The sequence below is a fragment of the Streptomyces sp. NPDC046557 genome (assembly GCF_040645975.1).
In the GTDB taxonomy this organism is placed as follows: domain Bacteria; phylum Actinomycetota; class Actinomycetes; order Streptomycetales; family Streptomycetaceae; genus Streptomyces.
This window is the reverse complement of the sequence record NZ_JBEYZH010000007.1, coordinates 1-54,959: the sequence shown is the minus strand read 5'-3', so window position 1 is coordinate 54,959 and position 54,959 is coordinate 1. Positions and strand designations below refer to the sequence as shown.

The following is a 54,959-nucleotide window of genomic DNA, read 5'->3' as shown; positions in this document are numbered from 1 at the left end:
ACGGCCACCGGGGTACGGGCCGGGTCTTCCGGCGCCACGTCTTCCAGCGGGGAGGACGAGGCGGCCGCGTACGCCTTCTTGTCGAGGATGCCCTCGCGGGCCGAGACGATGACCGGGACCACGGCCTGGCCGGCCACGTTGGTGGCGGTGCGCATCATGTCCAGGATCGGGTCGATCGCCATCAGCAGGCCCACGCCCTCCAGCGGCAGACCCAGCGTGGAGAGGGTCAGCGTCAGCATGACCGTGGCGCCCGTCAGACCCGCCGTGGCGGCGGAGCCGACCACCGACACGAAGGCGATGAGCACGTACTCCTTGATGCCGAGCTGGACGTCGAAGATCTGCGCGATGAAGATCGCCGCCAGCGCCGGGTAGATCGCGGCGCAGCCGTCCATCTTGGTCGTGGCGCCGAACGGGACGGCGAAGGAGGCGTACTCCTTCGGGACGCCGAGGCGCTCGGTGACCTTCTGGGTGACCGGCATGGTGCCGACCGAGGAGCGGGAGACGAAGGCCAGCTGGATGGCCGGCCAGGCGCCCTTGAAGAACTGGAGCGGGTTGACCTTGGCGACGGTCGCCAGGAGCAGCGGGTACACGCCGAACATCACGAGGGCGGAGCCGATGTAGACGTCCGCGGTGAAGGTGGCGTACTTGCCGATCAAATCCCAGCCGTAGGTGGCGATGGCGGTGCCGATGAGGCCGACGGTGCCGATGGGCGCGAGGCGGATGACCCACCACAGGGCCTTCTGGAGCAGCTCCAGGACGGACTCGGCGAGGGTGAGGACCGGCTGCGCCTTGCTGCCGAGCTGGAGGGCGGCGATACCGGCGACGGCGGCCAGGAAGACGATCTGGAGGACGTTCAGCTCGGTGAACGGCGTGACGATGTCCTTCGGCACGATGCCGGTCAGGAAGTCGAGCCACGAGCCGTGGTGCTTGGGCAGCTTGCCGTCCTGCGGGGTGAGGCCGGTACCGGCGCCCGGGTTGGTCAGCAGGCCGATGGCGAGGCCGATGCCGACCGCGATCAGCGACGTGATCATGAACCACAGCAGGGTGCGGGAGGCGAGGCGCGCGGCGTTGTTCACCTTCCGCAGGTTGGTGATCGACACCAGGATCGCGAAGAAGACGAGCGGCGCGACGGCCAGCTTGAGCAGCTGGATGAAGATGTCGCCGATCTGCTCCAGCGTGGTGCCCAGCCAGCTGATGTCCTGGCTCTTGGCGAGCCAGCCGAGCAGCACGCCGAGGGCGAGACCGGTGACGATCTGGGCCCAGAACGGGAACTTGAACGAGGCCTTGGCGGCGGGGGCCGAGGCCTGGGGGGTGGCGGACACGGACACTCTCCGGGGGTGACGCGTACGGGACGACGCGTGAAAACGTGACGAACGGGGACGCACGGGAACGGACGGAAGGTTCCTGCGGCGGTGATCGGGGCGGTGTTGACGACGCGGTGGTGACACGGTGCGGCAGCACCCGGAAAGCGCCGGGCCGGCCGGGACCGCTGCTGTGTCGTCAGCGACAACAGCAACAGGCCGCGGACACGCGGCGGCAGAGGTCGACGTGCAGGCGCGCCACGAGCGGAACGCTCGCGGTCATCTGGTGCGCAACTGTGGTCAACATGTTGAACACGCTAACACTTATCCTTTGAGAATCTCAAAGGCGCCCTTTGAGCCATGGTCACGCCGGAACGCACGAACGCCCCAGCGAGACGGGTGGTGTTCCCGTGGCTGGGGCGGTTCGGTGTGTGAGGAAGGTAACCGGGCAGCTGCCCGGAGCGGCGCGCTACGCGGCGCGGGCGGCGTCGTCGGCCGCGTCCTCCTGGCCTCGGTTCTCGGCGAGCTTCTGCTTCGCGCCCGCGACGCGTCCGGAGATCTGCAGGGACATCTCGTCGCGCTGCTTGCGCAGGAGAACGAAGGACAGGGGCGCGGAGAGCACGAGGGCGAGGAGCACGATCCAGGCGAAGTTCGCGTCGCCCAGTCCGGCGGGCACCCAGCCCAGGTGGACGAATACGGCGACGAGCACCAGGCACCCGACGAAGATGCCCAGGCGCATCGCGGTGTAGCGGATCGTCGCGCTCGGCTTGAGGGACACGGTGACCCCTTCTCTCTCGTCTTCGTACGGTGGCACGTGCCCGTCCAGTGAAGCACGCCGAGGCCGGCCTCCGGCTCCCCGGGGTCGCCGACCCCCGCGACCGCAGGTCAGTGGAGCGGGAGCAGCATCGTGATGTCGTCGCGGTCGTCGCCGGGGCCGACGCGGATGGCGTCCGGGACGCGGCCGACCTCCTTGTAGCCGCAGGCGGCGTAGAAGTGCTCCAGGCCGAGACCGCCGCGGCAGGTCAGGCGGATCGCCTCGATGCCGTCCAGGGTGCGGGCGGCGTCGGCGACGGCCGCCATCAGGCCGCGGCCGGCGCCACGCCCCTGGAGGTGCGGGGCGACCATCACGGTGTAGGCCATGACCCAGTGCCGCATGAGGCGGTGCGGGTTGAGGGCGAGGACTGCGGCGGCGACGACCTTGCCGTCCTCGTCGTGGCCCACGATCAGGCGTTGGGTCCCCTCGACCATCGCCACGAGGTGCTTGACGAGGGACGGCCGCACGTCCTCGGTGGTGACGGGCGGGACGAAGCCGACCGCGCCCCCCGCGTTGCTGACCTCGGTCCAGAGTTCGAGGAGTCCGTCGCGCAGGGCCGGGTCGACGACGGGGTCCACCGTGAAAGTAAGGGTCATAAGGTGAGAGTATCTATTACCTCCGCGACTCGGCAACCGTTTTCCGCCGCCTCTCGCACGGCCGGGAACGGAGCGAGCCCCGGTCCACCAGGACCGGGGCTCGCCTCCGTACAACCGCCGCGCCGCGCGCGTCAGAGGCGCATCGCCTGCGGCGACTCGCGCAGGTCCGCTTCCGGGCCGGGGTACTCGCGGATGATCTCGTAGCGCGTATTGCGCTCGACCGGCCGGAAGCCGGCTTCCCGGATGAGCTCCAAGAGGTCGTCACGGCCCAGCTTGTTCGGGGTGCCGTAGTTGTCGGCGTCGTGCGTGATCTTGTACTCGACGACCGAGCCGTCCATGTCGTCCGCGCCGTGCTGGAGCGCGAGCTGGGCGGTCTGCACGCCGTGCATCACCCAGAAGACCTTCACGTGCGGCACGTTGTCGAACAGGAGCCGGGAGACCGCGAAGGTCTTGAGCGCCTCGGCGCCCGTCGCCATCGTCGTGCGCGCCTGGAGCTTGTTGCGGACCTTGCCGTCCTGCATGTCCACGAAGTCGTGCTGGTAGCGCAGCGGGATGAAGACCTGGAAGCCGCCGGTCTCGTCCTGGAGCTCGCGCAGCCGCAGCACGTGGTCCACGCGGTGGCGCGGCTCCTCGATGTGCCCGTAGAGCATGGTCGAGGGGGTCTTGAGACCCTTCGAGTGCGCCAGGCGGTGGATGCGCGACCAGTCTTCCCAGTGGGTGCGGTGGTCCACGATGTGCTGACGGACCTCCCAGTCGAAGATCTCGGCGCCGCCGCCGGTCAGCGACTCCAGACCGGCCTCGATCAGCTCGTCCAGGATGTCGGAGGCCGACATGCCGGAGATCGTCTCGAAGTGGTGGATCTCGGTGGCCGTGAACGCCTTCAGCGAGACGTTCGGCAGCGCCTCCTTCAGCGCGGAGAGCGAACGCGGGTAGTAGCGCCACGGCAGGGTCGGGTGCAGACCGTTGACGATGTGCAGCTCGGTGAGGTTCTCGTTCTCCATGGCCTTGGCCAGGCGGACGGCCTCCTCGATGCGCATCGTGTACGCGTCCTTCTCGCCCGGCTTGCGCTGGAACGAGCAGTACGCGCAGGACGCGGTGCACACGTTGGTCATGTTGAGGTGGCGGTTGACGTTGAAGTGGACGACGTCGCCGTTCTTGCGCGTGCGCACCTCGTGGGCGAGGCCGCCGAGCCAGGCCAGGTCGTCGGACTCGTAGAGGGCGATGCCGTCCTCACGGGTCAGCCGCTCGCCGGAACGGACCTTCTCCTCCAGCTCACGCTTGAGCCCAGCGTCCATGCCGGTCTTCTCCTCTGTCTGTCCTGCTCTGCCCTGCACTGCCCGTGCCCTGCCTACGCGCTGCCGCCGCCCGCGACCCGTGGTCCGGGTGGCCGCAACCGCCACCCACCGTACTCTCAGCCCTCCTCGGGCAGTTCCCCGACCCGGTTCTCCCACTTCGTGGAGAGCACGATGGTGGTGCGGGTGCGCGAGACGCCCTTGGTTCCGGAGAGCCTACGGATGATCTTCTCCAGGCCGTCCACGTCGCTGGCGCGCACCTTCAGCATGAAGGAGTCGTCTCCGGCGATGAACCAGCAGTCCTCGATCTCGGCGAGGTCGCGCAGCCGGCGGGCCACGTCCTCGTGGTCCGCGGCGTCGGAGAGGGAGATGCCGATCAGCGCGGTGACGCCGAGGCCGAGTGAGGCCGCGTCCACGGTCGCGCGGTAGCCCGTGATCACGCCCGCCGTCTCCAGACGGTTGATGCGGTCGGTGACGCTGGGGCCGGAGAGGCCCACGAGACGGCCCAGCTCCGCGTACGAGGCACGACCGTTTTCCCGGAGTGCCTGGATGAGCTGCCTGTCCACCGTGTCCATTACGTGGAGCCTTCCATTATTCGGCGATTCTGCGAGTTTAGGTATAGAATCTAAGGCACACAGGGGTCAACGCCCTGTGAAATCTTTCAACAGATCAAAGACGATCTTCAGGAGTGGTTCACCGTGTACACGATCGAGATGGCCTACGCGCACATGCGACAGCTCCAGGAGCTGGCCAACCGATCCCGCACCGACCAGCCGTCCGCCGCCCACCGCGTCGACAAGATGCGCAAGCCGCGCACCGACAAGAAGCGCTAAGCACCGCTCGCCTCCCTGGGAGCGCGGGAACCTCCGAGCTCCCCCTCCCACCTGCGGTACAGCCGGTGCGGCACACCCGCCGCATCGAGCACCCGCCCCGCGACGAAGTCCACCAGATCCTGGATGTGCGTCGCACCCGCGTAGAACGCCGGAGAGGCGGGCAGCACGACCGCGCCCGCCTCGTCCAGCGCCACCAAGTGCTTCAAGGTCTGCCCGTTCAGCGGAGTCTCCCGCACCGCGACCACCAGCTGGCGCCGCTCCTTGAGCGTCACGCTCGCGACGCGCTGGAGCAGGTCCTTCGACAGTCCCAGCGCCACCCCCGCCACGCACGCCGTGGACGCGGGCACGATCAGCATCCCCTTCACCGGGTACGAACCCGAGCTCGGGCCGGCGGCCAGGTCCCCGGCACCCCAGTGGCGCACGTCGTCCAGCGCGGGCGCCGCGAAAGCCCCCGGCTTGCCGTCCGCGCCGCGTTCCAGCCACTGGGCGAGGTCCTCGCGCCAGTGGGCGTCACGGAAAGCGATGCCGGTTTCGTCCAGCAGGGTGAGGCGCGACGCCCGGCTCACCACCAGGTCGACGCTTTCCCCCGCCGCGAGGAGCCCGCGGAGCACCGCCGCCGCGTACGGCGTCCCGGACGCCCCGGAAACCCCGACCACCCACGGGGTGCGCTTGCCGTCAGTCATGACTCCGAGACTATCCGGCCACCGCGAGCGGACACGGAGTAAGGTGCCCGGACGTTCAAGGGGTGGACACGAAAGACGGGCGGCGTTCGCCGTGAACCAGGTGCGCGTGGAGTACGAGGGGCGGGCGGGGCAGACCCTACGCCCGGGCGGGGACGGCTGGAGCCGGGCCGATCGGGCCAAGGCCGCCGCGAAGCTCATGCTGGGCTGGGTCGCGCTGCTGTGGCTGATCGAAGCCGTGGAGTATGCGACGGGGCAGGTCGTCAGGCGCGCCAACCGCGTCAAACCCGCTACCGCAAGGTAAGCAGGAACCTCCCGACTTCAGCCGGGAAAGCACTTCACAGGGTGAGTCCCCGCACCGCCAAGTCCAGGACGGCGCAGACGAAGAGCGCGATCCCGATGAAACCGTTCACCGTGAAGAAGGCGCGGTTCAGCCGGGACAGGTCGTGCGGCGTGACGATCGTGTGCTCGTAGAGGAACGCGGCCACGACGATCACCAGGCCCACCCAGAAGAACACCCCGGCGTGCGTGGCCACCGCGTACCAGGCCAGCAGACCGGTGGTGACGACGTGCGCGCCGCGCGCGCCCCACAGCGCGGCCGGGATGCCGAAGCGGGCCGGGACCGACTTGACGCCCTCCGCGCGGTCGGCGGCCACGTCCTGGCAGCCGAAGATGAGGTCGAAGCCGCCGATCCACACGCCCACGGCGAGGCCGAGGATCACCGCGTCCCAGGACCAGGTGCCGGTGATCGCCAGCCAGGCCCCGACCGGACCCATCGCCTGCGCCAGGCCGAGGATCGCGTGCGGGAAGTTCGTGAACCGCTTGCCGTACGGGTACACCACCATCGGGATCACGGCGAGCGGCGCGAGCGCCAGGCACAGCGGGTTCAACAGGGCCGCCGAGCCGAGGAAGACGGCCAGCGCGATGCCGGCTCCCGTCCAGGCGGAGCGCACGGACACGGCGCCGGTGACGAGTTCGCGCCCGGCGGTGCGCGGATTGCGGGCGTCGATCTCGCGGTCGATGATCCGGTTGGCGGCCATCGCGAAGGTCCGCAGGCCCACCATGCAGACGGTGACGAGCAGCAGCTTCAGCCAGTGCATCGTCCCGTCGAGCCGGAACATGGCGGTCAGGGCCGCGATGTAGGCGAAGGGCAGCGCGAAGACCGAGTGCTCGATCATCACGAGCCGCAGGAACGCCTTGACCCGGCCGGGGGCCTGCGGTGCGGGACCTGGGCCGACGACCCCGTCGGCTGTGGTCATCATGCGAGGCTCCTGCGGAAGTCTTCGAGATCGGCGCGCAGCGCGTCGGCGTCCACGGCCGGGATCTCCAGCGTGAGCGGGGACAGCTCCTCGCCCTCCGGCGGGGTGATGGTGGACAGGAAACGGCAGTCCGCGCCGCCCGCGCCGGGGTAGGCCTGGAGGCGCAGCACTTCGCCCGCCCCGACGATGAACGGACCGGTCTCGAAGGACAGCTCGGCCAGCAGGCGGGCGGCGAAGTCCTCGGCCTCCGCGTCCCTGAGGCCCGGCAGCTCGAAACCGCCGCCCTCACCGGTCTCGTCCTCCCACATCAGCGCCCAGACGTTGCCGGGACCCGCGAACTCCTCCGCCGAGACGCCCGCTTGTTCGGCGGCCTCGCGCACCTCCGGGTCGGCCGGGTCCAACCTCGGCCGCACCAAGGCCACGTAGGCGGTGTCGGTGCCGATGAAGAGCTCGGGTCCGCTCACACCGATCGGGCTCACAGGCCGTACTCCTTCCAGCGGCTGTCGACCAGGGCGGCCGTCGCGGGGTCGGACTCCACCATGTCGGGCCAGCCGCCGTCGCGCGTGTAGCCCTCCTCGGGCAGCTTCTTCGTCGCGTCGATGCCCGCCTTGCCGCCCCAGAACTGCTGATAGGAGGCGTGGTCGAGATGGTCGACGGGCCCTTCGACGACGGTGAGGTCGCGGCTGTAGTCGGTGTTGCCCAGCGCCCGCCAGGACACCTCGTGCAGGTCGTGGACGTCGCAGTCCTTGTCCACCACGATGATCAGCTTGGTGAGCGACATCATGTGCGCGCCCCAGATGGCGTGCATGACCTTCTGGGCGTGCTTGGGGTACTTCTTGTCGATCGAGACGATCGCGCAGTTGTGGAAGCCGCCCGACTCCGGGAGGTGGTAGTCCACGATGTCCGGGACGATGATCTTGAGCAGGGGCAGGAAGAAGCGTTCCGTCGCCCGCCCCAGCGGCCCGTCCTCCGTCGGCGGGCGGCCGACCACGATCGACTGGAGCAGCGGGCGCTTGCGCATCGTCACGCAGTCGATCGTCAGCGCCGGGAAGGGCTCCTGCGGGGTGTAGAAGCCGGTGTGGTCGCCGAACGGCCCCTCCGGCAGCATCTCCCCCGGCTCCAGCCAGCCCTCGATGACCACTTCGGCGTTGGCGGGCACCTGGAGCGGGACCGTCTTGCAGTCCACCATCTCGATGCGCTTGCCCGCGACGAACCCGGCGAACAGGTACTCGTCGATGTCCCCGGGCAGCGGCGCCGTGGACGCGTACGTCACCGCCGGCGGGCAGCCGAAGGCGATCGCGACGGGCAGCCGCTCGCCGCGCGCGGCGGCGACCGCGTAGTGGTTGCGGCTGTCCTTGTGGATCTGCCAGTGCATCCCGATGGTGCGCTTGTCGTGGCGCTGGAGGCGGTACAGGCCGAGGTTGCGCACGCCCGTCTCCGGGTGCTTCGTGTGCGTCAGACCGAGGTTGAAGAAGGAGCCGCCGTCCTTGGGCCAGGTGAAAAGGGCCGGGAGGCGGTCGAGGTCCACGTCGTCGCCGGTGAGGACGACCTCCTGGACGGGGGCGGAGTCGCCCTTCACCTTCTTCGGCGGCACGTGCACCATCGAGCCGAGCTTGCCGAACGCCTCGCGCACGCCGATGAAGCCCTGGGGCAGCTCCGGCTTGAGCAGACCGCCGATCTTGTCGCTGATCTCCGCGTACGACTTGAGGCCGAGGGCCTTGAGCAGTCGGCGGTCGGTCCCGAAGACGTTCATGGCGAGCGGCATGGCCGAGCCCTTGACGTTCTCGAAGAGCAGCGCGGGCCCACCGGCCTTGTTGACTCTGTCGACGATCTCCCCGACCTCCAAGTAGGGGTCTACTTCGGCCTTGATGCGCTTGAGGTCGCCCTCCCGCTCCAGAGCCCGGAGCAGCGAGCGGAGATCGTCGTAAGCCATGGGGTCCAGTATCCGTCACCTACTACCCTGGGGGCGTCACCGGGGCTCCGCGTGGGCCCGCCGCCACTGCCTGGGAGTCGGTCCCGCACCGTGCTGCGCTACCTGCCGTTCCTGCTGATCATCGCGCTGACCATCTACGCCTTCATCGACTGCCTGAACACGCCGGAGGAGGAGGTCAAGCACCTGCCGAAGGTGGTGTGGGTGCTGATCATCCTGCTGTTCTCGATCGTCGGACCGGTGGTGTGGCTGTTCGCGGGCAGGACCCGGACGACGGCCGGCGGCGGCCGGGCCCGCCGCACCGAATGGGTGGCCCCCGACGACAATCCGGAATTCCTGCGGTCCCTGGGCGAGGAGCGCGAGAAGGACAAGGACGGGGACAAGGGCACCGACAAGGGCACCGACAAGGACTGAGCAGGGGCCGGCCGGCGGCTCAGGCCCGTCGTCGGGTGAGGGGCCGCGCGTAGGAGTCGCGCAGCTCGGCGCGGCGGGCGCGCGACCAGCCGGTGGAGGCGGTCGGCGCCGCTTCCAGGAGTTCGAAGTGCTGGTGCCAGTCCGCCAGCGCGTCGAGCCGGTCGCCGGGGTCGGGCCCGGGGCCCTCGCGCTCGTTCAGGAACCGGATCACCGTCGAGTCGGTGCCGACCGGCTCCAAGTGGAAGCGGATCCGGCCGAGCCCGCCGAGCGTGTACTCCACGACCCGCTCCACGTCCCAGGCCGTGATCCGGCCCGAGGCCGGCGGGCCGCCGTCGAGCGGGCGCAGGGTGACGGCCCCGTCGAGGTGCCGCTCCAGGACCTCCGCCTCGCCCAGCCAGCCGCGCAGCCCGTCCGCCGTGGTCAGCACGGGCCAGAGGTCCGCGTAGGCGTACGGGAGGTGCGGCTCGAAGTGGACCAGCAAGTGGCCCCCATCGCGGCTTTCGCTGGTGCCCTGGCTCACGGGAGTCATGACACCAGCGTCCCACTCCCGCCGGTCAGACGCCCGCGTACGAGTGCTTGCCGTTGAGCAGGATGTTCACGCCGTAGTAGTTCCAGATCCAGCAGGCGAAGGCGAACAGCGCCAGGTAGGCGGCCTTGCGGCCCTTCCAGCCGGCCGTGGCCCGCGCGTGCAGGTAGCAGGCGTACGCCACCCACGTCACGAAGGACCAGACCTCCTTGGGGTCCCAGCCCCAGTACCGGCCCCACGCGTCGCCCGCCCAGATGGCGCCGGCGATGATCGTGAAGGTCCACAGCGGGAAGAACGCCGCGTTGATCCGGTACGAGAACTTGTCGAGCGTGGCTGCCGAGGGCAGCCGCTCCATCACCGAGGTCACGAAGCGGCCGGGCTGCTCGCCGCGCTCCAGCCGGGCCTCGTACCCGTCGCGGAACAGGTACAGCAGCGTGCCCGTCGCACCGATGTAGAAGACCGCGCCGCAGATGATCGCGGTGGAGACATGGATCCACAGCCAGTACGAGTGCAGGGCCGGGACGAGCTGGTCGCTGGCGGTGTAGAGCCAGGTGGTGGCGATGCCCAGGTCCAGCAGGACGGTCGTGACCAGGATCAGACCCATCCAGCGGACGTTCTTCCCCAGGACCAGCAGGATCAGGTACGCGGCGACGGCCACCGTGGAGAAGGTGAGCGAGAACTCGTACATGTTGCCCCAGGGGGCCCGCTTCACGGACGTCGCGCGCGCGACGACGCCGGCCGCCTCGATGAGGAACGCGAGCGCGGTCAGCGAGACCGCGATCCGCCCGTACAGGTCGCCCTGCTCGGTGCCGCCCGCGGCGCCGGGGCCGTCCGGGACGTCACGGGTTCCGGCGGCGGACCGGGTGACGACCTTCGGCCGGTCGAGGACGGCGGTGCCCCCCTTCGCGCGCACCTGCACCGCGGGCGCGTCTGCGGCCGTGGCGGCCTTGGCGCCGGTCAGCGCGGCGGCCGTACGGCCGACCTTGCTGCGGCTGCCGAAGATCCACTCGGCGATGTGGGCGAGGAAGGCGAGCGTGTAGACCGCCATCGACGAATAGACCAGGTAGTTGCTGATCTGGGCCAGGTTCTCATTGGCCTCGGCTGCGAGCGGCGTCATCCGCGCTCCCCTTCAACGGTTTCCTTGACAGGTTGGTCGGGCGCCGTGGGCGCCTGCTGGTGGAGCGCGGCGGCGAGCGCGGCCAGCTCCTCCGGGAGCTTGGTGGACTCGCTGCGGCCGAGACCCGCCATCTCGACGACGGTCACCCCGTCCTCGCCCGTGACCGCCCGGACCCAGATCCGGCGGCGCCGGATGAACAGGGAGCCGGCCAGGCCGCCGATGGCGGCGATGGCGCCCGCGAGCGCGAGGCCGCTGCCCGGCTGGTGGGTGATCGAGAAGGTGGCCCAGCGCTCGATGCCCTCGAACTTCACGGTTCCCGCGCCGCCCGGCAGGGTCATCGTCTCCCCGGGGAGCATCTTCTGCTTGAACAGCTGACCGGAGTCGTCCTTGAACATCTGCATCTTCGACGTGTCGAGCTGGTAGACGTTCTGCGGCAGTCCGGAGTCCACGCCGAGGCTGCCGTGCCAGGCGCTGAGCATGAGCGCCGGGAAGTCCAGGTCGGGGAACTGGGAGAACATCGTCCCCTTGCCCTCGCCCGCGTAGGTCGGCACGAACATGGCGCCGAAGCCGAGCTGTTCCTTCTTGCCGTCCTTGTCCTTGTAGCCGTCGGTGACCTTGATGGCACCCGAGGAGGTGAGGTTGGAGTCCTGCGGGAGCATCGGCACGGCGTCCTTGAAGATCACCTTGCCGGTGGGGTCGGTCACCGAGACGATCGGCGCGTACCCGTGGCCGAGGAGGTAGACCTTCGAGCCGTCGACCTCCAGCGGCTTGTTGACCTCGATCTCGCGCTTGTGCGGTGCGCCGTTCGCCCCGTCGCGGAAGGTGACGTACGCCTTGAAGTCGCGGGCGGTGCCCTTTTGCGGGCCGGTCTTCGCGTACGAGGCGTCGAACCGGTCCAGGGTGAAGGAGAACGGCGGCAGGTCGTCGGGGGTGAAGAAGGACCCGGACTTGAAGTCGTCGTACTGGGTGAGGGTGTTGGAGAAGCCCTTGCCGCGCAGGACGAGCTTGCCGCCTTCGGACTTGTAGAGCTGACCCCAGGCGAAGGCCACCAGCATGACGATGAGCGCGACGTGGAAGGCCAGGTTGCCGGCCTCGCGCAGGTAGCCCTTCTCGGCGGCCACGGAGCCGGAGCGCGCCTCGGTGGCGCGCGTCTCGGTGCGGAAGCGGCTGCCGCCGAGCACCTTCCCGGCCGCCGCGATGACCTCGTCGGCGGCCTTGTCGGTACGCCACGTCGTGTACGCGGGCAGTCGGTCGAGCCGCTTGGGCGCGCCGGGCGGTCGGCCGCGGAGCTGGCCCACGAACTGCCAGGAGCGCGGCAGGATGCAGCCGATCAGCGAGACGAACAGCAGCAGGTAGATCGCGGAGAACCACACCGAGCTGTAGACGTCGAAGAGCTGGAGCTTCTCGGCGACGGTCACCCAGGAGGCGTGCTCACGCTTCCAGGTGGCGACCTTCATCGCGTCGACCTGGGTCTGCGGGATGAGCGAGCCGGGGATGGAGGCCAGGGAGAGCAGGAACAGCAGGATCAGCGCCACCCGCATCGAGGTGAGCTGACGCCAGAACCAGCGCAGCCAGCCGATCACGCCGATCCCGACGGGAGCGCCGGGGGCGTCCTCCAGGGGGGCGGTGGACAGCTGCGCCCCGGCGGCGGCGTCGTCGGTCTGCCGGGACGTGTCGGTCTGCGGCGTCTCGGTCCGCGGCGTCTCGGTCTGCTGGGACGCCTCGGGGGACGCCTTGTCGGTCGTACTCATGTCCGTGTAGTCCTCAGATCCCCACCGTGAAGCCGTTGGTCCAGCTCTGCATGTCGCTGATGAGCGTGCCCCACCAACCTGTGACGAGGAGCAGTCCGGTGACGATCAGCATGCCGCCGCCGATCCGCATCACCCACGCGTAGTGCCGCTTCACCCAGCCGAACGCGCCGAGCGCCTTGCGGAACGCGAGGGCCGTGAGGATGAACGGCACCCCGAGCCCCAGGCAGAACACCGTGGTCAGCAGGGCGCCGCGGCCGGCGGTCGCCTGGTCGATGGAAAGCGTGTTGACGGCCGCGAGGGTGGGCCCCATGCAGGGGGTCCAGCCGACGCCGAAGAGTACGCCGAGCAGGGGCGCGCCGATCAGTCCGGCGGCCGGCTTCTTGTGGAAGCGGAACTCGCGCATCGTCAGACCGGGGATCGCCCCCATGAAGAACAGGCCGAGCACGATCACCAGGCCGCCGAGGACGCGCGCTATGACGTTTTTGTTCTCCGCGAGCGTGTCCCCGAAGTACCCGAAGAGCGCGCCCGTCGAGACGAACACGGCGGTGAAACCGAGGACGAACAGGGTCGCCCCGGCCAACATCCGGCCGCGCCGTGCCTCTGCGAGGTCGGCGCCGCCCACCCCGGTCACGTAGGAGAGGTAGCCGGGGACCAGGGGCAGCACGCAGGGCGAGAAGAAGGAGACCAGGCCGGCCAGCAGCGACAGGGGCAGTGCGAGCAGCAGCGCCCCGTTGAGGACGGTGGTGTTCACGCCGGTCGCCTCGGCGGCGAGGAGGTGGAGCTCGGTGACCTCGGTGACCACGGGGTCACTTCTCCGCGAGCAGCGGGTCGATCATCGAGCGCAGCTGGGTCTCGTTGAGCGCCACCAGCGTGCGGGCGGCGATCTTGCCTTCCTTGTCGAGGACGACCGTGGAGGGGATCGACTGCGGGTTCAGCGTGCCCTTGGGGAAGCGGAGGATCAGCCGGCCGTCGGGGTCGTAGAGGCTCGGGTAGGTGATCCCGAAGTTCTCTTCGAAGGCGGCGGCGTTCTGCTTGCTGTTGTCGCGGATGTTCAGGCCGACGAAGGCGACGTCCTTGCCGCCCTCGGTCAGCTCCTTCGACACCTTGGCGAAGTACGGGGCCTCGGCGCGGCACGGCGGGCACCACGAGCCCCAGACGTTGAGGACGACGACCTTGCCCTTGAGGTCGGTCGTGTCGAGCGTCTTGCCGTCGACCGTCTCGCCGTCGAGCTTGGGCGCCTGGGTGCGCTCGCCCTTGGCGACGGTGGAGATGCCGCCGGCGCCGACGACGTAGTTCCCGCCGGCGGAACCGGAGGGTTTGCTGCTGCCCGAATCGCCGCACGCCGTAAGGGTCAGGGCGCTCGCGAGGGTCACCGCGGTCAGCAGACTGACGCGGCCGCTGGTCGAGCGGCGGCGGGGGGCTTGGCCAAGGCTCATGTGAAAAGTTTCGCATGACCGATTTGCGGATCTTCCGCGCCCCCCGGGGGTGTGTTGAGCCGCTGGTCAGCCGAGGGTGAGGTACGTGCGCCAGCCACCGGCCGGCTCCTGACCGGGGGCGAGGGCCCCCAGCTTGGCCAGGAGACGCTGGTCCTGGACGTCGAGCCAGTCGACGAACTGCCGGAAGGACACGAGCCGTACATCCCTTTTGTCCGAAATGCTCTTGAGGGCCTCCTCGACGGCGTCCATGTAGATCCCGCCGTTCCACTCCTCGAAATGGTTTCCGATGAACAGGGGTGCCCGGTTGGTCTCGTACGCGCGCCTGAAGCCCCCGAGGTAGGCGGCGGTGGCCTGGGTGCGCCAGGCGGGGTAGTTGCCGGGAACGCCCCGGGTGGTGTTGACGGACTGGTTCGCGAGGATGTTGTAGTCCATCGACAGCACCTCGAAGGAGTGCCCGGGGAAGGGCATCGACTGCAGGGGCAGGTCCCAGAGCCCCTCCCGCTTTCCCGGCCACCGCTGTTCGCCGCCGGGCGAGGAGGCGTCGTAGCGCCAGCCGAGCTTGCGGGCGGTGGGCAGCAGGTTGTCCTGGCCGAGCAGGCAGGGGGTGCGGGCGCCGACCAGCTCCTTGCCGTAGTCGAAGGGCAGCGGCTCCAGGTCGGTGAAGCCGGTGTTGGTCCGCCAGTTGGTGACGAACGACACGGCCTGGTCGATCTCGCTCTGCCAGTCCTCCGGGCTCCAGTGGGCGACCGAGCCGGAGCCGGCGCAGAAGTGGCCGTTGAAGTGGGTGCCGACCTCGTGCCCGTCCAGCCACGCCTGGCGCACGTGGGTGAGGGTGGCGCGGATGTGTTCGTCGCTGAGGTAGCCGATGTCGGAGGCGCCGACGGGGTTGCCGGGCGGCCGGTAGAGGTCCCTCTTGGACTCGGGCAGCAGGTAGAGCCCGGAGAGGAAGAAGGTCATGGCCGCGCCGTGGTCCTTGGCGACCTTGAGGAAGCGCGGGAAGAGGCCGTTGCCGACCTCGCCGGCGCCGTCCCAGCTGAACACCACGAACTGGGGTGGGGTCTCGCCCGGCTGGAGCGGCACGGGGGCGGGCGGCTGGTGGGGCTGCGGGCCGGTGTCGGCGGTGGAACCGTCGCCGATCGGCTTGACCACGGGCGCGTCGGCCTGGGCACCGCCCCTGGGCTTCGCGGGGCCCCGGCCGCCCGGACCGGACTTGGCGCCGCCGCATCCGGCGACGCCGGCCGCCGCGGCGCCAAGTCCGAGGCCGAGCAACACCCTTCGGCTGTAGTCGCGCACATCGCTCATGAAATGTCATACAAACTGACATTCAGGCGGAGCGGGAGGGGCGACACGGCCACCCCGGAGCGACTTGTACGAAAATAGGCCAATCCTTGGCACATCCCAGGCCAAGCCCGGGTCGGCGGCGGGCGGGGCCCGTAGCCCCGTACCGCCCGACCCAGGACTACGCGCCGAACGTCAGGACTACGCGCCGAACGCCTTGGACTTCCCCTTCACCGGCTTCGCCCCCGCCAGCAGGTGCGCCGGCACCAGGTCGCGGGCCGGCTCGCTGTACCCCACCGACACCAGCGCGTCGCCCTGGAACGTGAACGAGGTCAACGACGCCAACGTGCACTGACGGCGGCGCGGGTCGTGCCACAGCCGCCGCTTCTCCGCGAAGCTGCGCACGATCCAGATCGGCAGCTGGTGGCTCACCGCCACCGCCTCGTGCCCGCGCGCCGCGTCCCGCGCCGCCTCCAGCGCGCTCATCATCCGCACGACCTGCTGGACGTACGGCTCGCCCCAGGACGGCTTGAACGGGTTCGTCAGGTGCTTCCAGTTCGCCGGCTTGCGCAGCGCCCCGTCCCCGACGCCGAACGTCTTGCCCTCGAAGACGTTCTCCGCCTCCAGCAGCCGCGCGTCGCTCGCCACGTCCAGCCCGTGCGCCTTCGCGACCGGCGCGGCCGTCTCCTGCGCCCGCTCCAACGGCGAGGACACCACGTAGGTGATGTCCCGCGACCGGAGGTGCTCCGCGACCCGCTCGGCCATCTGCCGACCCAGCTCGGAGAGGTGGTAACCGGAACGGCGGCCGTAGAGCACGCCGTCCGGGTTGTGCACCTCGCCGTGCCGCATCAGGTGGACGACGGTGATCTCACCCGGTGTGTCGCCGCTCATGCGGTGGCCTCCGCGGCGGCGCGGGCGGCGGCGGGCAGGGCGGCGGCGATGCGCTCGACGGCCTGCTCGTCGTGGGCGGTGGACACGAACCACGACTCGAACGCCGACGGCGGCAGGTAGACGCCCTGCGCCAGCATCGAGTGGAAGAAACCGTTGAAGCGGAAGGCGTCCTGCTTCTTCGCGTCGTCGTAGTTGCGCACCTCGTCCTCGGTGAAGAACACCGAGAACATGTTGGAGGCCGTCTGCAGCCGGTGCGCGACACCCTCCTTGGTCAGCGCCTCGGTGACCAGACCCTGGATCTGCCGCGACACCGCGTCGACCTTCTCGTACGCCGCCTCGTCCAGCAGGCGCAACTGCGCGAGACCGGCCGCGGTGGCGACCGGGTTACCGGAGAGCGTGCCCGCCTGGTAGACCGGGCCGGCCGGGGCCAGGTGCCCCATCACGTCGGCGCGACCGCCGAACGCCGCGGCCGGGAAGCCGCCGCCCATGACCTTTCCGAAGGTCATCAGGTCCGGCTTGACCCCGTCGACGCCGTACCAGCCGGCGCGGGAGGTACGGAAGCCCGTCATCACCTCGTCGGAGATGTAGAGCGCGCCGTTCTCCCGGCACAGGTCGGCCAGGCCCTGGTTGAAGCCCTCGCCGGGGGTGACCACGCCCATGTTGCCGGGCGCGGCCTCCGTGATCACACAGGCGATCTCGCCCGGGTGCGCGCCGAACGCCGCCCGGACCGCCTCCAGGTCGTTGTAGGGGAGCACGATCGTGTCGCCGGCCTGCGCGCCCGTGACACCCGGGGTGTCGGGGAGCGCGAACGTCGCCAGCCCCGAACCGGCCGAGGCCAACAGCGCGTCCACGTGACCGTGGTAGCAGCCGGCGAACTTCACGACCTTGGCACGGCCGGTGAAACCGCGGGCCAGCCGGATCGCCGACATGGTCGCCTCGGTGCCGGACGACACCAGACGCACCTGCTCGACGGGCTCGATGCGCGCGACGATCTCCTCGGCGAGCGCGACCTCGCCCTCGCCCGGCGTACCGAAGGACGTGCCGCGGGCGACGGCCGCCTGGACCGCCTCGATCACGGCGGGGTGGGAATGGCCGAGGATCATCGGCCCCCACGAGCAGACCAGGTCGACGTACTCGCGGCCGTCGGCATCGGTCAGATACGGACCGGTACCAGACACCATGAACCTGGGCGTACCCCCCACGGCGCGGAAGGCGCGCACGGGAGAGTTCACGCCGCCGGGCGTCACTACGGACGCGCGCGTAAACAGGTTCTGCGAGACTGGGGCTTCATACGGATACGGGTAGCTCACACCAGCCATGGTCTCAGAGGCCGCGACAGACTTGCGGACGGGCGTTTCACCACGCCGCCCCGGGGGAGGTCACTGCCATGATGATCAGGCTTCGTGGCGGGGGCCGCGGGGCCGGGGCAGGCAATACCAGTCGGGTGGAGATATGCAACGCGGTGGTGGACCGGGCGAGGGTACGGACGGCCTGGATCCGCAGCGCGCCCGCGATGCCCGCCGTCGCGGCAAGCACCGGCGGCGCGGCACCGAGGCCGCCGATGCGGTACCCGAACCCGCCCGGCCGGCGGACGACCTGCCCAAGGGACGTGGCATGGGGGTGACCTACAAGTACTTCGGCGCCCCGGACGGCGCCACGGCGGCGCGGGTGCCCGTCACCATGCGGCCCGAGGAGCTCGGCGGGGACGAGCTGGGCATGGGCGGCCTGTTCACCAAGATCAAGCCGGAGACGATGGCGGCGATGGTCCTGACCGGCATCGAAGGCATACCCCTGCACAAGGTGCCCCCGCTGGAACTGGTCGTCCTCCACCCCGACTACGCGGTGGTCAAGCTACCGATGACGGTGGTCGACCCGCTGCGCGGCGTCGGCGAGGAGTCGGTCGGCGCGGCGGCCTTCATCTGGTCCACGGTCCCCGACCGCGGGGGACCGAGCGACGCGTTCAACGTGTACCAGCTCCTGCACGAATGGCAGGACTTCTCCCACCGCCTCCACGAGGCGGGCCACCAGGCGTACTGCCTCGTCTGGCCGTGACGCCGTGACGCCGTGACGCCCGACCCCACCACGCACCGACTCACCCGGTGAGGGTCTTGAGGGCGCGCTCGCGCAGCGGGGCCAGGGGGATGCGGGGGGCGCCGTTGTGGACGGCGTTTGTGGCGATGACCACATAGCGGCCGGTGGCGGGGGCGAGGTAGAGGCTCGTTCCGGTGAAGCCGTGGTGGTAGGCCACGGTTCCGCCGGCGGCGAGGATCCAGCCCAGGCCCCGGTAGAGACCCGGCTCGATCTCGACCTGCGGGGCCAGGCTCTCGCGCAGCCACTGGACGAGCGGGCTCGCGTGGTCGGGGCCCCCATGGTCGACGCCGGCGTGGTCGGGGTTCGCGGGGTCGGTGCGGGCGTGACCGGTGCCCGTGTGGCCGCCCAGCAGGTGCTCGGCGTACGTGGCGAGGTCAGAGGCCGGCGCGAAGACCCCGGCGTGGCCGGCGACCCCGCCCATCGTCGCGGCGTTCTCGTCGTGCACCACGCCCCAGAGGCGGTCGTGGCCGTCGGGGTGCTCGGTCGGCGCGACATCGGGCGCCTGGGGGATCGGCCCGTAGCCGGTGCGGCCCATGCCCAGCCCGGTCCAGAAGTCGGCGGCCTGACGGTCCAGGGGCCGGCCGCCGACGTGGGCCAGGGCCAGGCCGAGCAGGATGTAGCCGCGGTTGATGTAGCGGTGGGTGCCGGGGAGGTCCTCCATCAACTCGTGGCAGATCAACTCGTGCAGCGGCCGGGAGGTGAGGTCGTAGAGGTCGAGGCGGGTGGCGGCCTGGAGGCCCGCGGTGTGCGACAGCAGTTGGCGCATCGTGGCTTCGCCGCTGGGCATGTGGCCGTCCATCGGCGGCAGGTACGCCCGCACCGGGGTGTCGAGGTCGAGCAGCCCATCGGCCACGGCGCGACCGACGAGCGGCCAGGTCGCCGTGACCTTCGTGAGGGAGGCCAGGTCGTAGACGGTGTTCTCGTCGGGGGCCTTGGGGTTGGTGTAGGGGGAAACGACCCCGGCGGAGATCACGGTCCGCTCCCCCGCGGCCGTACCGCAGACGATGACGCCGCCGGGGGTGGCACCGGCGGCGACGATCTCGTCCAGCGCGTCGCGCAGCCCGTGGGTCTCGGCGGTCGTGAACGGTACGGCCTGGGTCATCTCTGCCTCCGGGGTGGTGCCGTCGGGGGTTGGTGCGGTGGTGATCTCCGCGCTTAGCGTGGCCAGAGCGGGCGCGGGCCGCCCGTCGCCGCGCCGGACCGTCCGCCGGGTCCCCCGGGCGGGTGGTTCCCGTACGCCCCCGGGGCGTTCCCTTCCTGCCCGGGTCAGCGGCGCAGGGCGGTCTCCCTCCCCGTGTGCGACGGCTTCTGCGGGTTGCGCACGGCGTACAGCCCGGTGATCAGGCCGTCGTCGATGCGCAGCGCCAGGACGGTGTCCAGCTCGCCTTCGAGGTGGAGTACCAGCGCCGGGTGGGCGTTGACCTGCGTCGCCGCGGCGATCCGGCCCAGGCCGGCGGCCAACAGGCGGGCCACTTCGTCGGCCCCCGTGACGGGCCGTAGGACGGCCTCGGCCGCGGCGCCGCCGCGCGGCGAGGCCGAATTTCCACGCTGCCGTTCAGCCTCGCGGGGGTACCTCCCGGCGGTAGCTCGGGGAGATCGAGGCGCAGGTCCGGGCCGAGCCCGAGCCCCTCACCTCCACCGGCGTGGGGGCGGGGTCCGCCGCCGCCTGCAGGGGAGCGGGGTCCGCCCACCGCATCAGCGGGTGGCGCCGTGGTGGTCCGGGCGTCGAAATTCGCCCCGGGCCGCCGGAGGCAAATGGCATGCTGGCAGGGTGAACGGACCCGGCATTCAGCTCACCCTCGCGCCCAAACTGCACGTCTTCGCCGCCCCCAGTCGGCGCGCCGCGCGCGTTCCCACCGCGACCGACGGCGCCTCCAGCCTCGGGCACGTCGTCGAGTCCGCCGGCGTCCCGCTCACCGAGGTCGGTCGGCTGCTCGTGGACGGCCACGAGGTGCCGGTCTCGTACGTGCCCCAAGCGGGCGAGCTCGTCGAGGTGTTCGGCGTCGACCGACCCCAGCGCGTCCCGCAGCGCAACGGCGACGACGGCGCCACCCCCCTCCGTTTCCTCCTCGACGTCCACCTCGGCACGCTCGCCCGCCGCCTGCGCCTGCTCGGAGTCGACGCCGCCTACGAGAACGAGGACATCGGGGACCCCGCCCTCGCCACCCGCTCCGCCGCCGAGCACCGCATCCTGCTCTCCCGCGACCGCGGCCTCCTGCGCCGCCGCGAGATCTTCGCCGGCGCCTACGTCTACAGCGACAACCCCGACGAGCAACTGCGCGACGTACTCAGCCGCTTCGCTCCGCCCCTCGCGCCCTGGACCCGCTGCACTGCCTGCAACGGACCACTGCGCGAAGCCGACAAGGACAGCGTCGGCGACCGTCTCCAGCACGGCACGCAGCGCTCCTACGACGTGTTCGCCCAGTGCGCCGACTGCGGGCGCGTGTACTGGCGCGGCGCCCACCACGCCCGCCTGGAGCGGATCGTCTCCGAAGCCCTCGCCGAGTTCGGCGGCGGTGACGCCGCCGCCTGATCTGCGGCAGACTGCCGAGGCATGACTGCCGCTGAGGACCACACCCCCAACGCCGTTGTCGACGTCGCCGTGGTCGGCGCCGGACCCACCGGGCTCCTGCTCGCCGGCGACCTCGCCGCCGCCGGCCTCTCCGTCACCCTCATCGAGCGACGCCCCCAGACCGCCGCCAATCTGACCCGGGCCTTCGCCGTCCACGCCCGCACCCTCGAACTCCTCGACGCGCGCGGCGTCGCCGACCAACTCGTCTCCACCGGCCGACGGATCGACCGCTTACGCCCCTTCGGTGGCATGGCCCTCTCCCTCCAACAGCTACGCACCCGCTACCCGTTCGTACTGATCACCCCCCAATATGAGACAGAGAAACTCCTGGAGCGCCGAGCGCTGTCCACAGGGGCGGTCATCCGATATGACTGGCAAGTCACCGGTCTCCACCAGGACGACGACACCGTCACCCTCGACATCACCACCCCCTCCGGCCCCGTGCGGCAGACCGCCCGCCACGTCGTCGGCACCGACGGCGTCCGCTCCACCGTCCGCCAGGCCCTCGACCTCCCCTTCCCCGGCCGGGCCGTCGTCCGCTCCATGGTCCTGGCCGACGTACGGCTGACCGAACCCCCCGAGGACTTCCTCGCCGTCAACGGCAGCGCCGACGCCTTCGCTCTCGTCGTCCCCTTCGGCGACGGCTGGTACCGCGCCATCGCCTGGCCCCGCCACGGCCGCGCCGCCGACACCGACCCCGTCGGCCTGGAAGAGCTGCGCACCATCACCCGCGCCGCCCTCGGCACCGACCACGGCATGCACGACCCCCGCTGGATGTCCCGCTTCCACAGCGACGAACGCCAGGTCCCCCACTACCGCGTCGGCCGCGTCTTCCTCGCCGGCGACGCCGCCCACGTCCACTCCCCCGCCGGCGGCCTCGGCATGAACACCGGCCTCCAGGACGCCGCCAACCTCTCCTGGAAGCTCGCCGCCGTCCTCCACGGCCACAGCCCCGACCCCGAGGCCCTCCTCGACAGCTACCACCGCGAGCGCCACCCCATCGGCCGCCTCGTCCTGCGCGCGAGCGGCGCCCTCGTCCGCACCGCCATGGTCAGCGACCCCGCCCGCCGCGCCGCCCGCGCCCTCGGCGCCGCGTTCCTCGCCCGCTCCCGGCCCGCCCGGGAACGCGCCCTCGGCCTGGTCTCCGGCATCGGGATCGGCTACCCGCCCCCGCCCGGCACCCACCGCCCCACCACCGCGGGCCGCCGCGCCCCCGACCTGCCCCTCGCCGGGGGCCTGCGCCTCTACGAGGCACTGCGCACCGGCGGCTTCGTCCTCGTCACCCCTCCCGGCCGGCCCACCCCGCCCGGCAGCCCGCTCGCCCACCACCACTGGCCCACCGGGCGGCGTACGGCAGCATCCGTCCTCGTACGCCCCGACGGCTACGTCGCCTGGAGTTGCGAGCACGCCGACGACACCGCCACCGCGTCCGCCGTCGCGTCCTGGCTCCTGTCGCGACCCGCGCCGCACAAGGAGGAACCCCGCGACCCCTTCGAGGAGTAGCCCTCAGAAGGCGTACGCGTCCCCGGTGTCCAGCGCCAGCACCGCTTGCTCGTTGTTGACGCTGTTGCGGTCGGCGGCGCCGCCGTTCCACCACGTGTCGACCCGCACCACCACCTCCGGAACCCGCTCCCGCAGCCCGAGCAGCAGCGCGATGTGCCGGCCCTGCCCGTGCGCGGGCAGCGGCCCGGTCTCACACACCACCTCGCGCCGTCCCGCCCGCGCGCAGCCCTCCGCCAGCTCCTGCCGGTCCCCGAGGTCCGCCGACAGCCGCACCCGCAGCGTGGCGTCGGCCACCGCGTTCGGCCCCTCGTTGCGCGGGACCAGCCACACCCGCAGCCGTCCGTCGTCCAGCGAGACCCGCCCGTGGTACGAGACGTCCGCCTCGGGCTCGGGCGTCCGCGCCCCGGCACTGCCCGCGCCCCGCGCACCGCCCAACACGAGCAAGCCCGCCACCACCACACTCCGTACGGCACCACGGCGCACCGTCACCACCTCCACGCGCGGACGCTAGACCGCCCGGACGCACGCCGGTCGGACCATCACACGAACGAGGGCGCGGCGCGGCACCTGACGGCACCCAACCGGCGGGAACCCGCACCCCACCGTGGCCGACCACGGCCGACCACGGCCGACCACGCCGACGCCGGCCGACCGGCAGCCGACCAGCCGCCGACCGATGTCCAACCGGCGCCACCGTGTCATCCACCTATGCTGGCCGGGAATCGCCCGTACGAACGAACGACGCACGACGAACGAACGAGGAGCACGCCCATGAGCCCCGCCACCCGGACCGCCGTAGTCACCGGCGCGAGCAGCGGCATCGGCGCGGCCACCGCCCGACAGCTCGCGGCGGCCGGCTACCACGTCGTCCTCACCGCCCGCCGCAAGGACCGCATCGAGGCCCTCGCCGCCGAGCTCACCGACGCCGGACACGAGGCCACCGCCCACGCCCTCGACGTCACCGACCGTGCCGCCGTGGACGCCTTCGCGGCCTCCCTCCCGCGCTGCGACGTGCTCGTCAACAACGCCGGCGGCGCACTCGGGGCCGAGCCCGTGGCGACCGGCGACCCCGCCGACTGGCGCACGATGTACGAGGTCAACGTCATCGGCACGCTCCACGTCACCCAGGCCCTCCTCCCCGCCCTGGTCGCCTCCGGCGACGGCACGGTGGTCGTCCTGTCCTCCACCGCCGGGCACTCCACGTACGAGGGCGGCGCCGGCTACGTCGCCGCCAAGAACGGCGCCCGCGTCCTCGCCGAGACGCTCCGCCTGGAGATCGTCGGACAGCCGGTCCGTGTCATCGAGATCGCGCCGGGCATGGTCAAGACGGAGGAGTTCGCGAAGACCCGCTTCCGGGGCGACGCCGAGAAGGCCGAGAAGGTCTACGCGGGCGTCGCACATCCCCTGTCCGCCGACGACGTGGCCGACACCATCACCTGGGCGGTGACCCGCCCCAGTCACGTCAACATCGACCTGCTGGTGGTCCGCCCCCGCGCCCAGGCGTCGAACACCAAGGTCCACCGCGAGCTGTAACCGGTCCAGGTGCTCGCCCGGCGCCGCAGCTTCCCCTGGTCGCCGCACCGGCACACCGCACCGGCACACCGAACGGGTGAAGCCTCACGAAATGTCGGCGCACCCGGCTACGCGCCGAAAGCGTGAGTCAATTCCTCACGGCCGGGGCCCGGCAGGCAGGTCGCAGATACGGGGTCACCGTGGAACCGCCTGTGGACCGCCTCCTCGACGGCGACGAGGGCCGATGACACGCGGAAGGTCCCGGACCGTTGACGGTCCGGGACGCTCCGCTCCCGTCGGTGCTCGTCAGCCCTTGACGCAGATGACCTGCTTGAGCTTGGCGACCACCGCCACCAGGTCCGTCTGTTGGTCGATGACCTGCTCGATCGACTTGTAGGCGCCCGGGATCTCGTCCACCACGCCCGAGTCCTTGCGGCACTCCACGCCTTTCGTCTGCTCGGCGAGGTCCCGGGCGGAGAATCGCTTCTTCGCCGCCGTCCGGCTCATCTTCCGGCCGGCGCCGTGCGAGGCGGAGTTGAAGGACTTCTCGTTGCCGAGACCCTTCACGATGTACGAACCCGTCCCCATCGAGCCCGGGATGATCCCGTAGTCACCGCTGCCCGCGCGGATCGCGCCCTTGCGCGTGACCAGCAGGTCCATCCCGTCGTACCGCTCCTCCGCCACGTAGTTGTGGTGGCAGCTGATCTCCTGCTCGAAGGAGACCTTGGCCTTGCGGAACTCGTTGCGGATGACCTCCTTGAAGAGGCTCATCATCACGGCGCGGTTGAACTTCGCGTACTCCTGCGCCCAGAAGAGGTCATTGCGGTACGCCTCCATCTCCGGGGTCGCCGCCAGGAAGACGGCCAGGTCCCGGTCGACCAGGCCCTGGTTGTGCGAGAGCCCGCGCGCCACCTCGATGTGGAAGTTCGCCAGTTCGTTGCCGATGTTGCGTGAACCCGAGTGCAGCATGAGCCAGACCGAACCTGACTCATCAAGACAGAACTCGATAAAGTGGTTGCCGCCGCCGAGCGTTCCAACCTGCTTTGAAGCCCGTTCACGACGGAATTTGACCGAATCCGCGAGGTAGTCAAACCGCTGCCAGAGGCCGTCGTACGCCTTCTCCTCCACCCCGAAGCCGTACAGCCGGGCCGGGTCGACCGGCTCCTTGTGCAGGCCCACGCCCACCGGGATGGCCCGCTCGATCTTCGACCGGAGCCCCGACAGGTCCCCCGGCAGGTCGTTCGCCGTGAGGGAGGTCTTCACCGCCGACATGCCGCAGCCGATGTCGACGCCCACCGCCGCCGGGCAGACCGCGTCCTTCATCGCGATCACCGAACCGACCGTGGCGCCCTTGCCGTAATGAACGTCCGGCATGACGGCCAGGCCCTTGATCCACGGGAGCGTGGCGACGTTGCGCAGTTGCCGCATCGCGTGGTCCTCGACCGACGCGGGATCGGCCCACATCCGGATCGGGACCTTCGCCCCGGGCACCTCTACATACGACATAACAGCCTCAAAACCCCGTTACCCACAGGAAAGTCGGAATACGCAAAAAGCCTCGCTCATGGCTCCAAAGCGGACAAGGAACCGGCGCCGGCACCAGCGTGTGCGATAGACATTGTGTCCAGCCGTGCCCCAGCCACGGCAAAGCAATTTCCTGACCGCCGGGCAGCCGGCCGGCCGAAGGGAGCCATGGGACGTGCAGCGCAAGGCGGTACGACGGCGGGCCCTGCCAGGAGTCGCGATGCTCACCGCGCTCGTGGCCGGGGTCACCGGCCTCACCGGGTGCACCGAGACGAGCGGCCCCGGGACCACCACCGACGCGAAGGCCGGCGGAAGCACCGCCGTCCCGGCCCAGCCGGGGAAGTACCGCTACCTCCCCGCTCCCTGCAAGGCCGCCGACGCCAAGCGGCTGCGGGCCATGCTCCCGGCCGACGAGAGCCTCACCACGGGACAGCGCGAGCAGCTATACACCGGCACCGCGGACGCCTCGTACGACGCCGACCGGCGCGTCGGCTGCCGTTGGACCGCGCAGACGCCCTCCGAGACCCGGCTGCTGTCCATCGGCTTCGAGCGCGTGGTCTCGTACGACCGGGCCACCGCGAGCGACGACGACAAGGCGCGCCAGGTGTACGTGCGCCGCCTCACCGACGCGCACCTGCCGTTCCCCGGCGCTTCGGCGACGCCCTCCTCGGCTTCGACGACCGCCCCGACCGCCCCGACCGCCTCCGCCGCCGCCCCGAGCGCGCCCCCGAGCCAGGGCGGCAGCCCCGGTGCCAGTACCAGTGGCGGCGCCAGTCCCACCCCCACCGCTCCGCCCGAGCTCGGCTCCCGCGTGCTGGAGGGGCTCGGTAACGAGGGGTACATCGAGGACAAGCTGAGCCCGGCCGGCACCACCGCCCCCCAGTCGCGCACCGTGCGCACTGTGTTCCGCACCTCGAACGTCATCGTCACCATCGAGTACAGCGTCCAGCCCGCCCAGCCGGGTGTCGTGCCCTCCAGCGTGGAAACCCAGGGTCAGGTACGGCAGTTGGCGCAGGCGCTCGTCGAGCGTTTCAACGAATGACCGTACGCGCCGGAAGGGGGCGCGCGCGGCCCGCGTGACGGCGCGCACAGCAGCCGGGCGCCGGGTCGGGCTACCGTTGTTCGAGTCCCGCGCCCGCAACGCGCCGACACCAAGGGCCGCACCAGGGCCGCAGCAAGGCCCGCACGAAGGCCCGTAAGAAGGCCCGTAAGAAGGCCCGTAAGAAGGCCCGTGAGACGGCCCCAACGACTGAAGGAACCATGCACCGATCAGCCTCGCGCCTCACCCGCGTTCTCGCCTGCGCAGCCGTCCCGGTGATCCTCACCGTCGCCGGATGCTCCTCCGATTCGGGCGGCAAGGGTACGGGCTCGGACGGCAAGAAGTCCGACTCCTCCGCATCCTCCAAGCCGGGCGGGAAGAAGACGCCCACCCTGGAGAAGGTGGCGTTCACCACGCTGCCGGAGCCCTGCAAGGCCGTGCAGTCGAAGACCATCGACACGCTCGTGCCCGAGGCGAAGGACAAGAACGGCACGGCGACGAAGTCGAACGACCTCTCCAGCCGCGCGAGCTGCTCCTGGAACGGCCTCGACGCGGACGGCCTCAAGGGCTCGCAGTACCACTGGCTGTCGATCTCGCTGGTCCGCTACGACTCCCACGCCACCCTCGGCAGCGGTGACAAGCGCGCCGAGGACCAGTACAACAAGCAGGTCGAGACGGCGAAGAAGGTCGACGGCGCCCACGACGTCAAGGTGGAGCAGGCTGGCGGGATCGGCGACCAGGGCACCTCGGTCGTCTACGGCGTGAAGAAGGACGTCGACTTCTTCAACACCACCATCGTCGTCCGCGACAAGAACGTCGTGATCACCCTGGACTACAACGGTGCCGCCTACGAAGGCGCCGGCGCCCCCGACCAGGGCAAGCTGCTCCAGGACGCCATCGCCGCGGCCAAGGAGACGGCCGCCTCGGTGGAGGCCGCGGGCACCGGACAGCCGGCCCCCAACCAGCCGGCCCCCGGACAGGGTGCCTCGCAGGGCGCGTCGCAGTCCCCGCAGCCGTCGCAGTCGGCGCAGGAGTCCAAGTCCCCGGAGCCCTCGAAGTCCCCGGGCCAGTAGTCGATGCAGTAGCCGGCGCGGGACAGCGGTGGGCGCCGGTGGGCTGTGGGCAGCCGGCGGCCCACAACGCCGGGGAACGGCAGGAGCGGGGGCAGAGGTAGGGCTGACATCCAGTCACCCGTACTCTGTGCCTGCCCGGGCTCGTCACAGCTCCCGGCAGCAGCTCGTAGCACGTCGAAGGGGAGGGGATCTCGGGTGGCCGCGATGCAGCTGACTCGTACGCACCGGATACTCATCGGTGTCGTGGTCGCCGGAGCCGTGGTCATCGCGGGCATCGGTTTCGCGGGGTCGTACTCCGCGGTGCGCGCGCTGGCCTTGAAGAAAGGCTTCGGCAACTTCTCTCTGGTGTTCCCCATCGGCATCGACGCCGGCATCTGCGTGCTGCTGGCGCTCGACCTGCTGCTGACCTGGATCCGGATACCGTTCCCGCTGCTGCGCCAGACGGCGTGGCTGCTGACGATCGCGACGATCGCGTTCAACGGCGCGGCGGCGTGGCCGGATCCGCTCGGTGTCGGCATGCACGCCGTGATCCCGATCCTGTTCGTGGTCACCGTCGAGGCGGCCAGGCACGCGGTCGGCCGGATCGCGGACATCACCGCCGACCGGCACATGGAGGGCGTCCGGATCACCCGCTGGCTGCTCTCCCCCGTCCCCACCTTCAAACTGTGGCGCCGGATGAAGTTGTGGGAACTGCGCTCCTACGAGCAGGCGGTCGGCATGGAGCAGGACCGGCTGATCTACCAGGCCCGCCTCCAGGCCCGCTACGGGCGCGCCTGGCGCCGCAAGGCCCCCGTGGAGGCGCTGATGCCGCTGCGCCTGGCCCGTATCGGCGTGCCGCTCGCCCAGACCGCCCCTACGGGTCTGGCCGCGGCCGGCATCGAACCGCTGCTGCTGCCCCCGGCCGAGGTGGGAGCGGAGCCCGCGGCCGGCGCCCCCGCCCTCGAAGCGTCGCCGGGCACCCCGGCCACCGCCCAGGCCCAGGCCGCTCAAGCGCAGCACGCCGCCCCCGCCGCCGCCCAGCCCGCGGGTACCGAGCCGCAGGCCGCCCCCCAGCCGGTGGTCCCGGGGCCCCTCCCCGCGCAGCTCCCCTTCGCGGTGGAGCCGACCGCCATGCCCGCGGCCCACAACAGTGCCTGGTTCGCCGCGCCCCTGGCCCCGCAGGCGGCGTACGAGGGCGGCTACAACCCCCAGTACGTCGAGGGCCTGGAGCCGACCCCGGTGATGGCCCCGGCCGGTCCGGACCAGCAGGAGCAGGCCGCCGCGCCGGCGCCGGAGCACACGGCCGGACCGGAGTACGGACCGGACCCGGACATCGACGAGGTGAAGTTCGCGGAGGCCGCCTACGAGGTCTTCCGCGCCTTCCTCGACGAGCACTCGCAGTTCCCGACCCCGGAGCAGGTGGACATACACCTCTCGGACCGCCATGGGATCGTGCACCCGCGCAGCGCCTCGATGATCCGCCGCCTGATGCCGGAGCTCAAGCTCCGCTACCAGCGTGATCTGGAGAACGAGCACATCGCGTAACCGCGCCGAACACGGCGGAAGGGCCCGCCCCCCGGCGATTTCCGGGGGTGCGGGCCCTTCTCGTGTCCTTCGCGAGAGCCCGAGGGACCGGTCCTACGAGGGCTCAGGCGGCCAGCAGCTTGCGCACCCGGTCCGCCCCCACCGCCAGCAGCAGCGTGGGCAGGCGCGGCCCGGTCTCCCGGGTCACCAGCAGCCGGTACAGCAGCGCGAAGAACGTGCGCTGCGCGACCTTGAGCTCCGGCGTCGGCTTGGCGTCGGGCTCCAGCCCGGCCATCACCTTCGGCACGCCGTAGACCAGCGTGGTCAGCCCGTCGAGCGACCAGTGCGAGTCCAGCCCCTCCAGGAGCAGCCGCAGCGACTCCCGCCCCTCGTCGTCCAGCGAGGCGAGCAGCTCGGTGTCGGGCTCCTCGCGCACCAGGGTGCGCTGGTCGGCCGGGACCTGGGTGGTGATCCAGTTCTCGGCGCGGTCCAGCCGCGGCCGTACCTCGTCCAGCGAGGCCAGCGGCCGCTCCGGCTCCAGGTCGGACAGGATGCGCAGCGTCTGCTCGTCGTGCCCGGCGGTGATGTCGACCACCGAGGCGAGCGTGCGGTACGGCAGGGGGCGCGGGGTGCGCGGCAGCTCGCCCGCGGCGGTCCGCACGGCGCGCGTGTGCGCGGCGGCGTCGGCCGGCAGGACGGAGCCGTCGGCGACCTTGGCCTCCAGCTTGTCCCACTCGTCGTACAGCCGCTGGATCTCCTGGTCGAAGGCGATCTTGAAGGACTGGTTGGGGCGGCGGCGCGCGTACAGCCAGCGCAGCAGCTGCGGCTCCATGATCTTGAGCGCGTCGGCCGGGGTCGGGACCCCGCCCTTGCTGGACGACATCTTGGCCATGCCGCTGATGCCTACGAACGCGTACATCGGTCCGATCGGCTGCTCACCGCCGAAGATGTGCACGATCTGTCCGCCGACCTGGAACGACGAGCCGGGCGAGGAGTGGTCGACGCCGGAGGGCTCGAAGATGACGCCCTCATAGGCCCAGCGCATGGGCCAGTCGACCTTCCAGACCAGCTTGCCGCGGTTGAACTCGCTGAGCGCGACCGTCTCGGTGAACCCGTCCTCGGTGCAGATGTAGGTCAGCTCCGTGGTCGCGTCGTCGTACGAGGTGACCTTGGTGAAGTCCTTGCCGCACTGTCCGCAGTACGGCTTGTACGGGAAGTACTCCGCGCCCTCGGCGCTGCCGTCGTCCTCGGCGGCGGCGCCCGAACCCTCGGCGGCCTCCAGCTCGGCCTCGTCCACCTGCTTCTGCTGCGGCTTCTTGCCGCCCGGCTTCTGCTTCGTGCGGTACTGGTCGAGTACGGCGTCGATGTCCGCGCGGTGCTTCATCGCGAACAGCACCTGCTCGCGGTAGACGCCGGTCGTGTACTGCTCGGTCTGGCTGATCGGGTCGTACTCGACGCCCAGCTCGGCCAGCGACTCGACCATGGCTGCCTTGAAGTGCTCGGCCCAGCTGCCGTACGCGGACCCGGCCGGGGCCGGGACGGCGGTCAGCGGCTTGCCGATGTGCTGCGCCCAGCTCTCGTCCACGCCCTCGACGCCCGCAGGCACCTTGCGGTAGCGGTCGTAGTCGTCCCAGGACAGGACGTGCCGGACCTCGATGCCCCGGCGGCGGATCTCGTCGGCGACCAGGTGCGGGGTCATGACCTCGCGCAGGTTGCCCAGGTGGATCGGTCCGGAGGGGGAGAGTCCGGACGCGACGACGACAGGTTTGCCGGGTGCTCGGCGCTCCGCCTCGGCGATGACCTCGTCCGCGAAACGGGAGACCCAGTCGGTCTCGGTGCTGCTCTGAGCCACGACACGTCCTTCTATCTCGAATGCTGGCTTACGCCATTCTCCCAGACGGAAGAGGCCGCTCCGGGGTTGCTTTTCTCCCGGGAAACCGCAGGGCCTCCCGTGGGATACTCGGGCTTTGTCGGAACAACCAAGTTCACCTCCCAGCGTGCCCCCGGGTGCGACCTCACAGGAACGGCAGCTCATGGCCTCGGTCCCTTCCCTCGCTTCGTCCGTCAACCAGCGCGTCGCGGACGCCCTCGCCTCCGCGCTGCCGGAGGCCGGTGCCGCGGACCCGCTGCTGCGACGTAGCGACCGGGCCGACTTCCAGGCCAACGGCATCCTGGCGCTCGCGAAGAAGGCCAAGGCCAACCCGCGCGAGCTGGCGGCGGACGTGGTCGGCGCGATCCCCACCGGTGACCTGATCCAGGAGATCGAGGTCTCCGGACCCGGCTTCCTCAACATCACCATCACCGACCGGGCGATCGTCGAGACCCTGGCCGCCCGCGCCGCCGACGACCGCCTCGGCGTGCCGTACGCCGCGAACGCCGGCACCACGGTGATCGACTACGCGCAGCCGAACGTCGCCAAGGAGATGCACGTCGGCCACCTGCGCTCCGCCGTGATCGGCGCCGCGATGGTCCAGATCCTGGAGTTCACGGGCGAGAAGGTGGTCCGTCGCCACCACATCGGCGACTGGGGCACCCAGTTCGGCATGCTCATCCAGTACCTCCTGGAGCACCCGCACGAGCTGGACCACAAGGCCGAAGGCGCCGCCGAGGACGTCGAGGTCTCCGGCGAGGAGGCCATGTCCAACCTGAACCGCCTCTACAAGGCGTCGCGCGCCCTCTTCGACTCCGACGAGGAGTTCAAGACGCGGGCCCGTGCCCGGGTCGTGGACCTCCAGGCCGGGGACCCGCAGACCCTCTCGCTGTGGCAGCGGTTCGTGGACGAGTCGAAGATCTACTTCTACTCCGTCTTCCACAAGCTGGACATGGACATCCAGGACCCGGACGTCGTCGGCGAGTCCGGCTACAACGACATGCTCGCCGAGACCTGCAAGCTGCTGGAGGACTCGGGCGTCGCCGTCCGCTCCAACGGCGCGCTGTGCGTCTTCTTCGACGAGTACAAGGGCCCTGACGGCAACCCGACGCCCCTCATCGTCCAGAAGTCGGACGGCGGCTTCGGCTACGCCGCGACCGACCTCTCCGCGATCCGCAACCGCGTGGGCGAGCTCAAGGCCGACACCCTCATCTACGTGGTGGACGCCCGCCAGTCCCTCCACTTCAAGATGGTCTTCGAGACGGCCCGCCGCGCCGGCTGGCTGAACGACGGCGTCAAGGCCGTCCAGCTGGCCTTCGGCACCGTCCTGGGCAAGGACGGCAAGCCGTTCAAGACCCGTGAGGGCGAGACCGTCCGCCTGGTGGACCTGCTGGACGAGGCCGTCGAGCGGGCGACGGCCGTCGTGCGCGAGAAGAGCGAGAAGATCGGCCTGACCGAGGAGGAGATCGTCTCCAACGGCCGGTACGTCGGCATCGGCGCGGTCAAGTACGCGGACCTGTCCACCTCCGCCGGCCGCGACTACAAGTTCGACCTCGACCAGATGGTCTCGCTGACCGGTGACACCTCCGTGTACCTCCAGTACGCGTACGCCCGTAACCGCTCGATCCTGCGCAAGGCGGGCGAGACCAAGCCTGTCGCGCACCCGGAGCTGGCGCTGGCCCCGGCCGAGCGCGCGCTGGGCCTGCACATCGACCAGTTCGGCGAGGTCATCGCGGACGCGGCCGCCGAGTACGCCCCGCACAAGGTCGCGGCGTTCCTCTTCCAGTTGGCGACGCTCTACTCGACCTTCTTCGACCAGTGCCCGGTCCTGAAGGCCGACACCGCCGAGCAGATGGAGAACCGCCTCTTCCTCTGCGACCTGACCGCCCGCACCCTCTCCAAGGGCATGGCGCTCCTCGGCATCCGCACCCCCGAGCGCCTCTGACGGGCCGATACGCGGCCCCGCCCCCCGGTGTACGTACCCAGGGGGCGGGGCCGCGCCCTTCCTACGCCGAGCCGAAGACCTCGATCTTGCACCGGGCGCTTCCGGACCGCGCGATCCGCGCGTCGCACGTGACGAGCGGGACCTGGAGCCCTTCCGCGAGGGCGACGTACGTGGCGTCGTAGGCAGAGAGATTGGCGTACAACTCGCGGACCCGGGCGAGCACCGGAAGGTGCTCCATCCGTCGCAGAGGAAGAGACCCGAAGTCGTCGAACGCGGCGTCCAACTGCCGGTCGGAAAGCTTTCCGCCCCGGTGACGGCCGAGCAGCGCATGAGCGACTTCCACGTCGAGCAAGTGGGGCGCGGCAAGCCGTTCGCCGAGCACCCGCTCACGAACCGCCTCGCCCGTCGGCCCCGCGTCGGCGACCAGCAGGACGACCGCGCTCGCGTCGATCACGATCATTCGCGCCGCCGTCCGGCGTCGAGGTCCCCCAGGACCTCGTCCACGCTCAGCTCGGCCGACACCCGGGAACGGATCCGCGCGACGACGTCCTCGATCGACGGTGTCGCAACCTCTTCCTCCAGCAGCGCCCGGGCGTATGCCTGGAGGGACTGACGGCTGCGTGCGGCTCGTATCTTCAGCTCGGCGAGGGCCTCGTCGGACAGGTCGCGTACGTACAAGGTAGCCATGCGACAAGAGTAGTGGCACCGCAAGCATTCTGCTAGCACTGCTTCCCGGCCGACGCCGGCCCGCCGGTTGCGGCCGTGTGACGAGGCCCACAGGGAACGTTCCGCACGGGCGGCTCCTCTTCGGGGTGTTGGTACCCGATACCGAGGGGGAGCACATGAACGACACCACCCGCCGCAGCCTGGGCACGGCGCTCGCGGCCCTGCTGGCCGTGGACGGCCTCGTCCACCTGTACTGGGCCACGGGGCGCACCTGGCCCGCCCCCGACGCGCACGAGCTGTCCCTCGCCGTCCTCGGCACCGAGGTCTCCTTCGCCCCGCCCGTCGTCCTGCCGCTCGCCGCGCTCACCCTCTCCGGCGCCGCCGCCGTCCTGGTGCGCCGGTCGGCGAACGGGTGCTGCTTCCCGGGAGTCCTGCGCCCCGCTGACGCAGGCTCCAGAGCCGCTTCCTGATCATCGGCATGGCGGCGGCCCCGGAACCGGGCGGCGGCACCCGCGTGGCCCTGACCGGCGGCATACGGGTCCCGGCCCCCCAGCCGTGCCCCGGGCCACCCCCGGGGCACGGCCGGCGAACCGGCCGGGGCGCGGCTAGCTACCGACCTTGGCCTGTGCCTGTTCGGCGAGCTTCAGGTGGGCCTGGAGGACCGGCAGGTCCTTGCGTGCCTCGTCGATGACCTGCTGGTTGCTGCCAGTCGCTATCTGCTTCTTGGCGTCGGAGATGTCCATCTTGTGGTCGTCGATCTCGGTCTTCACATACTGCTTGTCGAAGGCGGCGCCGTGCAGCTTGGCCAGTTGGGCCAGCTCTGCCCGCTGCTTGCTGTCGGGAGTGGTGGGGAGTGTGACCTTCAGCTGTGCGGCGAGCTTCTTGACGTCCTGCGAGGACTTGGTGTGGTCGGATGCGAGCCGTGCGCCCAATTGCTTGACGACGGCGCTTTGCGCGTGGGTTTGGGCCATCTCGCCGCCCTGAATCTCGAACAGGTCCCCGGCAGCGGATGTCTTCGTCCAGGTCAGGTCTTGCTGCGAGGGGCTGGTAGCCGCGAGAGCGGTGACCGGCGACATCGCCACCACGGCGATGACACCTGCGGTGAGGGCGGCTGCTTTGGGACTGGGCATGGTGACTCTCCTCGCGCAGAGGGGAAAGGCACGGGCCGCACGCGTTGCAGAAGGGTCCGATCTGCCGACGCCGCGCAAGGCCGGCCGCTGATCTATCACCCAGTTTCCATGGTTTCGTCCACCACGCAACAAGAGCAAAAAGGGGACAAATTTGCCGGCATTGTCCCATCTCAGGTCGCCGAGGTGTCCAGCTCGCACCACACCGTCTTGCCGGGGCTGCGCAGCCCGACGCCCCACCGGTCGGCGACGGCCGCGACGAGCAGCAGCCCCCGGCCCCGTTCGGCGGCGGCGTCCCGGTCCGCGATGCGCGGCCGGCCGCCGCCGCTGTCGTGCACCTCGACCCGGACGACCCCGTCGAAGCGGAACAGCCGCAGGCGGTAGCCCCGGCCGGGGGGCACGCCGTGCAGCAGGGCGTTGGTGGCCAGCTCGCTCACGCAGAGCAACACGTCGTCCAGGCGGGCCCCGGCGCCCCACGCGTCGAGCGTCTGCGCCGCGAACTCCCTGGCAGCGCTCACGGTCTGACGGCTGCGCGGATAGAACCGGTCCCGCACGAGGGCGGGTTCATTCGTCACGTTCACCTGACGAGCGTCGCGGCGTGTGACTAGCGTCATAGAGGCGACCGACCCGTACTCCTCACTGAGTACGGGTTGGCACGGCTATCACTCGTGCTCAGGTGGGGAGTTCACTTTCATGCCACCAAGGAAAAGGGTCCGCCCGAACGCGACGGCCATCAAGATGGTCGGCGAGCTGGTCGCTGTCGCCCGCGTAGCAAAAGGACTGACCCAGCGCGCCCTGGCCGAACTGGTCGTCATCGACGTCGAAACGCTGGCCTCCATCGAGCAGGGCAGACGCGTCCTGATGCCGGACGTCGCCGAGCGGATGGACCGGATCCTCGGCCTCCCCGGGCTGCTGACGGTCGCCGCGAACCGGCTGCCGGAGGTCGACACCATCCCGGCCTGGGCCGAGGAGTACATGGAGCGCGAGCGGGAGGCCCTGGCGCTGTCCTGGTACGACACCATGACCGTGCCGGGGCTGCTCCAGACCGAGGCGTACGCCCGCGCGGTGCTCGGCTGCCGCGTCCCCTACGCGGGCGAGGACTGGATCGAGCTCCAGACCGCCCTACGGACCAAGCGCCAGGAAATACTGCGCCGCCCCACCCCTCCGACCCTCAGCTTCGTCATCTGGGAGGCGGCCCTGCGCGACCGGATCGGCGGCGACGAGGTCTACCGGGAGCAGCTCCGCCACCTGCGCGCCTGCGCCGACCGCCCGGCGATCGCCCTCCAGATGCTGCCGCTCGGCATCACCGCCCACGCGGGTCTCGACGGCCCGTTCACCCTGCTGGAGACCCCCGAGCACCAGCACCTCGCCTACTCGGAAACCCAGCGCGGCAGCATGCTCGTCAGGGACCCGAACGAGGTCAGCATCCTCACTCAGAAGTATGCGATGCTGCGGTCACAGGCCCTCAACTTCGATGAGACGAAGGACCTGTTGGACCGGCTGCTAGGAGAGCGATGAGCACCGAACTCGTGTGGTTCAAGTCCAGCTACAGCGGCAGCGAAGGCGGCCAGTGCCTCGAAGTGGCCGTCGCCTGGCGCAAGTCGAGCTACAGCGGCAGCGAGGGCGGTGCGTGCGTCGAGATGGCCACCTGCCCCACCGACCAGGTACACGTGCGGGACTCGAAGGTCCCGCACGGTCCCGTCCTCACCCTTTCACCCGCTACCTGGACCCGCCTCGCTCACTGGGTCAGCGGGTAGGAGTGCCGGCCCGACTCCGCGTCGATCTCGGTGTGGGCCTTGTCCAGTAGCTGCGACGCGAGATCCATGAGCGCCCGCGCGCCCGCGATCTCCTCACCGACCCGGAGCTGGTCCGTGTCGGACGGATGGCGCATGGCGTATCCGTGCGCCCGCAGTTCTGTGCCGTCCATGAGCCTGAGCAGGGCTGCCGCGCTGGTGCGGTGGCCCTCCTCGGTGAATTCGAGCTCCACATGCCACCCGGCGAGCGTGGCCATAGGGGATCACCTCCGGAGGTCGACCTCTTCCCTCCCAGGGTGCGCCCGGCCACCGGCCTACGGCCAGTCGACCATCCCGTAGAAGAGGACCCAGGCCAGAACGACGGCCGAGGGCGCGAGCGCGGCGAGGACCACGCGCTTCGCGGCGTGGCGCCGCTGCCACGGCAGCGCCCAGGCGGTGACCAGCAGGACGAGCGCCACGGCCAGGCCGGCCTGGAACACGGTGAAGGCGGCGGCGAAGCTGTCGTCGAAGGCGCGGGCCTCGTCGCCGTTGCAGGAGTCACAGGCCATCGGGCTGATCCCGGCGAAGAACAACGCCACCAGCCCGAGCGGCAGCGTGATCAGGGTCGTCACCAGCGGCGCGACGAAGGCGCGGCGGTCACGGGCGGTGCCGGTGGTGATGGCGGCGGCGTTCTGCGTCATGCCCCCATCAAGCCACCACACGGCCCCCGGCGCATGAGTGCCCGTACTCACCGACGCGGGCCGGGCTACCCAGGCCGCCGCCCCTCACCGCCGGAACCCCCTCAGCGCTCCCGGCCCAGCCACTGCGCGACCTCGGTCGCCCAGTACGTGAGGATCGTGTCCGCGCCCGCCCGCTTGATGCCGAGCAGCGTCTCCATGACGGCGCGGTCGCGGTCGATCCAGCCCTTCTCGGCGGCCGCCTCGACCATCGCGTACTCGCCGCTGATCTGGTACGCGGCCACCGGCACGTCCACCGCCTGCGCGACCCGGTACAGGATGTCCAGGTAGGGGCCCGCGGGCTTGACCATGACCATGTCGGCGCCCTCCTCCAGGTCCAGCGCCAGCTCCCGCAGGGACTCGCGGGCGTTTGCCGGGTCCTGCTGGTAGGTCTTGCGGTCACCCTGGAGGGAGGAGGCGACGGCCTCGCGGAAGGGACCGTAGAAGGCGGAGGAGTACTTGGCGGTGTAGGCGAGGATCGACACATCCTCGTGCCCCGTCTCGTCCAGCGCGTCGCGGATGACCCCGACCTGGCCGTCCATCATGCCGCTGGGGCCCACGACGTGGACGCCTGCGTCGGCCTGGACCTGCGCCATCTCGGCGTAGCGCTCCAGCGTCGCGTCGTTGTCGACCCGGCCGTGCTCGTCGAGCACCCCGCAGTGGCCGTGGTCGGTGTACTCGTCCAGGCAGAGGTCGGACATGATCACCAGATCGTCCCCCACCTCCGCCTTCACGTCGCGGATCGCGACCTGGAGGATGCCGTCCGGCTCCGTGCCCGCCGTGCCCAGCGCGTCCTTGTTCTCGTCCGCCGGGACACCGAAGAGCATGATCCCCGCGACGCCCGCCGAGACGGCCTCCACGGCGGCCTTCCGCAGGGTGTCGCGGGTGTGCTGGACCACGCCCGGCATCGCCGAGATCGGCAGGGGTTCGCTGATGCCCTCGCGCACGAAGGCGGGGAGGATCAGGTCCGAGGGGTGCAGGCGGGTCTCCGCGACCATCCGTCGCATCGCCGGGGTGGTGCGCAGCCGGCGGGGGCGCGAGCCGGGGAAGGATCCGTACGTGCTCATCTTCTAGTCGCCTCTTCGAGCGTCGAGAACAGTCGGGAACCAGCGTAGGCCGTGGCCGCCCGCGCCCCCGCGCCGCACCACGCCCCGGACGCCCCCGGTACGGCGCGGGGCCCGGACGCCTTCGCGTCCGGGCCCCGCCCCACGGCCGTACGGCCGGCCTTGCCGCCCTCAGGTGGTGCGGCGGCGGCGCGCGCCCGGGCGGCGCTCACTCGGCCGGTACACCGACTCGCCCGCCTCCTTGGCCGCCTCGCGGCGCGCGGCCCCGTACTCGGCCAGCGCCTCGGCCAGCTTCGACACCGACGGCTCGGGCGACAGCACGTCGACCCGCAGGCCGTGCTCCTCCGCCGTCTTGGCCGTCGCCGGGCCGATGCAGGCGATCACGGTCACGTTGTGCGGCTTGCCGGCGATCCCGACGAGGTTGCGCACCGTCGAGGACGAGGTGAAGAGCACGGCGTCGAAGCCGCCGCCCTTGATCGCCTCACGGGTGTCCGCCGGCGGCGGCGACGCGCGCACCGTCCGGTAGGCGGTGACGTCGTCGACCTCCCACCCGAGCTCTATCAGGCCCGCGACCAGCGTCTCGGTCGCTATGTCCGCGCGCGGCAGGAAGACGCGGTCGATCGGGTCGAAGACCGGGTCGTACGGCGGCCAGTCCTCCAGCAGCCCGGCGGCCGACTGCTCGCCGCTCGGCACCAGGTCCGGCTTCACACCGAACTCGACCAGCGCGGCGGCGGTCTGCTCACCCACCGCGGCGACCTTGATGCCCGCGAAGGCGCGTGCGTCGAGCCCGTACTCCTCGAACTTCTCCCGCACCGCCTTCACCGCGTTGACGGAGGTGAACGCGATCCACTCGTAGCGGCCGGTGACCAGGCCCTTGACGGCCCGCTCCATCTGCTGCGGGGTGCGCGGCGGCTCCACGGCGATGGTCGGCACCTCGTGCGGCACCGCACCGTACGAACGCAGTTGGTCGGAGAGCGAGGCGGCCTGCTCCTTGGTGCGCGGCACGAGCACCCGCCAGCCGAACAGCGGCTTCGACTCGAACCAGGCCAGGTCCTCGCGGCGCGCGGTGGCGCCGTGCTCGCCGACCACGGCTATGACGGGCCGCGAGCCCTCGGGCGAGGGGAGCACCTTGCCCTGCTTGAAGACCTGCGCGACGGAACCCAGCGTCGCGCTCCAGGTCCGCTGTCGGGTCGTCGTACCGGCCACGGTCACCGTGAGCGGGGTGTCGGGCTTGCGCCCGGCGCCCACCAGCTCGGCGGCGGCGGCCGACACCGTCTCCAGCGTCGCGGAGACGACGAGGACGCCGTCGCTGGCGCCGACCTCGCTCCAGCAGCGCGCGGAGGCGGTACGGGCGTCCAGGAAGCGCACGTCGGCGCCCCCCCGGCCGCGCAGCGGCACACCGGCGTACGCGGGCACGCCGACGGCGGTCGCGACGCCGGGCACCACCTCGAAGGGAATCCCCTCGGTGGCGCAGACGAGCATCTCCTCGGCCGCGTTGCCGTCGAGTCCGGGGTCGCCGGTGACGGCTCGCACGACCCGCCTGCCGGCCCGCGCGGCCTCCATGACAAGATTGGTGGCGTCGCGGATCACCGGCACCCCGGCGGCTGCTGACATTTCGTCAGCTACCGTCAGCTGCGGCGTGTCGACACCCGCGCGCGCGTGGGTACGGACGACCTCCAGCACCTCGGGCTCGGCGATCAGCACGTCCGCCGAGGCGAGCGCCTCGACGGCGCGCAGCGTCAGCAGGCCGGGGTCACCGGGGCCCGCGCCCAGGAAGGTGACGTGCCCGTGGGCGGCGACCGCCGCGAAAGCGGAGGGGGTGGGACGTGAGGGGTTCAAAGCGATCGCTCCCCCATCAGACCGGCCGCGCCCTTGGCCAGCATCTCGTCCGCGAGTTCGCGGCCGAGCGCCATGGCCTCGTCGTAAGACTGGGGCACGGGACCGGTGGTGGACAGCTGCACCAGCGTCGAGCCGTCGAGGGTTCCGACGACTCCGCGCAGGCGCATCTCATTGACAATCCGCCCGTCGGCCAGAAGGTCGGCGAGCGCGCCCACGGGGGCGCTGCATCCGGCCTCCAGGGCGGCGAGGAGGGACCGCTCGGCGGTCACGGCGGCCCGGGTGAACGGGTCGTCGAGTTCGGCGAGGGCGGCGATCAGGGCCGTGTCCGACGCGAGGCACTCCACGGCCAGGGCTCCCTGGCCGGGTGCGGGCAGCACGTTGTCCACGGACAGCAGGTCGGTGGCCTCGTCGCCGCGCCCGATCCGGTTCAGGCCGGCGGCGGCCAGGACGACGGCGTCGAGCTCACCAGCGCGCACGTACCCGATCCGGGTGTCGACGTTCCCGCGGATCGGCACGGTCTCGATGACCTTGCCCAGGCTCTTGGCGTACGCGTGCAGCTGCGCCGTGCGGCGCGGCGAACCGGTACCGATCCGCGCGCCGTCGGGCAGCCGCTCGAAGGTCAGGCCGTCACGGGCGACGAGCGCGTCCCGCGCGTCCTCCCGCTTCGGCATGGCCGCGATCACCAGTTCCCCGGGCTGCGTGGTCGGCAGGTCCTTGAGCGAGTGGACGGCGAAGTCCACCTCACCCCGGGCCAGCGCGTCCCGCAGGGCGGTGACGAAAACGCCGGTGCCCCCGATCTGCGCGAGGTGCTCGCGGGACACGTCACCGTAGGTCGTGATCTCCACGAGCTCGACGGGCCGGCCGGTGACCGCCCGTACCGCCTCGGCGACGTGCCCGGACTGGGACATGGCCAACTTGCTGCGTCGCGTGCCAAGCCGGAGGGGCTGGTCGGGACGTGTGTTCATGATGCCCGTCCTGGGTCGTCGTTCTTCGGATCGGCCGCGTCCGCCCGGCTGACGGAGGCCACCGTCTGAGGGTCGAGGTCGAAGAGTTCACGCAGCGCCTCCGCGTACCCGGCGCCGCCGGGCTCGCTCGCGAGCTGCTTGACGCGCACGGTCGGCGCGTGGAGGAGCTTGTCTACGACGCGCCGCACGGTCTGCGTCACCTCGGCCCGCTGGCGCTCGTCCAGATCCGGCAGGCGTCCGTCGAGCCGGGCCACCTCCATGGCCACCACCTCGGCGGCCATGGCGCGCAGCGCGACGACGGTGGGCGTGATGTGCGCGGCCCGCTGCGCCGCGCCGAAGGCCGCCACTTCCTCGGCGACGATCGCGCGCACCGCGTCGACGTCGGCCGCCATCGGGGCGTCCGCCGAGACCTCGGCGAGCGACTCGATGTCCACGAGCCGCACGCCGGGGATCCGGTGGGCGGCCGCGTCGATGTCGCGCGGCATGGCCAGGTCGAGCAGCGCGAGCCGGACCGGCCGGACGTCGACCTGGCTCCGGGCGCCCTTGCGGGGCTGCCGGTGCGCGGCGGCCTCGCCCTGGTCGGCCCAGGTGCCGTGCAGCTCCAGGGAGTTGGCGTCGACACCGGTGAGCGCGGAGCGCCCGTCGGGGCCCACGGGGCACCCGTCGGTCTCGGCGGGAGCGCTGGTGATGGTCCGCGCCGCTCCGGCGTCGGCGAGCCGTCGGCCGCCTTCGGCGGCGGCGACCAGCCGGGCGAGTACGTCCCGGTCCAGCCCGGCCACGTCCGGCGCGGCGGGAGCCGCGGGGGTGTGGGGTACGGGTTCGGGTTCGGGTGCGGGTGCGGTGTCGCGGGAGACGGCGGCGAGCACGTCGTCGGCGGTCAGCACCAGCCCGGTCGCCCCGGTGCAGGAGACCACCACGTCGGCCCGCGTCAGCTCGTCCGCGACCGAGGCCATCGGAACGGCCCGCGCCGTCACCCCGGTGCCCGAGGCAACCAGAATCCCGGCCAAACGCTCCGCCCGCTCCGCGGTCCGGTTCGCCACGACGATCTCGGCGACGCCGACCCGGGCCAGGGTGGCCGCCGCCAGCGACGACATCGAGCCGGCGCCGATCACCAGCGCCCGCTTGCCCGCCGCCCACGCGGGGACCTCGGCGCCCATGGACAGCTGTTCCAGCCCGAACGTCACCAGCGACTGCCCGGCCCGGTCGATCCCGGTCTCCGAGTGCGCCCGCTTGCCGACGCGCAGCGCCTGCTGGAACAGGTCGTTGATCAGCCGACCCGCCGTGTGCTGCTCCTGCCCGAGCGCCAGGGTGTCCTTGATCTGCCCGAGGATCTGGCCCTCGCCGACCACCATCGAGTCCAGCCCGCACGCCACCGAGAACAGGTGGTGCACCGCCCGGTCCTCGTAGTGCACGTAGAGATAGGGGGTGAGCTCCTCCAGGGCCACCCCGCTGTGCTGCGCCAGCAACGTCGACAGCTCGGCCACACCGGCGTGGAACTTGTCCACGTCCGCGTACAGCTCGATGCGGTTGCAGGTGGCGAGCACCGTCGCCTCCGTCGCCGGCTCGGCGGCGAGGGTGTCGTGCAGCAGCTTGACCTTGGCGTCGGCGGACAGCGAGGCCCGCTCCAGCACGCTCACCGGCGCGCTGCGGTGGCTCAGCCCTACGACCAGGAGACTCATGCCGGCATCACCGCCGGGACGTCACCCTCGGGGCCGCCCTTGCGGACGGCGGACGCGGTGGCGGTGGCGGGAGAGGTGGCGGTTGCGGTTGCGGTTGCGGCAGCGGCAGCCGCGGCGGCGGTCACCGGGTTCGCGGCGGCGCCGGTCGCGGAGTCCGCGGCGGCGGCCGCTTCCTCACCGGCCTTGCGCTGCTCGTGGAAGGCCAGGATCTGGAGCTCGATCGACAGGTCCACCTTGCGCACGTCCACACCGTCCGGCACGGACAACACGGTCGGCGCGAAGTTCAGGATCGAGGTGACACCGGCGGCGATGAGCCGCTCGCTCACCTGCTGCGCCGCGCCCGCCGGGGTGGCGATGACCCCGATGGAGACGCCGTTCTCCTCGATGATCTTCTCCAGCTCATCGGTGTGCTGCACGGGCATGCCGGCCACCGGCTTCCCCGCCATCGCCGGGTCCGCGTCGATCAGCGCCGCCACGCGGAACCCGCGCGAGGCGAAGCCGCCGTAGTTGGCCAGGGCCGCGCCGAGGTTGCCGATGCCGACGATGACGACCGGCCAGTCCTGGGTCAGCCCGAGTTCGCGGGAGATCTGGTAGACGAGGTATTCGACGTCGTAGCCGACCCCGCGCGTCCCGTACGAGCCGAGGTAGGAGAAGTCCTTGCGGAGTTTGGCGGAGTTGACCCCGGCTGCGGCCGCGAGCTCTTCGGAGGACACCGTGGGCACCGATCGCTCGGAGAGCGCGGTGAGGGCACGCAAGTACAGCGGAAGCCTGGCGACAGTGGCCTCGGGAATACCTCGGCTGCGGGTCGCCGGTCGGTGAGTTCGGCCAGTTGCCACGATGCTCCTGCGGGATGAGCGGGGCTGCAGGCGGTCACTTGTCCCAAGACCGCCCCGTCGGAAGCAGGCTATGTCTTTGTGAACGCGTGCACAAAGATTGTGTCCGCTTTGTCCGCCCAAAGTGACCGGGGTCACGCGGTCCGGTCGTCGGGGGGCGGAGCCGGGGGCGGGCCGAACCCGTTCAAATCCGGTGGGGGGCAAAGCGGTACACACTCCTCATCGATACGCGCCCGAGCCCCCACAAATCGCCCATGATGGTAACCGGCCTGACGGTCAGCCCTCCAACGCCCGGCGCAGTCGCTCCGGGTTCACCCTCCAGAAGGTGTGCTGTTCGCCGTCCACCAGCACCACCGGGATCTGCTCCCAGTGCAACCGGTACAGCTCCTCGTCCTGCGAGATGTCCTTCTTCTCCCACCGCGCCCCGGTCTCGGCGCAGATCTTCTCGACCACCTCCTGCGCGTCGTCACACAGATGGCATCCCGGCTTCCCGATGAGCGTGACCAGCCGCTCCTCGGGGCGCTTCTTCTCCTTGCGGCGCAACAGAGGACTCATGTCCTCATTGTCCCGCGCCGCGGGGACCGCGCAGCCGGCCCGCCGACCGCCGGGCCGACGGCCGGCAAAGGGCCGCGGAGGGGGACGGGAAGCGACGGGGAAGCAGCGGGGAAGCGGCCGTTCCGAAGAGTTCACGCCCGCGTTCCTCCTCGGTTCGGGAACTCCCGAACACAATGGCTATGCTCGCGTCATGGCCGCTCTGGGATGGCTCACCCACCGTAGGCGCTCCGCCACCGCGCGGAGCGTGCTGGCAGGCGAGGCTTCGGCCGAGGCCGCCCGCAAGAGCGCGCAGGAGGAGGCGCCACCTCTGCCCGGAGCGCCGGAGGCGGCTCCGCGCGAGTCGGCCCGGAAGCCTGCGGAGAAGCCCGCCGAGAAGCCCGCCGAACCAGAGTTCCCGGTCCGGGGCGACGATCTCGCCGCCGCCTTCTTCGACCTCGACAACACCGTCATGCAGGGCGCCGCGATCTTCCACTTCGGCCGCGGCCTCTACAAGCGCGAGTTCTTCCGCCGCCGCGAACTGGCCCGCTTCGCCTGGCAGCAGGCGTGGTTCCGGCTCGCCGGGGTCGAGGACCCCGAGCACATGCAGGACGCCCGTGACAGCGCGCTGTCCATCGTCAAGGGCCACAAGGTCTGCGAACTCATGGCGATCGGCGAGGAGATCTACGACGAGTACATGGCCGAGCGGATCTGGCCGGGCACCCGCGCCCTGGCCCAGGCCCACCTCGACGCCGGCCAGAAGGTGTGGCTGGTCACGGCCGCCCCCGTCGAGACCGCCACGATCATCGCCCGCCGCCTCGGCCTGACCGGCGCCCTGGGCACCGTCGCCGAGTCCGTCGACGGCGTCTACACGGGCCGCCTGGTCGGCGAGCCGCTGCACGGCCCCGCCAAGGCGGAGGCGGTACGGGCCCTGGCCGCCGCCGAGGGACTCGATCTCGAACGCTGCGCCGCCTACAGCGATTCGCACAACGACATTCCGATGCTGTCGCTGGTCGGACATCCGTACGCGATCAATCCCGATACAAAACTGCGCAAGCATGCCCAGGCACACGACTGGCGCCTGCGCGACTATCGGACCGGCCGCAAGGCCGTGAAGGTCGGCGTCCCGGCCGCCGCCGGAGTCGGCGCGATCGCAGGCGGCGCGGCCGCGGCGATCGCCCTGCACCGCCGCCGCAAGTAGCCGGCGCCCCACCCGCCGCCCGCCCGCGATCCCGGGCGGGCAACCCCGCACCTCTACCCGCGCCGTCGGCGCGGCACTCCGGCCTGCCCGACTCGGTCGCGCCACACCCCGGAAGCGCCCATTCCGCGTACCCAACCGATCAAGAACCGATCACCAACTGCGACTGAATATGCCCTCGGTACGCAACAGAAGTGTCGTAACCGGTGATTTGAGCAACTGGGTGTAGCGCTGCCTGTACGAAGCGTTATTCTCCTCAAACGCATGCCACCGACCATCTGTCGCCACGACGGGTGAACGGTCCCGCACTGCACGTGATGGAAGCTCTGCCTCTGGGAGTCCCGTGTACCCACCTGTCGGGGTTGACGCCTCGGGCCTGGCTACGCTGCGCGCGACGGTCCTCGACCACCTGCGCGGCTTCGTCCCCACCGCGTACGCCGTCCCCGCCCTCGCCGCCGCGGTCCCTGCCGGGCTCGGCCCGGCCGGTCCTTGCTACGCCCTGACCGACGGTGGGGCGACGGTGGGCAGACGCGGTCGCGCGGGCGGTGCGGGCACCGCCACCGGCACGAGCGCGCCCGCCGCCCGCCGCCCCACCGCGGACAGCGACCAGGCCCGCATGATGGACCTGGTCGAACGCGCGCAGGCCGGCGAGGCCGAGGCGTTCGGCCGGCTCTACGACCAGTACAGCGACACGGTGTACCGCTACATCTACTACCGCGTCGGCGGCAAGGCGACCGCGGAGGATCTCACCAGCGAGACCTTTCTGCGCGCGCTGCGCCGCATCTCCACCTTCACCTGGCAGGGCCGCGACTTCGGGGCCTGGCTGGTGACGATCGCGCGCAACCTGGTCGCCGACCACTTCAAGTCCAGCCGCTTCCGCCTGGAAGTGACCACGGGCGAGATGCTGGACGCCAACGAGGTGGAACGCTCCCCCGAGGACTCCGTCCTGGAGTCCCTCTCCAACGCGGCCCTGCTGGAGGCCGTACGAAAACTCAACCCGCAGCAGCAGGAGTGCGTGACCCTGCGCTTCCTACAGGGCCTCTCGGTCGCCGAGACGGCCCGGGTGATGGGCAAGAACGAGGGCGCGATCAAAACGCTCCAGTACCGGGCGGTCCGCACCCTGGCCCGTCTCCTCCCTGACGACGCCCGCTGACCGCCTCCCGACGCCGATCCCCTTGATGACTCCGATGCCGCTGTGGTCCGATCATCCTTCGTCCGTAACCCAAGTGCCGCGCCGCTCGTTGTGCGGAATGCAGGCTCCCTGTGGACACGCCCTGCCCGAAGCCGCTCACTCGAAAGTGTGGATGTGCTCAAGGAAGGCAACCTTCCGGACACCTGGGGGAGTCGATCGTCATGACGAGAGGAGGTGCCGCCAGTGATCGCGAACGTGACTCCGCACCGGCGGGCGAACGCCTTCGCCCAGGCCCTGGAGGATCGGACCCCGTCCGACCTTTCGGAACCGGACCCGGCGGCCGAGCAGTCCGAGGCACCTGCCGAATCTGCCGACCACGACCGGTTGTTGGCCCTGGCGAACGCGCTCGGCGAGAGAATGCCGCGCCCGGTGCTGGACCCCGAGGTCAAAGTGGTGCAACGAGCACAGCTCGTCGCCGCCATGGAGGCCCTGGTAATGGAAGAGAGGGCCGGGGGCGGTGCCGCTCCCGACCCTCTGGTGCCCGAACAGCGGACCGGCCGCGGCGCCCACCGGGCGACCTCGCTCCGGAAATTGCGGCCCCGCTCCCGCTGGTCCAAGGGCATCGCAGCGGGCGGCCTCACCGTGGGTGTGGCCGCGGGGGCCTTCGGCGGAGTGGCCGCTGCCAGCACCGACGCCCTGCCCGGTGACTCCCTCTACCCCGTCAAGCGGGGCATGGAGGACATCAAGCTGGGCATGGCCGACGAGGACTCGGACCGGGGCGAGCTCTACCTCGACCAGGCTTCGAACCGGCTGTTCGAGGCCCGCAGACTCATGGAGCGCGGCCGGACCGGCGTCCTGGACCACGAGTCCCTGGGCGCGATCCGCCGGGCCCTGGCGGGCATGAGCCACGACGCGGCGGAGGGCCACCGGCTGCTCCAGGCCGCGTACGAGCGGGACGGATCGCTCGGCCCGATGCAGATGCTGTCCTCGTTCTCCCGCTCTCACCGCGACGCGTGGGGCAAGCTCCGGGAAAAGCTCCCGGCTCAGCTCACCGACGTCGGGGGCCAGGTCGAGTCGGTCTTCCAGGCCATAGACGAAGACGTGGCGCCCATCCAGAACCTGCTGCCCAAGCCCCCGGAGCAGTCCCGCGGCGCCACGGGCGGCCAGGCGAAGCCCAGCGCCTCCCCCGGCAAGCAGCAGTCCGAGGCCCCCGCAGGCCAACCGGCGGCGTCCCCCCCGAGCGCGCCCCCGTCAGCGGCCTCCAAGCCCCCGGCCCCCGGCGGGCTCCTGGGCGGAACCGGTGATCTGCTCCACCCGCCGGCCGACGGCCACTCCGCGCCGCCCCCCTCGGGAGCGGCCCCGGACCACCCCCGGCCGGACATCACCCTCCCGCCGCTCCTGCCCGGCCTGCTCCCGGGCCTGGGCCTCAAGGCGGAGGACACCGAATAGCGCGAAGCGGTGCCCGGCGGACCATCCCGCCGGGCACCGCCTTGTCGTGTCCCGTCCCGGGCTCTCGCCCCGGGGCCGGCGCCCGCCGCCGCAAGAGCCGCCGTCAGAAGAAGACCGACCGCCGCTGCACCAGCAACCGGTACAGGGTGTGTTGTATCTGCTCCCGCACCTGGTCCGTCAGGTTGAACATCAGCATCGGATCCTCCGCCGCCTCCGCCGGATACCCGTCCGTGGAGATCGGCTCCCCGAACTGGATCGTCCACTTCGTCGGCAACGGCACCATCCCGAGCGGCCCCAGCCACGGGAACGTCGGAGTCACCGGGAAGTACGGCACGCCCAGCAACCGCGCCAGCGTCTTCGCGTTGCCGACCATCGGGTAGATCTCCTCCGCCCCCACGATCGAACAGGGCACGATCGGCGTCCGCGCCAGCAGCGCCGTCGACACGAACCCGCCCCGCCCGAACCGCTGGAGCTTGTACCGCTCCCCGAAGGGCTTCCCGATCCCCTTGAAGCCCTCCGGCATCACCCCGACGAGCTCCCCGGCCTCCAGCAGCCGCTGGGCGTCCTCCGCACAGGCCAGCGTGTGACCCGCCTTGCGTGCCAGCTCGTTCACCACCGGCAGCATGAACACCAGGTCCGCGGCCAGCAGCCGCAGGTGCCGCTCCGCCGGATGGTGATCGTGCACCGCCACCTGGAGCATCAGCCCGTCCAACGGCAACGTCCCGGAGTGGTTCGCCACGATCAGCGCGCCGCCCTCCTTCGGGATGTTCTCGATGCCCTTGACCTCGACCCGGAAGTACTTGTCGAACAGCGGCCGCAGCATGGACATCAGGACCTGGTCCGTCAGCTCCTTGTCATAGCCGAAGTCGTCGACCTCGTACTCCCCGGTGATCCGCCTGCGCAGGAACGCCAGCCCGCCGGCGATCCGCCGGTCCCAGTCACCCGACCGCGCCCCGGGCCCGGCGGTCTCCACCGCCCGCGCGGCCTCCGCGGCCGGCTCCGGTACGGGCTGCACCACCGGCTCCCCCGCCTGCGGAGCCACCCGCACCCGTCGCGCCGGCCGCCGTCGTGGCCGCTCCTCGTCGAACGGGATGACCTTCGCGTCCGCCACTATCGCTCCGCTCCCTCAGCCGCCGGCCCGACACCCGACAGATCCGCGTTCAGCATCCCGGCCACCCGGTCCACGGCCCGTCCCACCCGCTCCGGCGGCAGCGGCCCGCTTCCCCGACTCCGCGCGAAGTCCGCGAACGTCTCGGCGGTCGTGTACATCGGCTCGAACCCTAGGGTGGACCGCATCTGCGTGGTCTCCACGACCCGCCCGTGCGTCAGCAGTCGGATCTGTTCGGGCGAGAAATCGGTCACCCCGACCGCCCGCAGCGCCGACCCCACCCACGTCACCGCGGGCATCACCAGCGGCACCGTCGGCCGCCCCAGCCGCCGCGCGCACTGCGACAGCAGCAACACCCCGTCGCCCGCGATGTTGAAGGTACCGCTGTTCAGCGTCCCCCGCTCGGGCTCCCCGGCCGCCAGCCGCAGCACCTCCATCACGTCGTCCTCGTGGACGAACTGCAGCCGCGGGTCGTACCCCAGCACGGTCGGCATCACCGGGATCGAGAAGTACTCGGCCAACGCCGAATCCGCGTACGGCCCCAGGATGTTCGCGAACCTCAGCACGCACACCGCCACGTCCGGCCGCCTGCGCGCGAAGCCCCGTACGTACCCCTCGACCTCCACCGCGTCCTTCGCGAAGCCGGCCGCCGGCAGCGACTTCGGCTGCGTGGTCTCGGTGAAGACGGCCGGATCCCGCGAGGTGCCCCCGTACACGCTGGTACTGGACTTCACCACGAGCCGCCGCACCGTCGGGGACTTCTGGCAGGCCCCGAGCAGCTGCATCGTCCCGATGACGTTCGTTTCCTTCACGGCGCTGCGCGCGCCGCCACTGCCCGCGCTGCCTCCCGTCACGGCGAGGTGCACCACCGTGTCGACGGCGTGCTCGGCCAGCACCCGGGCGATGGCGGACCGTCTGATGTCCGTACGCACGAACTCCGCCGCACCGAGCCGGTGCGCGGGACTCACCGAATCCACCGCGATCACCCGATCGACATCCGGCTCGCGCTGGATGCGGCGCACGAAGCGGCTCCCCAGCTGCCGGGCAGCACCAGTGACGAGAACGACCTTGCCCACGAGTTCAGCGCCTCCCTCGAAGAAGTCCCCCGGCTACACCGCAGCCCCTCCACCAGGATGGTGGAGGGGCTGCGGAGAACACGTACAGCTGCCGTTTACTTCTTGTTACGGCGCTGGACGCGGGTGCGCTTGAGCAGCTTGCGGTGCTTCTTCTTGGCCATCCGCTTACGCCGCTTCTTGATAACAGAGCCCACGACTACCCTCGCTCACTTCTCGGAACATCCCCGCGCCAGCGGGGATCGGTGCGGGGCGTCTGGGCCCACACGACCTACGTCGGCCTAGCCTACCCGCCCGAGCTCTGAGCTTGTAATCCGAGCCCAACCCGAGAGTCATCTCAAGCCGACTCCACCCCCACATAAGACTCCCGGAGGTACTCGTGCACCGCGTTCTCGGGGACCCGGAAGGACCGGCCCACCCGGATGGCGGGCAGATGACCGTTGTGCACCAGGCGGTACACGGTCATCTTCGACACTCGCATCACCGAGGCGACCTCCGCCACGGTCAGGAACTGAACCTCACTGAGAGGCCTCTCGCCAGCAGCCATGACACACCTTGACCTTCCGCGCATGACGGGCACCGGCTTCCCCTCCGGTTACGCCCCGTCGTCGCACGCTCACTCCCAGAGTAGGGGCGTGTGATACGAGTGGGGAAGAGGAGCTACGGCCACTCCTGACGCCACGGCAGACCCGCCCGGTCGAGCAGGTAGCGCGTGAGCGGTCTGTAGAAGTCCGCGGCCACCCCGTCATCAAGCGGAACCGTCACCGCGACCCGCCCCTCGGCCTCCCCGACGAACAGTGCCGGATCATCCGTATCCGCCAACCCGATCACCTCCACACCCAACTGACCTGCACCGCAGACCCACCCGTGGTCCCCCACCACCAATTCCGGCAACGGCCCGCCGGCGTCCGCCAACGCCCCCAGCGCGACCCGAACCGGCAGCGGCGAATGGGTGTGCGCGCCGGTGACACTCGCGGGTGGCCGCGCGCCGGGTTCCCGCACCAGTGCGACCCCCCGTACGTAATCGATCCGGTGCGCGCGTACGCCGAACCGGGTCGCCATGTCGACACGGACCCCCTGCGCCGGGGTGAGGACAACACAGCCCGCCGCCGACAGGGCCCGCGCCAAACTGGCGTAGAACCCCAGGAGGCGGTGCGGATGCCCCGTCCCGAACAACACGGGCGACCGCAGCCGCGCCGCCTCCCGCAGCCGCGCCGCGAAAGCCTCCAACCCGGCCAAAGTCCGCTCCGGATCGATCACGTCCGGCCCGCTGACCTGCGACGGGTCCGCCGACACCCCACACCGGTCGGCCATCAGCCGCAGCAGATCACCCTCGGCCCAACGCCACTGCGGCTCCAGCCCCAACAGCACCCGCGGATCGCCCGCCGCGAACAGCCTGTAACTGCGCAGGCTCTCCTCACGCGAGGTGGCGACGGGCCCGGCCAACCGGGAAGCCAGCAGATGCGCACGTAACGCGCCGGTGCTCAACACCCTCCGATGCTGCCGCACCGAACCCGGCACCTCATCAATTCCACCGAACAGCCCCACCGTTGGCGTAACGATGCTTCGCCACGACCGCCCCCTACACGAGCATCCCGCGCAGCGGGAACGCCGCCCTCCGCGTCGCCAGGACGGCCTGATCCGTGCTGTCCGCCGGGTCGTATCCCGCCTCCCAGTCCCGCCATCCGACCGTCCGGCCGTCCGTCATCCGCGCCGGCCCCGGCTGCCGGGTCCGCGCGTACACCTCGCTCCGCCACTCCTGCGGCACCTCCGCGGCCGGATCGACCGGCCGGTGCGCCGCGATCCCCACCAGATGGGTCCACGACCGCGGTACGACGTCCACCACCGCGTAGCCACCCCCGCCCAGGGCGAGCCAGCGACCGTCCGCGTACTCGTGCGCCAGCCGGTGACACGCCTCCTGGACGGCCCGCTGCGCGTCCAACGACACCGCCAGATGGGCCAGCGGATCCTCGAAGTGCGTGTCGGCCCCGTGCTGGGACACCAACACCTGCGGCCGGAAGTCCGCGAGGAGCTCCGGCACCACCGCGTGGAAGGCGCGCAGCCACCCCTCGTCACCGGTCCCCGCCGGCAGCGCCACGTTGACCGCCGAGCCCTCGGCGGCCGGGCCGCCCGTCTCCTGCGGCCACCCGGTCTGCGGGAACAGCGTCCGCGGATGTTCGTGCAGGGACACCGTCAGCACCCGGGGGTCGTCCCAGAACGCCGCCTGCACCCCGTCGCCGTGGTGCACGTCCACATCCACGTACGCGACGCGCTCGGCGCCCAGCTCCAGCAGCCGGGCGACCGCCAGCGCCGCGTCGTTGTAGACGCAGAACCCGGCCGCGCCGCCCGGCATCGCGTGGTGCAGCCCGCCCGCGAAGTTGACCGCGTGCCCGGCCTCCCCGCGCCAGATCGCCTCGGCCGCCGCCACCGACTGCCCGGCGATCAACGCCGACGCCTCGTGCATCCCGCGGAACGCCGGATCGTCGACGGTCCCGAGCCCGTACGAACCGTCGGCCACCCCGGGGTCGGCCGACACCTCCCGCACCGCGGCGACGTAGTCCTCCCGGTGCACGAGCCGCAGCGTCGAATCCCCCGCCGCGCGGGCCGCCCGCACCTCCATGGCCCGGTCCAGCCCGAAGGCCCGCACCAGGCCCATGGTCAGCGCCAGGCGCACCGGGTCCATCGGATGGCCCGGCCCGAAGTCATACCTCGTTACCGCCTCGTCCCACATCAACAACCCGCGGCCGCTCATGCCCGACACCGTATCGGGCCCCGCCGACGCCGAAGGAACGGGCATAGAACAGCGTCACCAACACCAGCACCATCGGCACCAGCATCGCGCCCCGGTAGCTCCAGGCGTCCCCTATCCCACCGACCAGCGGCGAACCAACCAGGAACCCCACGTAGTTGAAGACGTTCAGCCGGGCGACGGCCGTGTCCGACGCCCCGGGGCCGAACTTCTCGACGGCGAGTCGCCCGGCGGCCGCGAAGGTCTGCGGCACGATCACACACAGCCCGATCCCCAGCAACGTGAACCCGAGCATCCCCGCCCACGCCCCGGGCGCGGCGGCCACCACCGCGAAGCCGCCCGCCGCGACCACCGTCCCCGCCCGTACCACCGCGACCGGCCCGAAGCGGCGTACGCCCAGGTCCCCGACGGCCCGCCCGAGCAGCGTGGTCACCATGTACACGTTGTACGGGACCGTCGCGAGTTGCTCCGAACTCCCCAGCACGGCCTGGAGGTACTTGGCGCTCCAGTTCGAGACGGTCGAGTCCCCGATGTACGCGCACGCCATCACCAGGCACAGAGGCAGCAACAGCCCGAACCCGCCGGGCCCCAGTCCCTTCCCCGCTTCCTCGCCCGGCCCCGGGCCGCGCTGGTCCACGTAGAACCGGCTGCCCGCCAAGGCCGCCGGCAACAACAGGACGACGGCCGGCAGGTAACTCGTGAAGAGCCCCAGATGCCAATGGGCCCCCGCCCACGCGGCGGAGGCCCCGACGATCCCGCCCAGGCTGTACGAGGCGTGGAACCCGAGCATGATGCTGCGGCCGTACGTCCGCTGGAGGCTCACGCCGAGCATGTTCATGGAGGCGTCGAGCGCCCCGACCGACAGTCCGAACGCCCCCAGCGCCAAGGCCACGTGCCACAACTGCCCGCCGGCCCCGACCCCGAGGAGCGCGAGCAGCACGAGCGGCTGGGCCCACCTGAGGACCAGGCTGGGCGCGACCCGCTTCACCAGGTGCTCGGTCGCCACGCTGGCGGCGCCGGCGAGGATCGGGACGGCGGCCAGGAAGGCGGGCAGCAGGCCGTCGGATATCCCGTACTGGTTTTGGATGGCGGGGATCCGCGTCACGAGCAGGGCGAAGGTCACGCCCTGCACGAAGAAACTGAACCCGAGGGACAACCGGCCACGGCGCAGCCGCACGTCATCTGTCATGGCGGCTCAGCGTAGGGCTCCGGGCTACCGGTGGGTAGAGCGATCACACACCAATCGACGGTGGCTCGTGGGGAGTCACTCCTCGATGCCGAGCAGCCGGATCAGGTCCTTCATCTCCCCGAAGCACGCCTTCGCACCGGCCAGCCGGTCGGCGGGCATCATCCCGGTGAACCCGTACACGTCCATCCCGGCGGCCACGGCCGCCTCCACTCCGAGCGGGCTGTCCTCGACGACCACGCACCGCGCCGGCTCGACGCCCATCCGGTCCGCGGCGTGCAGGAACAGATCGGGAGCCGGCTTGCCCCGGCCCACATCCTGCGAGCTGAAGATCCACTCCTCCTCGAACCACCCGTCGATCCCGGCGGCCCGATGCCCGACCCTGATGCGCTCGTGACTCCCGGAGGACGCGAGGCAGTAGGCGATCCCGTGCGCGGTCAGCGCCCCGAGCACTTCCTCCACGCCGGGGACGGGCCGCAACTCCCGCGCGAACGCCTCGAACGTCCGGGAGTGGAGCTTCTCGTCGAAGTCCTCGGGCAACCGCTGCCCGGTCCGCTCCAGCACCAGATCGTGCACCCGATGCACGGCGCCCCCCATGTAGTCGCGGAGCGACTCGTCGTACGAGGTCGGATGACCGAGCTCACTGAGGTAGCCGGCGAGGATCGTGTTGGCGAGCGGCTCGCTGTCCACCAGCACGCCGTCGTTGTCGAAGATGACGAGGTCATAGCCCATACGAACACCCTACGAGTCAACAGCTCGGCAGCCCCGTCATCCCATGCCGGGCATCCGTAGGACTTTTACCGGTGGAGGGTGGATTGCCCCGGAAACGCAGAAAAGCCCCGCACCGAACCCGGTAAAGGGCTGGTGCGGGGCTTCCGCAATGATTGTTCGGCGGCGTCCTACTCTCCCACAGGGTCCCCCCTGCAGTACCATCGGCGCTGAAAGGCTTAGCTTCCGGGTTCGGAATGTAACCGGGCGTTTCCCTAACGCTATGACCACCGAAACACTATGAAGTTAACCAACCGGGCATGGACACAGTTCGTTACTTCAGAACTAACACAGTGGACGCGAGCAACTGAGGACAAGCCCTCGGCCTATTAGTACCAGTCAGCTCCACCCGTTACCGGGCTTCCACATCTG

At 71.0% G+C, this 54,959-nt stretch carries 57 protein-coding genes, 1 rRNA gene and 2 pseudogenes (1 of these 60 running past the window's edge); 17 read left to right on the top strand and 43 right to left on the bottom strand.

Going from position 1 to position 54,959, the window contains the following annotated elements; all coding sequences use genetic code 11:
* The 5 genes from ABZ934_RS16240 to ABZ934_RS16220 all read right to left on the bottom strand — a co-directional run.
* Positions 1-1,322, bottom strand: partial view of a dicarboxylate/amino acid:cation symporter gene (locus tag ABZ934_RS16240; RefSeq protein ID WP_361313065.1) — the 5' portion only. It extends 10 nt beyond the left edge of the window; only the first 1,322 of its 1,332 coding nucleotides appear in the window; its start codon is at positions 1,320-1,322; its stop codon lies beyond the left edge, outside the window.
* A 448-nt stretch (positions 1,323-1,770) separates the two neighbouring features.
* Positions 1,771-2,079: a DUF4229 domain-containing protein gene (locus ABZ934_RS16235; RefSeq protein ID WP_361313063.1), complete on the bottom strand. Its 309-nt coding sequence runs from the start codon at positions 2,077-2,079 to the stop codon at positions 1,771-1,773.
* A gap of 107 nt (positions 2,080-2,186) precedes the next feature.
* Positions 2,187-2,711 (bottom strand): GNAT family N-acetyltransferase, encoded by a 525-nt coding sequence (locus tag ABZ934_RS16230; RefSeq protein WP_361313062.1) that lies wholly within the window; start codon positions 2,709-2,711, stop codon positions 2,187-2,189.
* A 131-nt stretch (positions 2,712-2,842) separates the two neighbouring features.
* Complete coding sequence (gene mqnE, locus ABZ934_RS16225) at positions 2,843-4,006, bottom strand: aminofutalosine synthase MqnE (RefSeq protein WP_361313061.1); 1,164 nt, start codon at positions 4,004-4,006, stop codon at positions 2,843-2,845.
* Between the two features lie 116 nt (positions 4,007-4,122).
* Positions 4,123-4,578, bottom strand: coding sequence for an Lrp/AsnC family transcriptional regulator (locus tag ABZ934_RS16220; protein WP_073913168.1), 456 nt, complete (start codon positions 4,576-4,578; stop codon positions 4,123-4,125).
* A 123-nt stretch (positions 4,579-4,701) separates the two neighbouring features.
* Here ABZ934_RS16220 and ABZ934_RS16215 point away from each other — a divergent pair, with 123 nt between their 5' ends.
* Positions 4,702-4,836: a hypothetical protein gene (locus ABZ934_RS16215; protein ID WP_268250203.1), complete on the top strand. Its 135-nt coding sequence runs from the start codon at positions 4,702-4,704 to the stop codon at positions 4,834-4,836.
* On the opposite strand, the gene ABZ934_RS16210 is transcribed toward ABZ934_RS16215, so the two are convergent.
* Positions 4,833-5,519, bottom strand: a complete 687-nt coding sequence (locus tag ABZ934_RS16210) for a UbiX family flavin prenyltransferase (protein WP_361313060.1) — start codon at positions 5,517-5,519, stop codon at positions 4,833-4,835. The two genes, ABZ934_RS16215 and ABZ934_RS16210, sit on opposite strands and share 4 nt — an antisense overlap.
* 106 nt (positions 5,520-5,625) lie before the next feature.
* Between ABZ934_RS16210 and ABZ934_RS16205 the strand changes: the two are divergent.
* Positions 5,626-5,772: pseudogene (locus ABZ934_RS16205) on the top strand (rhomboid family intramembrane serine protease); the annotation flags it as partial.
* An 82-nt stretch (positions 5,773-5,854) separates the two neighbouring features.
* Here ABZ934_RS16205 and mqnP read toward each other — a convergent pair.
* From mqnP to ABZ934_RS16190, 3 genes are read right to left on the bottom strand one after another with little or no spacing between them, the layout of a single operon-like run.
* On the bottom strand, positions 5,855-6,778 hold the full coding sequence (gene mqnP / locus ABZ934_RS16200) for a menaquinone biosynthesis prenyltransferase MqnP (RefSeq protein ID WP_361313058.1): 924 nt from the start codon (positions 6,776-6,778) through the stop codon (positions 5,855-5,857).
* On the bottom strand, positions 6,775-7,254 hold the full coding sequence (locus ABZ934_RS16195; protein ID WP_361313057.1) for a hypothetical protein: 480 nt from the start codon (positions 7,252-7,254) through the stop codon (positions 6,775-6,777). Before ABZ934_RS16195 ends, mqnP begins: the two co-directional genes overlap by 4 nt.
* On the bottom strand, positions 7,251-8,708 hold the full coding sequence (locus ABZ934_RS16190; RefSeq protein ID WP_136216561.1) for a menaquinone biosynthesis decarboxylase: 1,458 nt from the start codon (positions 8,706-8,708) through the stop codon (positions 7,251-7,253). Before ABZ934_RS16190 ends, ABZ934_RS16195 begins: the two co-directional genes overlap by 4 nt.
* A gap of 90 nt (positions 8,709-8,798) precedes the next feature.
* On the opposite strand from ABZ934_RS16190, the gene ABZ934_RS16185 reads away from it, so the two are divergent.
* A complete protein-coding gene (locus ABZ934_RS16185) occupies positions 8,799-9,119 on the top strand; it encodes a PLD nuclease N-terminal domain-containing protein (protein WP_361313055.1) in 321 nt (106 codons plus the stop codon).
* Between the two features lie 19 nt (positions 9,120-9,138).
* Here the strand turns inward: ABZ934_RS16185 and ABZ934_RS16180 are convergent, their stop codons facing one another.
* From ABZ934_RS16180 to hemL, 8 genes are all read right to left on the bottom strand, one after another.
* Positions 9,139-9,648, bottom strand: a complete 510-nt coding sequence (locus ABZ934_RS16180) for a hypothetical protein (protein ID WP_361313053.1) — start codon at positions 9,646-9,648, stop codon at positions 9,139-9,141.
* 25 nt (positions 9,649-9,673) lie between these two features.
* Positions 9,674-10,762 carry a c-type cytochrome biogenesis protein CcsB gene (ccsB, locus tag ABZ934_RS16175; RefSeq protein WP_361313051.1) on the bottom strand — a complete coding sequence of 363 codons (1,089 nt, stop codon included), beginning with the start codon at positions 10,760-10,762 and terminating at the stop codon, positions 9,674-9,676.
* A complete protein-coding gene (locus ABZ934_RS16170) occupies positions 10,759-12,513 on the bottom strand; it encodes a cytochrome c biogenesis protein ResB (RefSeq protein WP_361313050.1) in 1,755 nt (584 codons plus the stop codon). Before ABZ934_RS16170 ends, ccsB begins: the two co-directional genes overlap by 4 nt.
* 13 nt (positions 12,514-12,526) lie before the next feature.
* The gene (locus ABZ934_RS16165) at positions 12,527-13,315 is read right to left on the bottom strand and encodes a cytochrome c biogenesis protein CcdA (protein ID WP_361313048.1); all 789 of its coding nucleotides are present in this window, start codon (positions 13,313-13,315) and stop codon (positions 12,527-12,529) included.
* 4 nt (positions 13,316-13,319) lie between these two features.
* Positions 13,320-13,949, bottom strand: a complete 630-nt coding sequence (locus tag ABZ934_RS16160) for a TlpA disulfide reductase family protein (RefSeq protein ID WP_361313046.1) — start codon at positions 13,947-13,949, stop codon at positions 13,320-13,322.
* A gap of 66 nt (positions 13,950-14,015) precedes the next feature.
* Positions 14,016-15,242: a hypothetical protein gene (locus tag ABZ934_RS16155; RefSeq protein ID WP_361313321.1), complete on the bottom strand. Its 1,227-nt coding sequence runs from the start codon at positions 15,240-15,242 to the stop codon at positions 14,016-14,018.
* 186 nt (positions 15,243-15,428) lie between these two features.
* Positions 15,429-16,118, bottom strand: coding sequence for a histidine phosphatase family protein (locus tag ABZ934_RS16150; RefSeq protein WP_361313045.1), 690 nt, complete (start codon positions 16,116-16,118; stop codon positions 15,429-15,431).
* Positions 16,115-17,437 carry a glutamate-1-semialdehyde 2,1-aminomutase gene (hemL, locus tag ABZ934_RS16145; protein WP_361313043.1) on the bottom strand — a complete coding sequence of 441 codons (1,323 nt, stop codon included), beginning with the start codon at positions 17,435-17,437 and terminating at the stop codon, positions 16,115-16,117. The genes ABZ934_RS16150 and hemL overlap by 4 nt, the downstream gene beginning before the upstream one ends.
* Before the next feature lie 295 nt (positions 17,438-17,732).
* Between hemL and ABZ934_RS16140 the strand changes: the two genes are divergently transcribed.
* Positions 17,733-18,170, top strand: a complete 438-nt coding sequence (locus ABZ934_RS16140; protein ID WP_136216611.1) for a hypothetical protein — start codon at positions 17,733-17,735, stop codon at positions 18,168-18,170.
* Positions 18,171-18,210: 40 nt separating this feature from the next.
* Here ABZ934_RS16140 and ABZ934_RS16135 read toward each other — a convergent pair whose 3' ends face one another.
* Both ABZ934_RS16135 and ABZ934_RS16130 read right to left on the bottom strand, forming a co-directional pair.
* Positions 18,211-19,311, bottom strand: a complete 1,101-nt coding sequence (locus tag ABZ934_RS16135; RefSeq protein ID WP_361313041.1) for a serine hydrolase domain-containing protein — start codon at positions 19,309-19,311, stop codon at positions 18,211-18,213.
* 164 nt (positions 19,312-19,475) lie between these two features.
* Positions 19,476-19,718: pseudogene (locus ABZ934_RS16130) on the bottom strand (RNA polymerase subunit sigma-24); the annotation flags it as partial.
* Positions 19,719-19,980: 262 nt separating this feature from the next.
* Here ABZ934_RS16130 and ABZ934_RS16125 point away from each other — a divergent pair.
* Together ABZ934_RS16125 and ABZ934_RS16120 are read left to right on the top strand one after the other, a co-directional pair.
* On the top strand, positions 19,981-20,742 hold the full coding sequence (locus tag ABZ934_RS16125; RefSeq protein WP_361313039.1) for a Mut7-C RNAse domain-containing protein: 762 nt from the start codon (positions 19,981-19,983) through the stop codon (positions 20,740-20,742).
* A gap of 21 nt (positions 20,743-20,763) precedes the next feature.
* Positions 20,764-22,284 (top strand): FAD-dependent oxidoreductase, encoded by a 1,521-nt coding sequence (locus tag ABZ934_RS16120; RefSeq protein WP_361313038.1) that lies wholly within the window; start codon positions 20,764-20,766, stop codon positions 22,282-22,284.
* A gap of 3 nt (positions 22,285-22,287) precedes the next feature.
* Here the strand turns inward: ABZ934_RS16120 and ABZ934_RS16115 are convergent, their stop codons facing one another.
* The gene (locus ABZ934_RS16115) at positions 22,288-22,782 is read right to left on the bottom strand and encodes a hypothetical protein (RefSeq protein WP_361313037.1); all 495 of its coding nucleotides are present in this window, start codon (positions 22,780-22,782) and stop codon (positions 22,288-22,290) included.
* 273 nt (positions 22,783-23,055) lie between these two features.
* Between ABZ934_RS16115 and ABZ934_RS16110 the strand changes: the two genes are divergently transcribed.
* The gene (locus ABZ934_RS16110) at positions 23,056-23,817 is read left to right on the top strand and encodes an SDR family oxidoreductase (RefSeq protein WP_361313036.1); all 762 of its coding nucleotides are present in this window, start codon (positions 23,056-23,058) and stop codon (positions 23,815-23,817) included.
* A gap of 285 nt (positions 23,818-24,102) precedes the next feature.
* On the opposite strand, the gene ABZ934_RS16105 is transcribed toward ABZ934_RS16110, so the two are convergent.
* On the bottom strand, positions 24,103-25,302 hold the full coding sequence (locus ABZ934_RS16105; protein ID WP_361313035.1) for an RtcB family protein: 1,200 nt from the start codon (positions 25,300-25,302) through the stop codon (positions 24,103-24,105).
* 238 nt (positions 25,303-25,540) lie between these two features.
* On the opposite strand from ABZ934_RS16105, the gene ABZ934_RS16100 reads away from it, so the two are divergent.
* The 3 genes from ABZ934_RS16100 (at position 25,541) to ABZ934_RS16090 (ending at position 28,956) form a co-directional block, all read left to right on the top strand.
* The gene (locus ABZ934_RS16100) at positions 25,541-26,362 is read left to right on the top strand and encodes a DUF3558 domain-containing protein (RefSeq protein WP_361313033.1); all 822 of its coding nucleotides are present in this window, start codon (positions 25,541-25,543) and stop codon (positions 26,360-26,362) included.
* A 218-nt stretch (positions 26,363-26,580) separates the two neighbouring features.
* Complete coding sequence (locus ABZ934_RS16095; RefSeq protein WP_361313032.1) at positions 26,581-27,432, top strand: DUF3558 family protein; 852 nt, start codon at positions 26,581-26,583, stop codon at positions 27,430-27,432.
* Between the two features lie 195 nt (positions 27,433-27,627).
* On the top strand, positions 27,628-28,956 hold the full coding sequence (locus tag ABZ934_RS16090) for a DUF2637 domain-containing protein (RefSeq protein WP_361313030.1): 1,329 nt from the start codon (positions 27,628-27,630) through the stop codon (positions 28,954-28,956).
* 103 nt (positions 28,957-29,059) lie between these two features.
* On the opposite strand, the gene lysS is transcribed toward ABZ934_RS16090, so the two are convergent.
* Positions 29,060-30,787 (bottom strand): lysine--tRNA ligase, encoded by a 1,728-nt coding sequence (gene lysS, locus ABZ934_RS16085; protein ID WP_361313029.1) that lies wholly within the window; start codon positions 30,785-30,787, stop codon positions 29,060-29,062.
* A gap of 181 nt (positions 30,788-30,968) precedes the next feature.
* Between lysS and argS the strand changes: the two genes are divergently transcribed.
* Positions 30,969-32,750 (top strand): arginine--tRNA ligase, encoded by a 1,782-nt coding sequence (argS, locus tag ABZ934_RS16080; RefSeq protein WP_361313028.1) that lies wholly within the window; start codon positions 30,969-30,971, stop codon positions 32,748-32,750.
* Positions 32,751-32,811: 61 nt separating this feature from the next.
* Here the strand turns inward: argS and ABZ934_RS16075 are convergent, their stop codons facing one another.
* Positions 32,812-33,210, bottom strand: coding sequence for a type II toxin-antitoxin system VapC family toxin (locus ABZ934_RS16075; protein ID WP_361313026.1), 399 nt, complete (start codon positions 33,208-33,210; stop codon positions 32,812-32,814).
* Entirely contained in the window at positions 33,207-33,437 is a 231-nt protein-coding gene (locus ABZ934_RS16070) for an antitoxin (RefSeq protein WP_361313025.1), read from the bottom strand. Before ABZ934_RS16070 ends, ABZ934_RS16075 begins: the two co-directional genes overlap by 4 nt.
* A gap of 155 nt (positions 33,438-33,592) precedes the next feature.
* On the opposite strand from ABZ934_RS16070, the gene ABZ934_RS16065 reads away from it, so the two are divergent.
* Positions 33,593-33,886, top strand: a complete 294-nt coding sequence (locus ABZ934_RS16065) for a hypothetical protein (RefSeq protein ID WP_361313024.1) — start codon at positions 33,593-33,595, stop codon at positions 33,884-33,886.
* Between the two features lie 135 nt (positions 33,887-34,021).
* Here ABZ934_RS16065 and ABZ934_RS16060 read toward each other — a convergent pair whose 3' ends face one another.
* Positions 34,022-34,546, bottom strand: coding sequence for a DUF4142 domain-containing protein (locus tag ABZ934_RS16060; protein WP_361313023.1), 525 nt, complete (start codon positions 34,544-34,546; stop codon positions 34,022-34,024).
* Between the two features lie 170 nt (positions 34,547-34,716).
* The gene (locus tag ABZ934_RS16055) at positions 34,717-35,124 is read right to left on the bottom strand and encodes an ATP-binding protein (RefSeq protein ID WP_361313021.1); all 408 of its coding nucleotides are present in this window, start codon (positions 35,122-35,124) and stop codon (positions 34,717-34,719) included.
* A 112-nt stretch (positions 35,125-35,236) separates the two neighbouring features.
* Here ABZ934_RS16055 and ABZ934_RS16050 point away from each other — a divergent pair, with 112 nt between their 5' ends.
* A complete protein-coding gene (locus tag ABZ934_RS16050; RefSeq protein WP_361313020.1) occupies positions 35,237-36,061 on the top strand; it encodes a helix-turn-helix transcriptional regulator in 825 nt (274 codons plus the stop codon).
* Positions 36,058-36,300, top strand: a complete 243-nt coding sequence (locus ABZ934_RS16045; protein ID WP_361313019.1) for a DUF397 domain-containing protein — start codon at positions 36,058-36,060, stop codon at positions 36,298-36,300. The genes ABZ934_RS16050 and ABZ934_RS16045 overlap by 4 nt, the downstream gene beginning before the upstream one ends.
* Here ABZ934_RS16045 and ABZ934_RS16040 read toward each other — a convergent pair.
* The 8 genes from ABZ934_RS16040 to ABZ934_RS16005 form a co-directional block, all read right to left on the bottom strand.
* Positions 36,282-36,554 carry a DUF1876 domain-containing protein gene (locus ABZ934_RS16040; RefSeq protein ID WP_361313018.1) on the bottom strand — a complete coding sequence of 91 codons (273 nt, stop codon included), beginning with the start codon at positions 36,552-36,554 and terminating at the stop codon, positions 36,282-36,284. The genes ABZ934_RS16045 and ABZ934_RS16040 overlap by 19 nt on opposite strands.
* Before the next feature lie 57 nt (positions 36,555-36,611).
* A complete protein-coding gene (locus ABZ934_RS16035; protein WP_361313016.1) occupies positions 36,612-36,977 on the bottom strand; it encodes a hypothetical protein in 366 nt (121 codons plus the stop codon).
* 101 nt (positions 36,978-37,078) lie between these two features.
* Entirely contained in the window at positions 37,079-38,080 is a 1,002-nt protein-coding gene (gene hemB, locus ABZ934_RS16030) for a porphobilinogen synthase (RefSeq protein WP_361313015.1), read from the bottom strand.
* A gap of 168 nt (positions 38,081-38,248) precedes the next feature.
* On the bottom strand, positions 38,249-39,916 hold the full coding sequence (locus ABZ934_RS16025; protein ID WP_361313013.1) for a bifunctional uroporphyrinogen-III C-methyltransferase/uroporphyrinogen-III synthase: 1,668 nt from the start codon (positions 39,914-39,916) through the stop codon (positions 38,249-38,251).
* On the bottom strand, positions 39,913-40,881 hold the full coding sequence (gene hemC / locus ABZ934_RS16020) for a hydroxymethylbilane synthase (protein ID WP_361313012.1): 969 nt from the start codon (positions 40,879-40,881) through the stop codon (positions 39,913-39,915). Before hemC ends, ABZ934_RS16025 begins: the two co-directional genes overlap by 4 nt.
* Positions 40,878-42,560 (bottom strand): glutamyl-tRNA reductase, encoded by a 1,683-nt coding sequence (locus tag ABZ934_RS16015; RefSeq protein WP_361313011.1) that lies wholly within the window; start codon positions 42,558-42,560, stop codon positions 40,878-40,880. The genes hemC and ABZ934_RS16015 overlap by 4 nt, the downstream gene beginning before the upstream one ends.
* Entirely contained in the window at positions 42,557-43,396 is an 840-nt protein-coding gene (locus tag ABZ934_RS16010) for a redox-sensing transcriptional repressor Rex (protein ID WP_361313010.1), read from the bottom strand. The genes ABZ934_RS16015 and ABZ934_RS16010 overlap by 4 nt, the downstream gene beginning before the upstream one ends.
* A 273-nt stretch (positions 43,397-43,669) precedes the next feature.
* Positions 43,670-43,948: a glutaredoxin family protein gene (locus ABZ934_RS16005; protein WP_361313009.1), complete on the bottom strand. Its 279-nt coding sequence runs from the start codon at positions 43,946-43,948 to the stop codon at positions 43,670-43,672.
* Positions 43,949-44,138: 190 nt separating this feature from the next.
* Here ABZ934_RS16005 and ABZ934_RS16000 point away from each other — a divergent pair, with 190 nt between their 5' ends.
* The 3 genes from ABZ934_RS16000 (at position 44,139) to ABZ934_RS15990 (ending at position 47,703) form a co-directional block, all read left to right on the top strand.
* The gene (locus ABZ934_RS16000) at positions 44,139-45,125 is read left to right on the top strand and encodes an HAD-IB family hydrolase (RefSeq protein WP_361313007.1); all 987 of its coding nucleotides are present in this window, start codon (positions 44,139-44,141) and stop codon (positions 45,123-45,125) included.
* A 340-nt stretch (positions 45,126-45,465) separates the two neighbouring features.
* Positions 45,466-46,275 carry an ECF subfamily RNA polymerase sigma factor, BldN family gene (locus tag ABZ934_RS15995; protein ID WP_361313006.1) on the top strand — a complete coding sequence of 270 codons (810 nt, stop codon included), beginning with the start codon at positions 45,466-45,468 and terminating at the stop codon, positions 46,273-46,275.
* Positions 46,276-46,497: 222 nt separating this feature from the next.
* Complete coding sequence (locus ABZ934_RS15990) at positions 46,498-47,703, top strand: DUF5667 domain-containing protein (RefSeq protein WP_361313004.1); 1,206 nt, start codon at positions 46,498-46,500, stop codon at positions 47,701-47,703.
* 103 nt (positions 47,704-47,806) lie between these two features.
* Here the strand turns inward: ABZ934_RS15990 and ABZ934_RS15985 are convergent, their stop codons facing one another.
* The 9 genes from ABZ934_RS15985 to rrf all read right to left on the bottom strand — a co-directional run bounded on the left by ABZ934_RS15985 (position 47,807) and on the right by rrf (position 54,822).
* Positions 47,807-48,814 carry a lysophospholipid acyltransferase family protein gene (locus ABZ934_RS15985; RefSeq protein WP_361313002.1) on the bottom strand — a complete coding sequence of 336 codons (1,008 nt, stop codon included), beginning with the start codon at positions 48,812-48,814 and terminating at the stop codon, positions 47,807-47,809.
* The gene (locus ABZ934_RS15980; RefSeq protein ID WP_361313000.1) at positions 48,814-49,887 is read right to left on the bottom strand and encodes an NAD-dependent epimerase/dehydratase family protein; all 1,074 of its coding nucleotides are present in this window, start codon (positions 49,885-49,887) and stop codon (positions 48,814-48,816) included. The genes ABZ934_RS15985 and ABZ934_RS15980 overlap by 1 nt, the downstream gene beginning before the upstream one ends.
* 95 nt (positions 49,888-49,982) lie before the next feature.
* A complete protein-coding gene (locus ABZ934_RS15975; protein WP_003948845.1) occupies positions 49,983-50,081 on the bottom strand; it encodes an AURKAIP1/COX24 domain-containing protein in 99 nt (32 codons plus the stop codon).
* A gap of 140 nt (positions 50,082-50,221) precedes the next feature.
* On the bottom strand, positions 50,222-50,431 hold the full coding sequence (locus ABZ934_RS15970; RefSeq protein ID WP_008738568.1) for a helix-turn-helix domain-containing protein: 210 nt from the start codon (positions 50,429-50,431) through the stop codon (positions 50,222-50,224).
* A gap of 113 nt (positions 50,432-50,544) precedes the next feature.
* A complete protein-coding gene (locus tag ABZ934_RS15965) occupies positions 50,545-51,375 on the bottom strand; it encodes a phosphatase (RefSeq protein ID WP_361312998.1) in 831 nt (276 codons plus the stop codon).
* A gap of 91 nt (positions 51,376-51,466) precedes the next feature.
* Positions 51,467-52,636 carry an acetoin utilization protein AcuC gene (locus ABZ934_RS15960; protein WP_361312997.1) on the bottom strand — a complete coding sequence of 390 codons (1,170 nt, stop codon included), beginning with the start codon at positions 52,634-52,636 and terminating at the stop codon, positions 51,467-51,469.
* Positions 52,587-53,822, bottom strand: a complete 1,236-nt coding sequence (locus tag ABZ934_RS15955) for an MFS transporter (RefSeq protein ID WP_361312995.1) — start codon at positions 53,820-53,822, stop codon at positions 52,587-52,589. The genes ABZ934_RS15960 and ABZ934_RS15955 overlap by 50 nt, the downstream gene beginning before the upstream one ends.
* Before the next feature lie 75 nt (positions 53,823-53,897).
* Entirely contained in the window at positions 53,898-54,551 is a 654-nt protein-coding gene (locus ABZ934_RS15950) for an HAD family hydrolase (RefSeq protein ID WP_361312993.1), read from the bottom strand.
* A gap of 154 nt (positions 54,552-54,705) precedes the next feature.
* Positions 54,706-54,822 (bottom strand): 5S ribosomal RNA (gene rrf / locus ABZ934_RS15945).
* Between the last annotated feature and the right edge of the window lie 137 nt (positions 54,823-54,959).

Excerpts from the sequence above, each read along its gene's own strand:
- ABZ934_RS16230 (WP_361313062.1), bottom strand. The coding sequence starts at position 2,711 with ATGACCCTTACTTTCACGGTGGACCCCGTCGTCGACCCGGCCCTGCGC.
- mqnE (WP_361313061.1), bottom strand. The coding sequence starts at position 4,006 with ATGGACGCTGGGCTCAAGCGTGAGCTGGAGGAGAAGGTCCGTTCCGGC.
- ABZ934_RS16220 (WP_073913168.1), bottom strand. The coding sequence starts at position 4,578 with ATGGACACGGTGGACAGGCAGCTCATCCAGGCACTCCGGGAAAACGGT.
- ABZ934_RS16210 (WP_361313060.1), bottom strand. The coding sequence starts at position 5,519 with ATGACTGACGGCAAGCGCACCCCGTGGGTGGTCGGGGTTTCCGGGGCG.
- mqnP (WP_361313058.1), bottom strand. The coding sequence starts at position 6,778 with ATGATGACCACAGCCGACGGGGTCGTCGGCCCAGGTCCCGCACCGCAG.
- ABZ934_RS16190 (WP_136216561.1), bottom strand. The coding sequence starts at position 8,708 with ATGGCTTACGACGATCTCCGCTCGCTGCTCCGGGCTCTGGAGCGGGAG.
- ABZ934_RS16180 (WP_361313053.1), bottom strand. The coding sequence starts at position 9,648 with ATGACTCCCGTGAGCCAGGGCACCAGCGAAAGCCGCGATGGGGGCCAC.
- ccsB (WP_361313051.1), bottom strand. The coding sequence starts at position 10,762 with ATGACGCCGCTCGCAGCCGAGGCCAATGAGAACCTGGCCCAGATCAGC.
- ABZ934_RS16170 (WP_361313050.1), bottom strand. The coding sequence starts at position 12,513 with ATGAGTACGACCGACAAGGCGTCCCCCGAGGCGTCCCAGCAGACCGAG.
- ABZ934_RS16160 (WP_361313046.1), bottom strand. The coding sequence starts at position 13,949 with ATGAGCCTTGGCCAAGCCCCCCGCCGCCGCTCGACCAGCGGCCGCGTC.
- ABZ934_RS16150 (WP_361313045.1), bottom strand. The coding sequence starts at position 16,118 with ATGAGCGGCGACACACCGGGTGAGATCACCGTCGTCCACCTGATGCGG.
- hemL (WP_361313043.1), bottom strand. The coding sequence starts at position 17,437 with ATGGCTGGTGTGAGCTACCCGTATCCGTATGAAGCCCCAGTCTCGCAG.
- ABZ934_RS16140 (WP_136216611.1), top strand. The coding sequence starts at position 17,733 with ATGGGGGTGACCTACAAGTACTTCGGCGCCCCGGACGGCGCCACGGCG.
- ABZ934_RS16135 (WP_361313041.1), bottom strand. The coding sequence starts at position 19,311 with ATGACCCAGGCCGTACCGTTCACGACCGCCGAGACCCACGGGCTGCGC.
- ABZ934_RS16120 (WP_361313038.1), top strand. The coding sequence starts at position 20,764 with ATGACTGCCGCTGAGGACCACACCCCCAACGCCGTTGTCGACGTCGCC.
- ABZ934_RS16110 (WP_361313036.1), top strand. The coding sequence starts at position 23,056 with ATGAGCCCCGCCACCCGGACCGCCGTAGTCACCGGCGCGAGCAGCGGC.
- ABZ934_RS16105 (WP_361313035.1), bottom strand. The coding sequence starts at position 25,302 with ATGTCGTATGTAGAGGTGCCCGGGGCGAAGGTCCCGATCCGGATGTGG.
- ABZ934_RS16100 (WP_361313033.1), top strand. The coding sequence starts at position 25,541 with ATGCTCACCGCGCTCGTGGCCGGGGTCACCGGCCTCACCGGGTGCACC.
- ABZ934_RS16095 (WP_361313032.1), top strand. The coding sequence starts at position 26,581 with ATGCACCGATCAGCCTCGCGCCTCACCCGCGTTCTCGCCTGCGCAGCC.
- argS (WP_361313028.1), top strand. The coding sequence starts at position 30,969 with ATGGCCTCGGTCCCTTCCCTCGCTTCGTCCGTCAACCAGCGCGTCGCG.
- ABZ934_RS16075 (WP_361313026.1), bottom strand. The coding sequence starts at position 33,210 with ATGATCGTGATCGACGCGAGCGCGGTCGTCCTGCTGGTCGCCGACGCG.
- ABZ934_RS16070 (WP_361313025.1), bottom strand. The coding sequence starts at position 33,437 with ATGGCTACCTTGTACGTACGCGACCTGTCCGACGAGGCCCTCGCCGAG.
- ABZ934_RS16065 (WP_361313024.1), top strand. The coding sequence starts at position 33,593 with ATGAACGACACCACCCGCCGCAGCCTGGGCACGGCGCTCGCGGCCCTG.
- ABZ934_RS16060 (WP_361313023.1), bottom strand. The coding sequence starts at position 34,546 with ATGCCCAGTCCCAAAGCAGCCGCCCTCACCGCAGGTGTCATCGCCGTG.
- ABZ934_RS16050 (WP_361313020.1), top strand. The coding sequence starts at position 35,237 with ATGCCACCAAGGAAAAGGGTCCGCCCGAACGCGACGGCCATCAAGATG.
- ABZ934_RS16045 (WP_361313019.1), top strand. The coding sequence starts at position 36,058 with ATGAGCACCGAACTCGTGTGGTTCAAGTCCAGCTACAGCGGCAGCGAA.
- ABZ934_RS16040 (WP_361313018.1), bottom strand. The coding sequence starts at position 36,554 with ATGGCCACGCTCGCCGGGTGGCATGTGGAGCTCGAATTCACCGAGGAG.
- ABZ934_RS16035 (WP_361313016.1), bottom strand. The coding sequence starts at position 36,977 with ATGACGCAGAACGCCGCCGCCATCACCACCGGCACCGCCCGTGACCGC.
- hemB (WP_361313015.1), bottom strand. The coding sequence starts at position 38,080 with ATGAGCACGTACGGATCCTTCCCCGGCTCGCGCCCCCGCCGGCTGCGC.
- hemC (WP_361313012.1), bottom strand. The coding sequence starts at position 40,881 with ATGAACACACGTCCCGACCAGCCCCTCCGGCTTGGCACGCGACGCAGC.
- ABZ934_RS16015 (WP_361313011.1), bottom strand. The coding sequence starts at position 42,560 with ATGAGTCTCCTGGTCGTAGGGCTGAGCCACCGCAGCGCGCCGGTGAGC.
- ABZ934_RS16005 (WP_361313009.1), bottom strand. The coding sequence starts at position 43,948 with ATGAGTCCTCTGTTGCGCCGCAAGGAGAAGAAGCGCCCCGAGGAGCGG.
- ABZ934_RS16000 (WP_361313007.1), top strand. The coding sequence starts at position 44,139 with ATGGCCGCTCTGGGATGGCTCACCCACCGTAGGCGCTCCGCCACCGCG.
- ABZ934_RS15970 (WP_008738568.1), bottom strand. The coding sequence starts at position 50,431 with ATGGCTGCTGGCGAGAGGCCTCTCAGTGAGGTTCAGTTCCTGACCGTG.
- ABZ934_RS15960 (WP_361312997.1), bottom strand. The coding sequence starts at position 52,636 with ATGAGCGGCCGCGGGTTGTTGATGTGGGACGAGGCGGTAACGAGGTAT.
- ABZ934_RS15955 (WP_361312995.1), bottom strand. The coding sequence starts at position 53,822 with ATGACAGATGACGTGCGGCTGCGCCGTGGCCGGTTGTCCCTCGGGTTC.
- ABZ934_RS15950 (WP_361312993.1), bottom strand. The coding sequence starts at position 54,551 with ATGGGCTATGACCTCGTCATCTTCGACAACGACGGCGTGCTGGTGGAC.